Below are 55,537 nucleotides of genomic sequence, written 5' to 3'. Positions count from 1 at the left end.
GACATGACGACTCGCAGGTCTGCCCGAATCGCCGCCCTGGCACTGTGTGTGCCGCTGGTCGGTGCGATCGCCGGCTGCATCCCGCTGATAGGCGAAGAGTTCACGTTCAACTGTCCGCAACCCGCCGCCACGGGCCTCGGCATCGCGGTCGGCGCCCGGGCCAACAGCCCCGCCCCGGCCCTGACCACCGACGTGCGCAAGCTGATCGTCGACACGATGAACGGCTGCGGCAAGATCACCACGATCCGGGTGGACGGGCGTCCCAGCATCGTCGACGACGCGGTTTTCGGCACCCAGGCGAAGACCAAGTCCAACTTCGCCATCGACCAGAAGGCGTTCCTGGACCGGGTCGGCGCGATGATCGCGAACGCGAAGGCAGGGGCACCAGAGGCGAATGTGCTGAAGGCGCTGAGCGTGGCGTCGGACGCGGCCGGCCCGGGCGGCACGGTGGTGCTCGTCGACTCCGGCGTGCAGACCACCGCCCCGCTCGACTTCCGCAGGAACGACCTGCTGTCGCGGCGTCCGGAGGCTGTCGCCAAGCTGCTCCGGCAGCAGCGTCTGCTGCCCGACCTCCGGGGCCGGAAGGTCATCATGACCGGCCTCGGCTACACGGCGATGCCGCAGGAGCAACTCGACGACCGCAACCGGTCGACCCTGGTGAACCTGTGGCGCGAGATCGTCCTCGCCGCCGGCGCGAAGGATCCGGTGATCGACTCGAGCGCCAACACAGCGGATTCCGCCGTGACCAGCCCGACCGTGAGCGTGGTGCGGTTCGTGGTCGGCGACATCCGGCCCGACTGCGACACGCTTGCGGTCTTCCCGGACAGCGGCGCGGTCGGATTCGTCCCCGACGAGGCGGAACTCCGTGATCCGGCCGGCGCCCGCAAGGTCCTCGCCACGTTCGTCGCGTTCCTGCGCGGTAACCCCACCGCGCAGGTAGTGGTCAGGGGATACGTAGCCCACTACGGCGCCGGCGACCTGTCCCAACGCCGCGCCGACCGGGTGAAGCGGGAGTTCGTCGCCCTGGGCGCCACCAACAGGATCACCGCGAAGGGAATGGGTTGGGGCCCGTACCCGAGCGTGAGTGCCCCTCCGGACGAACGGTACGACCAGAAGAACCGCATGGTCACGATCGAGGTGAGCTGTTGACCACCGTGGAACTGAGCGAGGCTGCGCCGGCCCCAGCGGCCTGGACGGACATCCCGAATGCCGGACCTCATCGACCTGGCCCGGCCTTCCTCACGGCGGTGGTGCCCGAAGCGAAGGGGCCGTCCCGGTTTCCCGAAACGGCCCCTCATCTGCTCGGGCGCCACGATCCCGTTCTGCGTCAGATGAGCGACGATCAGCCCGTGGTGCAGGAACGGATCTGAGCTCTGGCACCGCTGTTGCCGTTCATCATCGTGGTGAAGCCGAAGGTGTTGCCGCTGCCGTTGGACCGCATCGTCATCACGTAACCGGTGCTGTCCCAACTGGGGGAGCCGTTCCAGGTAGTGACGATCCGCTGCGGCGCGGTCACCGCCACGACCACCGTCCAGTTGCTGGCCCCCTGAACCGTCACCGACGTGTTGTACCGGTCACCCCAGACGTTGGGAGTCGTCGCCGTCGCTGTGCACCCGCTGGTGGGCGGTGGAGTGGTCGGCGTGCCGGTCGGCGGCGGAGTGGTCGGCGGCGGAGTGCCGTCCGGGGCCACCGCTCGGCCGGTGCTCGGTGAGATCATGCCCGGACAGAGGTTGCGGCTGCTCAGGTTGGCCATGATCTGCGGAATCGCGTCGCGGGTGTTCTGTATGCCGTCGTGCATCAGGATCACCTGGCCGGCCTGGAGGCGGCTGGCGTTGGAGACGATCTGGCTGACGCTGGCGCCGTTCCAGTCCTGGGAGTCGACGTCCCAGATCACCTGGCGCAGGCCAAGCGACGTGGCGACCGACTGAAGGGTCGAGTTGGTCTCCCCGTAGGGCGGGCGGAACAGCTGCGGCCGGACGCCGGTCGCCGACTGGATGGCTGAGTTGGTCTGGGCGAGGTCCGACTGCATCTGGCTCTGGCTCATCGAGGTCATGTGCGCGTGGTTCCAACTGTGGTTGGCCACCCACATGCCCGCGTCGACCTGGGCGCGCGCGGCGGACTGGTTGCTCTGCACGTTCTGCCCGACGTTGAACATGGTCGCCCGTACGCCGTTCGCGCGCAGCACGGAGAGCAGTGCGCTGGTGCTGCCGGTCGGCCCGTCATCGAAGGTGAGGCCGACGTACCCGTTGCAGACGGCGGCGCTGGACGGAGTGGCGGCGACCGCGAGACCGGCGGCGCTCAGCGCCACGGCAGAGGCGAGCACGGCCAACCGCGTGAGACGCGATGTTCGGGGGGTGGACGGGCGGCGGGAGCCGCCGATGCTGGAGTACATGCGCAGGTCCTCCTTGGGACGGGTGACACCTGACGACGCATGGCTTCAATCGACACAGGTTGATGTCGCCGTGTTCGGAGTATTGCAGCGGCGTTTCGAACAGGTCAATGATTTTCCGGAAGTTTTCCGGAAAGAGTCAGCCCCTAGTCAGTCGCCATGCATCCCGGTGCCGTGCTGTCCTTCGCTACCGTCAGCCTGGGGCAGCGCACGGCCGCTGGCCGACCTCCACGATCGCCTGGACGATGGTGCCGGCTCCCGTTCCGAGGTAGGCCGCGTTGCGTCGTTCCTGATCCGGCATGTGCGGTCAATCGCTTCGGATTCGTCTCACACTCACGTCACCGTGATATCGCGATAGCGCCACCTACGGAGGTGTCGAATGGCCAACATCCTCATCCGCGATCTCAGTCAAGAAGCGGTCGACCGCATCGACGCGGCGGCCGCCAGCCTGGGGCTGTCGCGCAACGAGTACCTACGCCGCAAGTTCGAGGAGAACATCATCCCCGCTGGCGACCGGACGGTCACCGCCGAGGACTGGCAACGGTCCGCAGAGGCATTCGCCGACCTTGCCGATCCCACGGTCATGGAGGCCGCGTGGCGGTGACGAGCTGGCTGATCGACAAGTCCGCGTACGTCCGGCTCCAACTCGGCCAAACGACCAACCGTGACCAGTGGAGCGCACGCATCAGCCGGGGGCTGGTCCGGCTCTCCACCATCACGCGCCTCGAACTCGGCTACTCGACGCGCTCCGGAGAAGCGGGGCGCCGACAGTTCGCCGCCCCACCGCTGTCACTGATGCCGATCGAACACCTCACACCCGCCATCGAGGACCGCGCACTGGAAGTACAGATGCTGCTCGCTGACCGTGGCCAGCACCGAGCGCCGCCTATCCCCGACTTGCTGGTCGCGGCGACCGCTGAGAAGACCGGCCTGACGGTCCTGGCCGTCGACGAGGACTTCGACCTCATCGCCGCGCTAACCGGCCAGCCGATCGAAACCCTGCCCAGCTGAGCGATGAGCCGGGCCTGTCGCGTTCGGCGTAAGCATGATCGACTCTGGCTTGTCCGGGGCGTAGCCTGTCAAGCCGGTGCGGGATTGAGTGGCCCGACGTTCCGCTTCGGCCCGGATGCGGTCGAGTGCGCTGACCTAGATTTATACGAATTTGCCCGAATTTGTATGTAGCATCTTCGACGGATCGTGACATCAGAGGGCGTTCCCCTCCCCCAGGCGCACCCATAGGTGCGCGATCAACCGGGGGACGCTGACGAAGCCGTGGGCGTAGGTCATCCTCGTCCTTGACCCCAGGCACTTTGCCCCTCAGCTTCGCTTCGAGGCACTACGCCACCTCCGCCTCAGGGGCGGCGGTGTCTCGGACAGAGTTGAGGATCGTGATCAGGCGGTCGACGTCGGCGGACGGGAAAATCGAGTCCGGCCCTTGCGGGGCGATGTCGCTGAACGGCGAATCGTAGAGCCGCTCGGGCTCCATGACCCCGTTCTGGGTCAGATGGGCGACGATCAGGTTCACGAAGTTGATCTGGCTCGCGGTGAGCGTCCGGCTGGTCAGGAAGTCACCGAACGCCTCGGTGGCGGCTTCCCGGTCGAGGCCGACCAGCGAGCGGATGAACAGGCCGAGCCCGTGGGCCGAGCGGCGGGCCTCGTCGATGTCCTCGGTGCCGCCGCCGCTGGCCGCCAGCATCCGCTCCAGCTCATCGAGGTCGGCCGGGGAGAGCTGCTTGTTGCGGCGCAGCTTCTGCAACGCCAGGTGGTCCTCGTGGGCGCGCAGGTACACCCGGGCCTTGGCGCGGAACCGCTCGAAGTCCGTGCCAATCTTGATGGAGCAGCAACCACCCGAGCATCTGACTCGTCGACAGGCCCCGCCGTCAGGATCCGACCACGCCCGCACGCTGCAGGAACGGTGCCAGAGGCGACTCTGCGTTACGAAAAACCAGTCTCAGTGGCGGACGTGCCACCCGAGTGGCACGAAAAATGCCCCTCCGTCTATCGACGGAGGGGCATTTTCCCTGTTCAAGTGGTGCGCCCGAAGGGACTCGAACCCCTAACCTTCTGATCCGTAGTCAGATGCTCTATCCATTGAGCTACGGGCGCCTGGTGCTCGGCCAGTCTACACAACCGGCTTTCGCGCGGAGACTCCGGGATTCGAACCCGGGAGGGGCTTTAAGACCCCAACCGCATTAGCAGTGCGGCGCCATAGACCAGACTAGGCGAAGTCTCCCTGGTGACCCCGAGGTCACCGCGCCCGAGGATACAGGGCCGTACCCGCCCGGGGCAAAGCGACTATCGGAACCCGCCCCCATGACCGTGTCTTGGTCGTGTGCCAGATCACGCCCACGGCTACGCTCCATCGGTATGCAGGAGCAGCCGCCGAGCGATCCGCCCCGTCGCGAGCCCGCCCCCAAGGCCCGGCGGAGCCGCTCCCCACGACCGACGTTCAGCCCGCCGCCCGCACCGGACCCCGCTGCGGAGAGCGCGACGAGCGACACACCGACGCCCAGGCGCCCGCGCCGGGCGGCGCCCACAGTCGTCTTCCAGCCGCCGACGCCGGCCGCCGACGCACCGCCGGCACCGCGCCCGCGTCCGGCCGCCGATCCTTCACCTGCCGATCCGGGTACGCCCGGCGAGCAGGCCGCCCCGGAGGCTGCTGGCAGCGGCCCGGATGCGCCGCCGGCAGACCAGGCCACTCCAGGGACTTCGACGACTCCTTCGGGTACGACCGCCGCCGAACGGACCGCCGCCGGAGACGGTGAGGAGCCGGTCCACGAGCCCCAGCCGGAAGCCGCGACGCCCGCGTCGAGCGCCGGGGAGGGCGCGCTCGCCACCGACGAGAGACCTGTCACAGCGGAGCAGCATCAGGCCACCGAACGTCCGGCCGAGGAGGAGGCGCCGAAGCGGACGCGCCGCGCTCCCGCAGCCAAGAAGGCCGCCCCGGTCGCGAAGAAGGCGGCTCCGGCGGTCAGGAAGGCCGCTCGGAAGGCGTCGCCGCCGAAGCGCGAGACGAAGGCCGCTCGGGCAGAGGTCACTGCCACCACCACCGCAGCCGACGCGGAGCAGTCCGACGAGACGACGCGCCGGCCGGCAACGCCCGCGGCCGTCGTCGGACAGGCGGCTGGACGACCTGACTCCTCGCGTACGCCGGTGGAGGGCTGGCGGGCGGTCGGGCCGAAGCTGCGCGACCACCCCGGGTTCGCGCCGGAGCTGCTGGCCCTTGCGGCCGTGGAGGTGCTCGGGCCGCGGGCCTCGGCCTGGGTGGAGCAGGTCCGGCGGGCCTACCCGGAGGCGGACGCCGACGGGGTGGCCCGGCTGGCGACCCGGCGGTTCGTCCGGATGGCCGGTACGGGTGGGGCGCTGGCGGCGGGCGCCGGACTGTTCGCGCCGGTCGCGGAGCTGGCGACGGTGCTGTGGACGCAGGCGAACCTGGTGTTGCATCTGGCGGCGGCGTACGGCCGGGATCCGGCGCATCCGGATCGGGCGGCCGAGCTGCTGGTGCTGACGTCGGTGCACCCGGACGACGGCACCGCTCGGGCGGCGCTGGCGGCGGCCCGGGCGGCCGACGCTCCGGCGGACGGTCAGTGGGGGCGGGTGGCGCAGGCGGCCTGGCGGCTGGCCACGCCGGTGGCCGCGCAGGCGGGTGGATGGGTCGGGTTGCGGCTGGTCGCCCGGTTGCTGCCGGGTGCGGCGGCGCTGACGGCGGCGACCGGCGGCACGGCGGTGGCCGGGCGGGTGGCGGCGCGGGCGGTCGCCCGGTACCGGCCACCCCGCGCCTGACCGGCAGCGGCACCGAGCCCATCTCGCCTGATCGGCGGCGGGACGGCGAGGTGGCGACAGCCTAGAGCCAGTCGAACCAGGACTTCGGCAGCATCGCGTAGCCGACGAACGCGAAGATGTCGAGCAGCGTGTGCGCGACGATCAGCGGGGCGACCCGGCGGGTGCGCAGGTAGAACAGCCCGAAGATCACGCCCATCACGGCGTTGCCGACGAACGCGCCGAAGCCCTGGTAGAGGTGGTAGGAGCCGCGCAGCAGCGCGCTCGTGGCGAGCACCGCGCCGATCCGCCAGTTGAGCTGCCGCAGCCGGGTGATCAGGTAGCCGACCACGATCACCTCCTCCAGCACGGCGTTCTGCACGGCGGCGAGGATCAGCACCGGCACCGCCCACCACAGGTCCGGCAGCGCGGCCGGGACCAGCGTGGCGTTGAGGCCGAGCTGCGCCGCCGCCCAGAACAGCGCCAGCCCGGGCAGGCCGATGAGCGCGGTCAGGCCCGCGCCCCGGGCCAGGTCCGAGCCGGGCCGGCGGAAGTCGACGCCGAGCGTCCGTGCCGGGTCGCCGGGGTCGCGCGCCAGCAGGTGTACGGCGAGCAGCACCGGCAGCAGCGCGAAGACGATCCCGAGCAGCTGGTACGTGAGGTCGAGGTACGGCCGGGCCGACGCGGAGGTGTTCAGCGCGGCGGTCTGCTTGGACAGTCCCCCGGTCGCGGTCAGCTTGGCGATCAGCGACACCAGCGCGTACACGGCCGACTGGCCGAGGGACAGACCGAGCACGAGCAGCGTCTCGGTGCCAAGCATCCGGCGGGAGACCGGGCGGGCCAGCTCGTCAACCGTCACCGGACCATGAAAGCACTTCGGCGACCGGGCCGGACGGTCGCACAGTCTGTGCGACCGGCGTACACGCTCCGTGGACATTCTATGGCTGCCGATCCGCCGTACGGAGAAGGAGCGTGCCCCCGTGGAGAACTTCGCGCGGCTGCTGAAGGAGAGCTGGGCCCTGGTCGAGGAGGAGCGGGAGCGGCTCAGCGGTCATTTCTACGCCCGGCTGTTCCTCCTCGACCCGGAGCTGCGCAAGCTGTTCCCGGTGCAGATGAACGGGCAGGGGGACCGCATCCTGGAGGCCATCGTCACGGCCACCCAGACGGTGGGCGACCCGGAGAGCTTCGACGAGTACCTACGCGCGCTGGGCCGGGACCACCGCAAGTACCACGTGGCGGCCGGGCACTACGCGACGATGGGCGTCGCGCTGCTCGACGCGCTGCGCAGCACCGCCGGGGACGGCTGGAACCTGGAGTACGACCAGGCGTGGCGGGAGGCGTACGCGAGCATCAGCGCGCGGATGCTGGCCGGCTCGGCGGCCGACGAGAACCCGCCGTTCTGGCACGCGGAGGTCCTGACGCACGAGCGGTACGGCCCGGACACGGCGGTGCTGACCGTGCGTGCGCTCCAGGATCCGCTGCCCTGGCTGGCCGGCCAGTACGTGAGCGTGGAGGTGCCCCGCTACCACCCGCGGGTGTGGCGGACGTACTCGGTGGCGAACGCGCCGAACGAGGAGAACGTGCTGGAGTTCCACGTGCGTACGCCGCCGGGCGCGGCCGGTTGGGTGTCCGGCGCGCTGGTGCGCCGCACCAAGCCGGGCGACCTGCTGCGGGTGGCCGCGCCGATGGGCTCGATGACGCTGGACCCGGACTCCACCCGGGATGTGCTCTGCGTGGCCGGCGGGGTCGGCCTGGCGCCGATCAAGGCGCTGGTGGAGGAGCTGACCCGGGTCAACCGGACCCGCTGGGTGCACGTCTTCTACGGCGCCCGCCGCCCGGACGAGCTGTACGGGCTGCCCGGCCTGGAGGACCTGGTGGCGTCCCACCCGTGGTTGTCGGTGACGCCCTCGTGCAGCGAGGACCCGGGCTTCGGCGGCGAACTCGGTGAGGTCTCCGAGGTGGTCACCCGGTACGGCCCGTGGACCACGCACGACTGCTACGTCTCCGGCTCGGCGGGCATGGTCCGGGCCACCCTGCGGGCGCTCGCCGCCGACGACGTACCGCCCGACCACATCCGGTACGACACGTTCGGCAGCCTCTGATCTTTCCTCCCCCGAGCCGGGTCGCGTGCCCCCGCCCCCTGGGGCACGCGACCCGGCCCCCCGTTCTCAGTAGCGCCAGGGGTTTCCGGTCTCGCGGTACTCCTCCACCGGCACCAGCGGCACACCGGGCGCCATGCGGTCGACGTAGAGGCGCCCGTCCAGGTGGTCGATCTCGTGCGCGACCAGCCGCGCCATCGCGTACTCGAAAGACGTGATCACCCGGCTGCCGTCCCACAGAGCGTGTTCCACGTCGATCCGCAGCGGCCGGGGCACCAGGCCTCTGTGGTCGAAGAAGGAGAGACAGCCCTCGTACTGCTCGTCGGTCTCGGCGGCGGCGTCCACCACCCGGGGGTTGAGCAGCACCACCGGTTCGGCCGCGCGGTCGGCCGGGCGCACGAGCGCGGCGGACCAGCCGATGCCGAGCTGCGGGGCGGCCAGGCCGACGCCCTTGCTGAACGGGTGCAGCTCGTCCAGGCGGGCCAGCATCCCCGCGAGCCGATCGATCACCTGCCGGGCGTGCTGTTCGTCGGCCGGGAGGTCGAACTGGCGGGCCCGCTGCCGCAGCAGGTCGTCGCCGCGCTGCACGATGCCCACCGCCCGCATCCGGTCGCTGGCCCGCACCCGGGCACCGCCGGTCGGCGCGCTGTCCGGTTCGGCGTCCGGCTCGGGGCTGCGGAACCGCCACTGCATCCGGTATCGGGCGTTCAGCGGCGGGTCGTCGGTCCCCCAGTCGAAGATCACCCGGTCGCCGTCCACCGCCCGCTGGATCGGGGTACGCAACGGCCCCTCCTCCGCCGACAGCGAGGTCTCCGCGCCCCACACCTTGGGGTCGAGGTCCGCGGGCAGGTCGAGCCGCACCGCCAGGTGCCGGGTGGGCAGGCGTACGGCCCGCTGGAACCAGGGGCCCCACTTGTCCCGGCCGACGCGGTACGCGTACTCGATGGTGACCCGGTCGCCGGGATAGAGCGGGAACCGTCCCTCGTCGTTCTCGAACAGCACCCAGATCTCCTTGAACGCGTCCCGGTCGTGCTTGGCCCGCCAGTGCATCGGCTCGCGTCCGTTTCCGTCGTCCCGGTAGGCGGTGAGCTGAAGCTCGGCGAAGGTGAGCGGGTGTTCCCGGTGGTGCCGGTTGGAGCGGCCCGGGTCGTTCGGGTAGCGGTCTACGGCGACCCGGACCAGGTAGCGGGTCACCGGTTCGGTGCCCGCGTTGTACAGCTCCCGGCGGATCGCGCAGTGGTAGCCGTCCCCGGTGTGGGTGAGCGTGGCCACCTCCTGTTCCACCACCAGGCCGGTGCCCGGCGGCAGCCACTGGCCGGGGACCGGGTCACGGTGCGCCGCGCCGGCCCGGCCGTGCCGCAGTTCGTCGTACTCCCGGAAGCGTTGCCAGATCGCGCCGCCGGCCTCCAGGACGGCCTCGGCCCGGCGGGCGAAGTCCTCGGTGGGGCGGTGCCGTCGCCCTTCGACGTGGCTGACGTAGGACGGGTCGAAGCCCATGAGCGTCGCCAGCTGCTTCTTGGACAGCCCTCGGCCGGTACGGTGCTGGGCGAGTGCCGTCGCGAACGAGTCGGCGGCACGCTCGATCGGTGAGGTCGTCATCAGCTTCCTCGTACGCGGGAAGACCATTTTCACGTTCAGTGGCCGAACGTGTACGGAAACTGCCTCGTATTCGACACTCACCTTGACTTTTCAGCGACGTACGTCGATCATTACGTCGTCTGCCGCCGGGCTCCGGCGGCGTTTTTCGTCTCCCGGGCCGGGTAGTCCCCCGGCCGGAGCGGAGTGACCGGGACCTCCCCGCGACGCCCGGGACGTCACTTCCCCTCCCGCCCAGGGAGTGGTTAGGCTAGCCTTAGCTTTGGTCGACGGCCCGCGCCGACCGGCACGGCGAGCGGACAGGGGACGGCCAGGTGACTGCGGTGATGCCGGGGCGCGACGCCGCCACCCCGCTCGCCCCGGTGACAGCGACCCTGCGCGCCATGTTCGGCACCGACGACCTGCCCGGGCTCGCGCCCGGCCTGCTGGTCCACGACGAGCTGGACCGCTGGTCCCCGGCCACCCGGCTGATCGACGGCACGCTGCTGTCCGAGTTCCTGACCGCCGCCGGCCGCCGCTGGGGTGGCACCCCGCACGCCTGTGCCGCGCTGGCCTGGAAGTCCTACAGCTACTGGACCGCGCTGCCCGCCGTGCTCGGCTGGGCGTCCGCCCGCCGGGTGCCGCTGCTCGACGCGGCCGACGTGCTCGTGCACTTCGAGGACCACCACCAGCTCCTCACACTGGGGCTGCGCGCCTCGACGCCGGTGGCGGTGCTGCCCGGCGACCCGCTGGCGCTGGCCGGCGCCCCGGGCGTACTGGTGGTCCCGGACGAGGCGGCGCTGCTCGGCGCGCTGCGCGCCTCACTGCTCGACGCCCACTTCGCCCCGCTGATCGCCGCCATCCAGGGCGAGGTCCGGATCGGCACCCGTACGCTGCTCGGCTCGGTGGCCTCCGGCATCGCGCACGGCATCCTGCGCGCGTCGGACGCGCTGCCGGGCTCGTCCACGGCGACCGTCGGCACGCTGCTCGACGCGCTCGACCTGAGCGACCTGATCGAGCTGGTGCCGGGCCCGGCCGGCGAGCCGACGGTGCAGCGACGCACCTGCTGCCTGGCGTTCACCCTGCCCCGGCCCAAGGTGTGCCAGGGCTGCTGCGTCCGCCAGGCCTGACCGCTCAGCCGACCAGCGGCCGGACGTCCCACAACCACACCCCGCCGGTACGCCTCGGCGTGATCCCGCTCAGCTCCGTCATCGCCCGGCGCAGCGCCTCTGCCTGCGGCAGCCGGGGGTCGAGGATCACCGCCCCGGCCCGCCAGTGGCGCAGGTCGTCCACGGCGGCCACCCGGTCCTGCGGCGTGATCGGCGGCACCCCGTCGGTACGCCGTACCGTCTCGAAGAACGTGCTGGTGGGACGCGGCGGCGCGGTGAAGAGGGCGATCCGGTCCCCGCCGGGGCGGGTGTCCGGATAGAGGAAGTAGCCGCGCGCCAGCGGCATGTCCAGCCGGGTCTCGGCGGACCAGCGCAACGGGACCGCGTACGTGGTGTCGGGCAGCGGCAGCGTGACGATGCTCCGCCCGTCGGCGACGTACGGGCGCCAGGCGCCGGAGGTGACGAACGCCGGGGTCGGTTCGAGGCGCTTGGCGGGCAGCGGGGTCGGCAGGATCGGCACGAGCGCCATGGCGAGCACGGTGACGGTGGCGAACCGGATCTGGCCGCGCGCGTCCGGGTGCCGCACGGCGAGCCGCCGGGCCCGGTCGGCGCCGAGCGCGAGCAGCACGCCGATGATCGGGGTGAGCGCCAGCGACCAGCGGGTGGGCACCACCGAGTGCAGGACCGGCAGGTTCTCCAGCGCGGCCCAGGGGCCGGGGATGCCGGTGTCCCGCCCGTCGTAGCGGATCTCCCGGCCGAGCGAGAAGAGGGCGAACACGAGCCCGAGCGCGGCGAGCCCGAGCACCACCGCGTTGCGGCGCAGCCACCAGACCAGCGCGAGCACCAGGATCACCAGTGGCCACCCGAAGAACGCGTTCTCCTCGGTGGCGTTCTTGACGAGCGGTTCGCTGCCCCGGGCGTCGCCCGCCACCGACTCCCGGGACCAGGCCACGTACGCGGCGAGGTCGGTGGAGTAGCCCCGGATCAGCGTGGAGAGCCCGCTGTACGAGCCGGGGCCGAAGAACTGGACCCAGAGCGGGTACGCGAGCAGCGCCCCGGCGACCACTGCGGCCACCGCGAGCCCGGCGGCGAACGGGCGGGCCGCCGACCGCAGCTCGGGCCGGCCGAGCGCCAGCGCGAGCACCACCACGCCGAGTCCGATGGCGGTCATCAGCAGGATCTCCAGGTTGAGGAACGCCTGCCAGACCACCACCAGGGCGAGAAGTAGGCCGTTGCGCAGCCACCGGCCGGGCTCGGCCAGCCGCAGCGTCCGCCAGATGATCAGCGGCACCACGAACTGGCTGACGATGTTGGGGTGCGAGTTGGCGTGCGAGACCATGGCCGGCGCGAACGCGCAGAAGGCCGCGCCGAGCCAGGCCGGGCCACGGGCCCCGACCACCACGCGGGAGAGCAGGAAATACCAGGCCACTCCGGTCGCGGCGAGCCCGAGTGTGAGGAAAATCAGGAATGACCAGCGCGGCCCGGCCCAGAGGGTTATCGGGGTGAGCGGTATGGATACGGATAATACGGACGTATTAGCCATCAGATTGACGACGTCCGGCACATTCATCCGGTCGGAGGTGAACGGATAGGCGAAATCAGTGACGACTCGCGCACCGTGCGCCATCATCCATTCGAATTGCGCCTGATCTGTCCGATTATCTCGAATGCCATTGCGGGGATCCACCCACAGGCGAGCCGTCACCCAGAGCGCGAGCAGCACGAAGCTGAGCACGGCCAGCGCGTCGATCCGCCTGCCCCGCCCCGATTTCGCCGAGTCCACGTCCGAATCCGGAGTAGTCATGACATTTCAGAGCGTAGTCACGGAATGGCGGTCAGGTGCGAGGTTCCGCAGACTCACGTAGTATGTGCCGGGTTCGCCGACCCGCCGATCCGACGCCCCTCCGGACCACAATTCGGCCCATCTGCGTCCCCCGATTTCCCCAACAGGCATCCAGATGGTTGACTCTGACGGTCCAGGCGCGGGTCAGTCATATCGTGAGGAATCGACGCATGGCAGAAATCACTGGGGATCAGCGCGTCCAGTCCGAGGTGCTCGAAGGCCTGGCGACAGCTGTCAACCACCGGCAGTGGTTCGTCGAGCTGGCGGTGCCCTACCTCGGTGACAACCCGATCGAGATCGGCAGCGGACTGGGCGACTACGCCTCCGCCTGGGCCGCACACGCGCCCCGGATCACCGCCACCGAGGCCGACCCCGACCGGCTGATCCAGCTCAAGGAGCGGCTGTCCGACCAGCCCCGCGTCGAGGTCCGCGAGATGCTGCTCCCGCACCACGAGCGCGGCGACTACAGCGCGGCCGTGTCCTACAACGTGCTGGAGCACATCGACGACCACGTCGGCGCGCTGCGCAGCATGCGGGAGCTGGTCCGCCCCGGCGGTGCGGTCGTCATCATCGTGCCGGCTTTCCAGTTCGCCATGAGCCCCGCCGACATCGCCACCGGCCACGTCCGCCGCTACACGAAGAAGACGCTCGCCGCGGCGATGACCGAGGCGGGCCTCACCGTCGAGCGGATCCACTACGCCAACGCGCTCGGACTGATCGGCTACTTCATGGCCACCAAGGTCTTCCGGCTGATGCCGAAGGAGGGCCCGATGGTCAAGGTGTACGACACCCTCGTCCTGCCGGTCACCAAGGCCGCCGAGCAGATCGTCCGGCCGCCCTTCGGCCAGTCCGTCTTCGCCGTAGCCCGCGTGTAAGGAAGGGCCCCTTGTTAACAGACGTCTGTTAACAAGGGGCCCTTCCTTACACCTCACTCCTTGATCTGGTACGTGGGGCGGATGACCGCCCGGGCCAGGGTGTGGAACGCCAGGTTGAAGCCGACGAACGCCGGGCTCGCCCCGGCGGGGATGTCGAGGCGGTCCACGTCCACCGCGTGCACCGCGAACACGTACCGGTGCGGGCGGTCCCCGGCGGGCGGCGCCGCGCCCCCGTAGCCGGTGTCGCCGTAGTCGTTGCGGACGCTGAACGCGCCGCCCAGATCGGCCTCGTCGACCCCGCTGGGAAGCTCGGTGACGGACGCCGGCACGTTCACCAGCACCCAGTGCCAGAAACCGCTGCCGGTCGGGGCGTCCGGGTCGAAGCAGGTGACCACGAAGCTCTTGGTCTCGGCCGGGAAGCCCGACCAGGACAGCTGCGGTGAGACGTTCTCGCCGCCGGTGCTGCCGTGCGCGTACCGCGCGTCCATCGGCTCGCCGTTGTGCACGTCGTCACTGGTCAGGTCGAACGACGGCACCGTCGGCAGCAGCTCGTACGGGTCCGGGGCGATCGGTCGTTCCAGGGTCATCGAAACGGTCCTTCCGGGTACGCGAATGTCCTGCGCCCCTTCATACCCCGTTGTCCGCCCCGCCGTGCTGCCGGCGCACCATCTCGTTGATCCAGACCGGCGCGTACGGCGACGTGCAACCAGGCGGCGTCGGATAGTCCCTCAGCACACCGAGCCGCTCCCCGATCCCGATCGCGCGCTCCCGGTACGCCGGGTGCTCGATCCCGATCTGCGCCAGGCAGTGGTTCATCGCCCACTGGAGGCGCTCCGGCGCGCCCGCCATCTCCGCCTCGATCACATCGAGCAGACCGGCCAGGTCCAGCCCGTCCGGAGTCCGCGCCACCCGCTCGGTGGTCAGCGCCCAGCCGGCGCTCGCCGCCACCGGATCCGGATCGGCCGACCAGGCCAGGCGCAGCGGCTCGGCGTGCGGGCTCTTCTTCACCACGTAGTTCACCAGCCAGTCGTGCACCTTCGGCGTCCGCGCCTCGCGCAGCATGGCGTCCAGCTCGTCCCGCCCGTACGCCTTCGGCCGGCAGATCAGCAGCGCCAGCAGCCGCGCCGCGCTGTCCCCGGTCGCCCACAGCTCGCGGGCCAGGTCCTGCTGGGTCTTCAGCCGCTTCGCGATCACCCGCAGCTTGCCCAGGTTGACCCCGTGGTCGTCGCCGTGCCGCTCGTTGACCGCGCGGATCTTCGGGTCGTCGAGCTCGGCCAGCTCGGCTGTCACCTCGGCCACCGTCGTCGTCTCCGCCACCAGGGCCTCCCGCCGTGTCCGTGTCCCGCAGCCTACGGCCGCACCCGGCGCTCCCGCTGTTCCGGCGCCCCGCCGTCCCTTCCCTTCGCCGCCCCGCCGCCGTCGCCCACATCCCGGCACCGCACATCCGTCGCGCTGGTCGCGACGCCGGGCTGACCGAGGGGCTACGCGACGTCGGACAGGCGGCAGAGCTCTCAGCGGGCCCTATCCCTGACGCGCTCAGGGCGCGGTGGTGGTTCCTGCCATCGACGTTTGCCCGGTACCCGGGTTTGCCTATACGTACCGCTTCGCGGGTCCGGCACGTGTACCCGTCTGTCGTCTCCTACTCTGACGCCTTCGGAGGGCATCGGGGAGGCATGGGTGACGGATGTCGATTGGTCGCGAATGGGGTACGGGTCGTGGTCGGACCTTGCCGTGGTGCGGGAACGGCTCGCGGCCGGCGCTGACCCGAACACCCTCGTAGGCGGGCGCGGGCGGCCATTGCACCACGCGGCGCAGATGGGCTCGTCCGAGGTGGTGACGGAACTGGCCCGGGTCGTGGACGACGTGGACGCCGTGGACGACGGACGCACCGCGCTCTGGCTCGCCGTACATGCTGGCAAGCCCGCCAACGCCCGCGCGCTCGTGGCCGCCGGCGCGGATCCGGAGCTGCCAATGATGGCCGGCTGGTCACCGGCGCGGCTGAGCCTGGCCGGGGCGACGCCTGCTCTGTTCGACACGAGCGTGACGCTGACGGAGGCGGAGGCCGCCACGGTCGCAGAGGCGCGCAGGCTCATCGACGCGCTGGCCGATATCGACAGCGAAGGTATGAGCCTGTGCTGCGTGGCCGGGATCGACGCTACCGAGGCGGTGCGGCGTCTGGACGCCACGGTGATCGAGGATCAGATCGTCGTCGAGGACATGTGGGACGCTGACGAGGACGAGTCGATCCGGATACTCGGGGTCACAGACGTGCCGGGCGGCTTCGTCGTCAGCCAGCCCTGGGCGTACGGCGCATCAATGCCGTTGGTCGCGCTGCTGCTGTCGGCTGACACGGTGTGTTACGGCATGTACGTCAACCCCAAGAGCGGCAACCAGGGCGCGGCCGTGCACGATGGTGTCATCACCGGCTGGGGCCTGAACCCGGGCGGCGGCTGGTCTGAGGCGAACGCCTCCACGGCCGAAGTTCTGCGCGATTTCCTGTACCGGGGCCACGCCATCGAGTACTGCTGCGCCTACGCCGCGGTGCGCCCTGCCGACGCCCGCCCATTCACCGAGCCGGACCGGTGGGTGCGGCTGCCCGCCCGCGACTGGTGGGCAGTTTCGGTGAACTAACGGGACGAAGTGAGACTGACTCGCCATTCACGGAAGCGCCCCCCGGCCAGCATTCGCGCTGGTCAGGGGGAGTTTGGCTGTCCAGGTGGGCGGAGGGTGTGGGATTCGAACCCACGAAGACATCGCTGCCTTACCGGTTTTCAAGACCAGCGCCATCGGCCACTAGGCGAACCCTCCCGGCACGCCCCCGAGGGGTGCGCGACCGGAACCAGTCTGCCACGAACCCCGTACCGGGCAAGCCGCCGTCCCACCTCCCCTGCGAGAATGGGTGCGTGTGGCAGAGCCCGGCAGTAGTGCTGATCAGCGGAATCATGGCGGCCGGCAAGTCCACAGTGGCCGAGTCGCTGGCCCGGCGGCTGCCCCGCGCGGTGCACCTGCGCGGCGACGTGTTCCGCAGCATGATCGTCAGCGGGCGGGCCGACATGACAGCCGAGCCCACCGACGAGGCGCTGCGGCAGCTCCGGCTCCGTTACGACCTGGCCGCCTCGGCCGCCGACCGGTACGCGGCGGCGGGCTTCACAGTCGTACTCCAGGACGTGGTGCTCGGCGCGGAGCTGCCGGCCATGATCGGCCGCATCCGGCACCGCCCGCTCGCCGTGGTGATGCTCGCGCCCCGGCCCGAGGTGGTCGCCGCCCGCGAGCGGGACCGGCCGAAGAACGGGTACGGCGACTGGCCGGTGGCGGACCTGGACGCCGGGTTCCGGGCCGACACGCCCCGGCTCGGGCTGTGGCTGGACACCTCCGAGCAGACCCCGGAGGAGACGGTGACGGAGATCCTCGCCCGCGCGTGGACCGACGGGCAGATCGGGTAAGACTGAGGCATGCGCGCGATCACGATCACGGAACCCGGCGGACCCGAGGCGCTCGTCTGGACCCAGGTGCCGGATCCGGAGCCCAGCCCCGGTGAGGTGATCGTCGAGGTGCGCGCGAGCGCGGTGAACCGGGCCGACCTGTTGCAGCGGCAGGGGCACTACCCGCCTCCGGCGGGCGCGTCCGCGTACCCCGGTCTGGAGTGTTCGGGGACGGTGCGCGCGCTCGGTCCCGGCGTGACCGGCTGGTCGGTGGGCCAGGAGGTCTGCGCGCTGCTCGCCGGCGGCGGGTACGCCGAACAGGTGGCGGTGCCCGCCGGGCAGTTGCTGCCGGTGCCGGCCGGGGTGGACCTGGTCGACGCGGCGGCGCTGCCGGAGGTGGCCAGCACGGTCTGGTCGAACGTGGTGGACCTGGCCCGGCTGGCCGAGGGGGACACGCTGCTGGTGCACGGCGGCGGCAGCGGGATCGGCACGTTCGCGATCCAGCTCGGCGTGGCGCTCGGCGCGACGGTGGTGACGACCGCCCGTTCGGCGAAGCACGAGCGGCTGCGCGAGCTGGGCGCCGCACACACCGTCGACTACCGCGAGCAGGACTTCGTCGACGAGGTACGCCGGGTCACCGGCGGCCGGGGCGCGGACGTGATCCTCGACATCATGGGCGCGTCCTACCTGCCCCGGAACGTGGCGGCGCTGGCAACCGGCGGGCGGCTCGTGGTGATCGGCATGCAGGGCGGGCGCAAGGGCGAACTCGACCTGGGGATGCTGCTGGCGAAGCGCGCGGCGGTGCACGCGACGGCGCTGCGGTCCCGCCCGGTCGAGGAGAAGGCGGCGATCGTCCGGGGCGTACGCGAGCAGGTGTGGCCCCTGGTGGAGGCGGGCCGGGTCCGGCCGGTGGTGCACGCCCGGGTGGACATGGCCGACGCCGCCGCCGCGCACCGCCTGGTGGAGACGAACGACCACCTGGGCAAGGTGCTGCTGGTCCGGTGAGGGTCAGCCCTGGCCGGGGCGCGGGAGCATGAGGCGCGGGCCGGGGCCCTCGGCGGCGAGCGAGTCCTCCGGGTTGTAGAGCGTGCAGCGCTGCAACGACAGGCAGCCGCAGCCGATGCAGCCGTCCAGGTCGTCGCGGAGCTTGCCGAGCAGCCGGATCCGCTCGTCCAGCCGGTCCCGCCAGGCGCGGGACAGCGCGGCCCAGTCGTCCGGTGTGGGGGTGCGCCCCGACGGCAGCGAGTCCAGCGCGGCCCGGATCTCCTCCAGCGACACACCCACCTGCTGGGAGATCCGGACGAAGGCGACCCGGCGCAGCTCGGTGCGGGCGTAGCGGCGCTGGTTGCCGCCGGTGCGGGCGGCGTGGATCAGGCCGAGCCGCTCGTAGTAGCGCAGCGCCGAGGGGGCGACGCCACTGCGGTCGGCGAGCTGCCCGATGGTCAGTGTTGCTTCGTGCATCACACGGCCTTGAGTTGAAGTTCGCTTCAAGTCGGAGGCTATCGGTATGACGACCACCACCGCCACCGACCTGGGCGCGCTCCTGGACCGGGTACGCGCCGGACGCGAGTTCGGCGCCAACGTGTACTCCACGCTCGACGTGCTCCAGGTGCTCTACGACCGGGTGCTCCGGATCACCCCGGCCACAGTGGCCGACCCGGACCGGGACCGCTTCCTGCTCTCCAAGGGCCACGCGGTCGCCGGGTACTACGCGCTGCTCGCCGCCCGTGGCTTCGTACCGCCCGAGTGGCTGGACGACCAGGGCGGCCCGGCGAGCCGCCTCGGCGACCACCCCGACCGCACGCTCGTGCCGGGCGTCGAGATCGGTTCCGGTTCGCTGGGCCACGGCCTCGGGCTGGGCGTGGGCACCGCGCTCGGGCTGCGGGCCCAGGGCCGCACCGAACCCCGGGTGTACGTGCTGCTCGGCGACGCCGAACTCGACGAGGGCTCCAACCACGAGGCGATCGCGTACGCGGGCGCGGCCGGGCTGGGCAACCTGACCGCGATCGTGCTGGACAACCGCTCGGCCACGTACGGCTGGCCGGGCGGCGCGGCGAGCCGGTTCACGGTCAACGGGTGGAGCGCCGCCACTGTCGACGGGCGCGACCACGACGCCCTGCACACCGCCCTCACCGGGCACGACGAGCACCGGCCGCACGTCGTCGTCGCGGTCGTCACGGACGGGGAGTGACAATGACCAGCACCATGCGGGACGCGTTCGTGACAAGCACCGAGGAGGTTCTCGCCGATCCGCGTACGACAGTCGTGCTCGCCGACATCTCCGCCGCCGCGTTCGAGCCGGCCGCCGCCCGGTACCCGGACCGGGTGGTAAACGTCGGCATCCGGGAACAGCTGATGATCGGGGTGGCCGGTGGGCTGGCGCTGACCGGGCAGCGGCCGATCGTGCACAGTTACGCCCCGTTCCTGGTCGAGCGGGCGTACGAGCAGATCAAGCTGGATCTCGACCACCAGGACGTCGGCGCGGTGCTCGTCGGCATCGGCGGCTCGTACGACCGGGCGGCGGCGGGACGCACCCACCTCGGGCCGGCGGACGTGGCGCTGCTCGACACGCTCGACGGCTGGACGGTGCACGTGCCGGGGCACCCGGACGAGGTCCGGCCGCTGCTGCGCGACGTGGTGTGCGGGCAGGACTCGGCGTACCTGCGGCTGTCCGTCCGGACCAACGCGCGGGCGTACCCGCAGGCGGGTGACCTGCGTGTGGTGCGGGACGCCGGGCCGGGCGCGCCGCTGCTGGTGGCGGTCGGTCCGGTGCTGGACGCGGCGGTGGCCGCCGTCACCGACCAGCCGGTCACAGTGGCCTACACGCACCGGCCGCGCCCGTTCGACACCGCCGGGCTGCGGGCACTCGCCGGCACCGAGGTGATCCTGGTCGAGCCGTACCTGGCCGGCACCTCGACGCGGGTGGTGTCCGAGGCGCTGGCCGACCGGCCGCACCGGCTGCTCGCGCTCGGGGTGGGCCGCGGGGACCTGCGCCGCTACGGCAGCGCCGAGGACCACGAACGCTGGCACGGCCTGGACGCCGCAGGGCTGCGCCGCTCGGTCGACGCCTTCCTCACCTGAGCGTCCCGGACACGGCGGAACCCCGCGACCTCGGCTCGTGCCGGGCTCGCGGGGTTCCGTCGTTCAGGCTCAGTGCGCGGCGGCGGGACCGGCCGGGCGGCGGCGGGCGCGCTCGCGGGCCAGGATCCAGATCGCCTCGACGCCGTCCTTCCAGGTGATCTTCTTGCCCTCCTCGCGGCCCCGCGCGCGGTAGCTGATCGGCACCTCGTAGGGGCGGATCCGGCGGCGCAGCAGCTTGCCGGTGACCTCGGCCTCCATGCCGAAACCACGGGAGCGGACCTGGAGCGAGCGGTACAGCTCCAGCGGCATCAGCTTGAAGCAGGTCTCCAGGTCGCCGATGTAGGAGTTGTAGAGGACGTTCGCGGCGAGCGTGACGCCCTTGTTGCCCATCACGTACCAGAAGCTGTACGAGCTGTGGCTGCCGAAGGTCCGATTGCCGTAGACGACTGTCGCCCGGCCGTCGAGCACCGGCTCCAGCAGGCGCGGAATGTCCTGCGGGTCGTACTCCAGGTCGGCGTCGAGGATGACCATGTACTTGCCCTCGGCGCTGTCGACAGCCGTCTTGATGGCCGCGCCCTTACCGGCGTTGCGCTGGTGGGTGATCACCCGCAGGCGGGCGTCGTCGACCCGGCCGAGGATCTCGCCGGTGCCGTCCCGGCTGCCGTCGTCCACGACGACAAGCTCGATCTCGCAGGGGTAGTCGACGGCCAATGCCTGCTTGAGGGCATCCGCGATGCGTTCTTCCTCGTTGTAGACCGGCATGAGGATCGAGAGCTTCACGGAATCTCCACGGAGGCGATGGCAGGTCGGGGCATAGCGTAGCCTGGCACATTGCTCAGGTCACGACAGGCCAGGCACTCTATTCCTGGCGAAGTGGCACCACCACGAGCCGGGCCACGCTCCTGTCGCCGTCCTTCGCGCCGGCCACCCCGACCGTCGTACCTATCTTGATGTCGGTCGATCGGATCGTGGTCCGCCGCTCGACCACCCGCAGCTTCTCGCCGAACGTCCACGTCACCGTGAACCCGTCGGTGGACTTGACGGTCATCGACCTGCCGTCGATCGCTGTCACCTCGCCGCGCTGGACCGCCACCGTCTTCGTACCGCCGTCCCTGGTCCGCACCACCGCCTCGCCGTGCAGCGTGCCGCGCCGCAGCAGCACCCGGGCCCGGTGGCGCTTGTGCCCCTCCTTCGCCCGCTCGCCCTTGCCGTCCGGCCCGGCCTGGGGCGTACCGGAGGGCGCCGGCGCGGCGACCGGATCCACGTCCAGTTCGTCGGCGTCGACGCCGAGCGCGGCGAGCGCCTGGCCGTCCGCACCCAGGGCGGCGCTCACCTCGACCCCGTCGTCCGGCGCTGCGCCGGACCGGGTCGCGCCGCACCCGGCGAGCGCGAGCGACGCGGCGGCGAGCAGTGCGGTGGCGCCGGTGACGATTCGCTGACGTCTCATCTGTGGTCCTCTCCTCACGGTGGTGGACCGAGCGTCCCGCACCGACGCGAGAGGACGGTCAAGCCGATGTTCGAGCCCGGTAAGGATCCGCGGGCACCCGGACCGTGAACGCGGCCCCGCCCTCCGGGGCGTGCCCGGCGGCGATGTCCCCGCCGAGCCGCCGGACCAGCCCGGCGGCGAGCGCCAGGCCGAGCCCGCTGCCCACCTTGCGCACCCCCCGGTACCGCTCGTGCAACGCACCGCGCTCGAACGCCACCATCAGGTCGTCGTCGGTGAAGCCGGGTCCGCCGTCCCGGACCTCCAGCACCCCGCCGCCCGCCGGGCCGGCCGCCCGCACCGCGAGCACCACCGGCGCCCCCGGGGGTACGACCCGCAGCGCGTTCTCCAGCAGCCCGTCCACCACCTGCCGGATCCGGCCCGGATCGGTGTACGCCGGCACCGGCTCACCCGGTGTCTCCAGCCGGAACGGCACCCCGAGCGCGGCGCACCGGCCGGACCAGGTGCGCTCCGCGTCGGCGGCGACCCGGCTCAGGTCGACAGGGACCGGTTCCAGCGGGAAGTCGACCGCTTCCAGCCGGGCCAGCGCCAGCAGGTCGCGGACCAGCCGGTCCAGGTGCTCGGCCTCGGCGAGCACGGTACGGCCGGTCGCCGGCACCGCGTCCGCCTCGATCACCCCGTCGGCCAGCGCCTCGGCGTAGCCGCGGATGGCGGTGAGCGGCGTACGCAACTCGTGCGAGACGGAGAGCAGGAACTCGCGCTGCCGTCCCTCACTCGTGGCGAGCGCGGCGGCCAGGCCGTTCAGCGCGTACGCCAGGTCCGCCACCTCGTCGGGCGGCTCGACCGGTACCCGGACCGCCCGGTCCCCGGCACGCAGCCGGGCGGCGGCCGTGGCGGCGGTACGGATCGGCCGGGCCAGCCGGCGGGCCAGCAGCGCCCCGGCGGCCGCCCCGGCGGCGAGCCCGGCGAGCAGCGGCAGCCAGAGCCCGCGCAGCACCTGCCGCCACGGTCCGGTGCTCCGGGCCCGGGTCAGCACCACCCCGTCCCGGCCGGGCAGCGCCCGCGCCTCGACCAGCCGGCGTTCCCCGTCGACCAGCCGCCGGCCGGAGACGTTCTCGCCGCCCGCCACCCGGGTCACGAGCGCTCTGGGCAGGCCCGGCCGGTCGGCCCGGCCGTCGCGGATCACGTACACCTCGATCCGCTGCTGGCGCAGTTGCCGCACGAGCCGGTCCCCCGCGCCGTCGCGCCGGCCGGCCGGCCGCACCCGGAGCACGTCGGCGGCGAGCCGCGCCTGGGCGGCGAGCGCCTCCTGGTCCCGGCGCTCCGCGCCGCGTACCGCCAGGGGCACCGCGACGAGCGCGGTGACGAGCACCGACACCAGCGCCACCGCGCAGGTGGCGAGCACGGCGCGGGCGGTGAGCGTCCGCCCGGGGCGGCGCCGCGTCGGCTCGTTCGGTTGTTCAGGCATCGGCGGCGTACCCGACGCCCCGATGGGTGCGGATCACGCTCGCCGCGCCGAGTTTGGCCCGTACCTGCGCCACGTGCACGTCGACGGTCCGGGTGCCGCCGTGTGCCGCATACCCCCACACGCCGGCCAGCAGTTCCTCCCGGGTGAACACCCGGCCGGGGCGGGCCATCAGGTGGGCCAGCAGGTCGAACTCGGTGGAGGTGAGCTGCACCGGCGTACCGGCGGCGGTCACCGTCCGGCGGCCCGGATCGAGCGTGACGGCACCGAGCGTGCGGGGCTGACCGGCGGGCGTGCCGGCGGTGCGGCGCAGCACCGCCCGGAGCCGGGCGAGCAGTTCACGGGGGCTGAACGGCTTTGTGACGTAGTCGTCGGCGCCCAGTTCCAGGCCGACGACACGGTCCACCTCGTCGTCGCGGGCGGTGAGGAAGATGACCGGTGTCCAGTCGCCGTCCGCGCGCAGCCTGCGGCAGATCTCGGTGCCGGCCAGGCCGGGCAGCGCGATGTCGAGCACGCAGGCCACCGGGCGCAGGCGCCGCGCGGCGGCCAGCCCGGCCTCGCCGTCACGTTCCAGGTGTACGCCGAACCCGTCCCGGGTCAGGTAGAGCCGGACCAGGTCGGCGATGGCCGGCTCGTCCTCCACCACGAGGACGAGCCCGGGCGGGGCGGCGATGGTCACCGGCCCATGATGACCGACCGGTGGCCGCCCGGCCGGTCACCGAATGTTCGGATCCGGTAAGGACGTCAGCGGGCCGGTGCCGGACGCAGCACCGAGGGCCGGGTGCCCGCCGGCTGGTCGCCGATGGTCGCCACCACCCGCTCGGCCGGGGTACGCAGGCGGGTCCGGAAGGCGTGGTTGAGCAGGGCGTCGAGCTGCCACACCTGCTTCGGGTGGTGGGTACGCAGGACGAAGCGCTCGCGTACCCCGTCGATCGCGGTGGCCGACAGCTCCACGCGGTGCGCGCGGGCATCCGGGCTCCACGTCACGTTGCTCAGCTCGCGCAGTTCGGTGTTGAGGTGCAGGCGCAGCCGGTGCAGCACCCGGGTCTGCCGGGTGACCACCAGGCGGCGGTGGGTGAGCAGCATCAGGTAGTCGCCGCCGACCGGGTCGTCCGGGCGGCTGCATCGGGTGACCAGGATGGTCGCGTCGCCGGAACCGACGCACCGGCGGAACACCGGCATGTGCCGGGTGACGGTCTGGGTCGCCAGGCCGGTGTCGGCGGCGGCCGGAAGGAACGTTCGCGAGAACACGTCCATGTGAGGTGCAACGAGCCGATGACCTGGGGTGATATGGGTCACGGCCGATTTCTGGAACTTCCACACCTGCAAGTCGCACCAGCGGTGCGACTCCGCCGCCGGTCGGATCAGAGCAGCTCGACGATCGTGGCGTTGGCCATGCCACCGCCCTCGCACATGGTCTGGAGGCCGTAGCGGATGCCGTTGTCCCGCATGTGCTGGAGCATCGTGGTCATGATCCGGGCACCGGACCCGCCGAGCGGGTGACCGAGCGCGATCGCACCACCCCGGGGGTTGAGCCGCTCCGGGTCCGCCTCGGTCTCGGCCAGCCAGGCCAGCGGCACCGGGGCGAACGCCTCGTTCACCTCGTACACCCCGATCTCCTCGATGCCCAGCCCCGCGCGGCGCAGCGCCTTCGCGGTGGCCGGGATCGGCGCGGTGAGCATGGTGACCGGGTCGTCGGCGGCGACCACGGCGGTGTGCACCCGGGCCAGCGGGCGCAGGCCGTGCCGGCTGGCCCACTCGGCCGTGGTGACCGCGAGCGCGGCGGCGCCGTCGGAGATCTGCGACGCGGACCCGGCGGTGACCACGCCGTCGGCGCGGAACGGGGTGGGCAGCTCGCCCAGCTTCGCCAGCGAGGTGTCGCGGCGGATGCCCTCGTCGGCGGAGAACTTGCCGCCGTCGGCGAGCGCCACCGGCGCCAGCTCGGCCTCGAACGCGCCCGCGTCCTGCGCGGCTGCCGCCTTCTCGTGGCTGGCCAGCGCGAACTCGTCGAGTTGGGTACGGGACAGACGCCACCGCTGGGCGATCAGCTCGGCCCCGACGCCCTGGTTGAACGGCAGTGGCGAGTCCTCGGCGACGCCCTCGACACCGCGGTAGCGCTCCAGGATCGCCGGGCTGAACGGCATGCCACCGGCGACGCTGGAACCCATCGGCACCCGGGTCATCGACTCGACGCCACCCGCGACGACCAGGTCGGCCTGGCCGGAGAGGACCGTCGCGGCGGCGAAGTGCAGCGCCTGCTGGCTCGACCCGCACTGGCGGTCGAGCGTGGTGCCGGGGACCGACTCCGGCCAGCCGGCCGCGAGCACGGCGTTGCGGGCCACGTTCCAGGACTGCTCGCCGACCTGCGACACGCAGCCCCACACCACGTCGTCGACCTGGCCGGGATCGATGCCGGTGCGCTCGGCGAGGGCGCGCAGCACGTGCGCCGAGAGGTCGACCGGGTGCACTCCGGCGAGGCTGCCCTTGCGCCGCCCGACCGGGGTCCGTACCGCGCCGACGATGACCGCGTCACTCATGTCTACTCCCCGGTAACCTCGCTTGCCCCGATAGTACGTGCTGACCCGACCGCCGTCCTCCCCCGGCGTGCGGCCGGGACGGCTGGCATGCTGGGCGGATGGATCCACAGTCACCGCCGGCCCGGCAGTGGCGGGTGCCGCGCGAGGTGCCGGTGCTCAAGGCGCTCGGCGCGCTCGGGCTCGTCGCTCTGGGGCTGGTCTTCGCCGGCGGTGACCCGGTCCGTCCGGGGCTGGCCGGGCTGGCCGCCGCCGGTCTGCTCGGCTGGGCGCTGCGCGACGTGGTCGCTCCGGTCCGCCTCGCCGTCGACCCGGACGGGCTCACCGTGCTGCAGGGGTTCGCGGGGCGACGCCGGCTGCCGTGGGACGCGGTGGAGACGATCCGGCTGGACCGGCGCAGCCGGCGTGGGATCACCGCCGAGACGCTGGAGATCGACGCCGGGGAGTCGCTGCACCTGTTCGGCCGCCGCGACCTGGACGCGCCGCTGGACGAGGTGGCGGCGGCGCTGACCGAGGCCCGCCCGACGGCGGGCTGACGCTCAGCCGAGCAGCGCGGCGGTGCGGACGAGGGTCAGGCCGATCAGCGCGACCAGCACGATCGCGCAGCCCGCCACCTGGAAGACGGTCCGCCGCGACCGTGGCGCGTACGCGAGGACCAGCGCCACCAGCGCGCCGGCCACCAGCCCGCCGAGGTGCCCGGCTACCGAGATGCTCGGCACGGTGAACGTGAAGATCAGGTTGATCACCAGGATCGGCACGATCGCCGAGGTGTCCCGGCCGAGCCGCCGCATGATCACGAAGATGGCGGCGAACAGGCCGAACACGGCCGTCGAGGCACCGGCCGTGAACCGGTTCGGCTCGGTGAAGACGTAGGCCGCGACGTTGCCGCCCAGCCCGGCGAGCAGATAGAGCGCCAGGAAGCGCAGCGGCCCGAGCACCGCCTCAAGCGTCCGGCCGAGCACCCAGAGCGCCCACATGTTCAGCAGCAGGTGCAGCACGCCGTAGTGCAGGAACATGGCGGTGACCAGCCGGTACCACTCACCGTCGGCCACCCCGCCGACGTGCCCGTCGGGGAAGCGCGCCAGGCCGAGCACCGCCCCCCACTCGGTGAGCGGGGTCCCGCTGCCCATCAGGCCGCCCAGACCGCCGCCGGCCACCGCGGTCCCGCTGCGGGCCGAGAGGATGGACAGCAGCATCGTCAGCACGTTCAGCGCGATCAGCGCCTTCGTGACGTTGCCCTGGCGGCCGGCGGCACCGCCACCGAAGGCGGTACGCGCCGGCCGCACGCTGCGGCGTCCCTCGGCGACGCACTCCGGGCACTGGTGGCCGACGGAGGCGTCCCGCATGCACTCGGTGCAGATGGGCCGGTCGCACCGGCTGCACCGGATGTACGTCTCCCGACCGGGGTGCCGGTAGCAGACCGGAGTGGTCGGCACCGGGCCCCCGGTGGCGTCGCCTGGCTGGCCGGAGCGCTCAGTCATGCGAGCAAAGGTACAGGTGTGCCGCTCAGGACTGCTTGCGCTCGATCTCGACCCGCTCGATCACCACGTCCTGGACCGGCCGGTCGCTCGGGCCGGTCGGGGTGTTGGCGATCGAGTCGACCACCTTCGCGGACTGCTCGTCGGCCACCTGGCCGAAGATGGTGTGCCGGTTGTTCAGGTGTGGCGTGGGCGACACCGTGATGAAGAACTGCGAGCCGTTGGTGCCCGGCCCGGCGTTCGCCATGGCCAGCAGGTACGGCCGGTCGAAGCGCAGCTCGGGGTGGAACTCGTCGGCGAACTTGTAGCCCGGACCACCGCGACCGGTGCCGGTCGGGTCGCCCATCTGAATCATGAAACCGCTGATCACACGGTGCGAGACGGTGCCGTCGTAGTACGGACCGCTGCCCGGCTGGCCGGTGCGCGGATCGGTGTACTCCCGGGTGCCCTCGGCCAGCTCCACGAAGTTGCGGACGGTCTTCGGCGCGTGGTTCGGGAAGAGCTCCAGCCGGATCGGGCCGGCGTTGGTGTGCAAGGTGGCGTAGACAGCCTCGGCCACGGGTACTCCTCACTCGTAGTTCAGTTCCTTGCGGATCCTCCCATGTGCCCGATCTGGCCATGCGGAGGCATTCGAAGGTGGAGGATGACGAAGGAACAACTCCCAGGAGGTGGGACCGTGTTTGGAATCGGGCGGCGAAAGACCCAGGGCCAGCTCGCCAAGGTCGAGTTGAACCAGGGCATCGGTCACCTGCGGCAGGCCGCGACGCACGCGGCGAAGGGTGCCGGCGCCACTGTCGGCCCGCGGGTCCAGGCAGCCCGGGTCGCCGTCGCGCCGACCGCGGTCATGGTCCGGGACCGGGCGTCCAGCGGCTTCGCGTCGACCGCCGCGGCGCTCGCCCCGGTGATGCTGGCCGTGCGCAACGCCCGGGTCGAGGCCGCCGGCAAGGCGTCGAGCGGCCGCAAGGTGATGGCCGCGAAGCAGGCCTCGGTGACGAAGAAGGCGAAGAACATGAAGGCCGGAAAGAAGAAGCAGCGCAGGTCGCGGGGCATGACCGCGGGCCTGCTGGTGGCCGGCACCGTCGCCGGTCTGGCCGGCGCGATGGCCATGCGCCGCCGCCGCGAGCAGCAGGAGTGGGCCGAGTACGACCCGACCGGCACGCTCGACACGACCGGCACGCTCGGCGCGAGCGGGCGGGACAAGCTGGAGCCGATGCGGGAGGACGTGGACACGATCGTGGTGGAGACCCCGGACGCGAGCGCGAAGGTGACGCAGGCCGGCCCGACCGGTGCCGGTTCCTCGGCGGTGGCCAAGGGCAGCAGCGCGTCGACCGCCACCTCCGGCAGCCAGCCGGTGATCCACCCCAACGACCAGGTCCCCTCCGTCGCCGAGGGTGCCCGGGACGTCACCGGCCGTCCGGCCGACGACATCACCAAGGCCGTGCAGGCCGGCAAGAACGCCGCGAAGGCCGGCGGTCGCCGCTGACCTCGTACCGTCGGATCAGCGCCGGCACGCGGGACACCCCGCGTGGCCGGCGCTTCCGCGTGTACGGCGGCCGGGCCGGCGCGGAGTGACGATGGCTACAGCCAGCCGTTGCGGCGGAACAGGCGGTAGAGCGTGAAGGACGCCGCGAGCATCAGCGCCCAGACGCCCGGATAGCCGTACGTCCACTTCAGCTCGGGCATGTTGTCGAAGTTCATGCCGTAGATGCCGGCGATCGCCGTCCACACCGCACCGATCGCGGCCCAGGCGGCGATCTTGCGCATGTCGTTGTTCTGGTCGACTGTGACCTGGGCAAGCCGGGCCTGGAGGATCGAGTTGAGCAGGTCGTCGTAGGAGTTCACCTGCTCGACGGTGCGGCTGAGGTGGTCCTGCACGTCCCGGAAGTAGCGCCGCACCTCCTGCGGCACCGCGCGGTTGACCTGCGAGGTCAGCGTCATCAGCGGGCGCTGCAACGGCACCACCGCCCGCTTGAACTCGACCAGTTCCCGCTTCATCTGGTAGATCCGCTGGATCCGGCCGCTGCTCTGCCGGTCGAAGACGTCGGCCTCCAGCACGTCGAGGTCGTCCTCCAGCCGGTCGGCCACCTCCAGGTAGAGGTCCACCACCCGGTCGGTGATCGCGTACGCGACCGCCCACGGGCCGTGCCCCAGCAGATCCCGCTTCGCCTCCAGGTCGGCGCGGACCGGAGCCAGCCGGCAGGCGTCACCGTGCCGCACGCTGATCACGAAGTGCGGCCCGATGAAGAGCATCACCTGACCGGTCTCCACCACCTCGGAGTTCTCGGTCAGCTCCGCGTGCTCGCAGTAGCGGGCGGTACGCAGCGCCAGGAAGGCGATCTCACCGAAGTGTTCCAGCTTCGGGCGCTGCTGGGCCTTGACCGCGTCCTCCACCGCGAGTTCGTGCAGGCCGAAGGTGGCGGCGATCTCGGTCATCTCGACGAGGTCCGGTTCGTGCAGGCCGAGCCAGACGAAGCCGTCCCGCTCCTGCCGGGCGGCGGCCAGGGCGTCGGCGTACTGAGGGCGGCCGGGGCGGCGCTCGCCGTCGACGTACAGCCCGCAGTCGACGATCCCGCTGCGCTCCGGGCCGGCCGGCTCGGTCGTACGCGGGGAGCCGTCCGCGTTGAGGATGCGGGACATCGCGCGCACCGGGGCCGACCAGGCGCGGGGGCGTAACGGCCGGCTGCTCTCGGCGCCGGCGGTTCGGTCGCGTGCCACCCGGTCCGTCATCTCTCGCCCCCTTTCCCTGAAGCTGCGGCTTGCAGGTTACGCCGACCGGCGGGAAGCGCAGCGCGGGCGCGGGAAGGGCCGGTTGCGACCGGCCTCACGCGGCGGCGCCGGGCGGGCCGGGCCGCGTCAGGGGGGGTGAGGGGCGACACGGCCCACCCGGCACCCCTTGGGGGCGGGAGTGATGCTGGGCGTGCCGCCGGGCCCGGCCGGGTCGTGCCGGCGCACGGACCGGTCACCGGCAAAAGGTGAGCGGCACTCGCAGCATTGTGGGGGTGCCGGCCGGTCCGGCGGGAGAGCCGAACCGGCCAGCGGGGCCCTTTTGTCAGAAACCCGACAGAAATCAGCCGCGCACGGCGGCCATCGCCTCGGCGAGACGCCGCACACCCTCGTCGATCCGGTCGGCGGTCACCGCCGAGTACGCCAGCCGCAGCGCGTGCCGGCCGCCGTCGATCATGAAGTCGCTGCCCTTCACCACCGCCACCCCGCGCTCGGCGGCGGCCGGCGCGAGCCGGTCGACGTCGACGTCCTCCGGCAGCTCGACCCAGAGGAAGTAGCCGCCGTCCGGCTCCACGAACCGGGCCTCCGGGATGTGCCGGCGCAGCGACTCGGCCAGCACCGCCGACCGCTCGCCGAGCGCCGAACGGACCGTCCGGATCGACTCCTCGATGGCGCCGGAGACGCAGAACTGGTGCACGATCGCCTGGGCCACCATGCCGGGCGAGATGTAGAGGTTGGTGGCCCGCTTGGCGATCGCCGCGATCAGCTCGGCCGGGCCCACCAGGTAGCCGACCCGCACGCCCGGGCAGACCGTCTTGGTGAAGCTGGAGGCGTGCACCACCACGCCGCGGGTGTCCATCGACAGCATCGAGGGCAGCGGCTCGCCCCGGAAGCGGATGTCCGCGTACGGGTCGTCCTCGAAGATCGTGAAGTCGTACTCGGCGGCGAGATCCAGCAGCTCACGACGCTTCTCCAGGGAGAGGGTCACGCCGGCCGGGTTCTGGTAGTTGGGGATCACGTGCGCCAGCCGCGGGCGTACCCCGGACTCCAGCAGCTTGCGCAGCTCGGCGGTGTCCAGGCCGTCCGGCTGGATCGTCACGCCGTGCACCTCGCCGCCCATCTGCTTGAGGTTGAGCAGCGTGCGGTCGTACGTCGGGCGCTCGACCACCACCGCGTCACCCCGGCGCACCAAGTGGTCGAAGAGGAACGCGTCGGCCTGCAACGAGCCGTTCGTGATCAGCACCTGGTCGGCCTCGACACCGTGCTTCTCGGCGATCCACTTCCGCAACGGCGGGTAGCCGACGGAGGTGCCGTACGCGGTGACCCCGGCGGGGTCGGCGTCGAAGGCGCGGACGGCGGCGGCCTTGAGCCCTTCGACATCGACGATGTCCAGCGAAGGCGCGCCACGGGCGAACGAGATCAGCTGCTCGGCGGTCATGCGCAGAGCCTAGGGCCTGGCTCGGCGGGTCCGACCGCGATACACGCGAAGTTCAACATGCGGGCGGCCGGCCGGGTCACCGGTGCGTCCGGAGGATCCGAGAACAGCTCGCACCTGTCTACGATCCGACGGACGCTGGCGCCGGTCCGACCGGACGCCGAAGGATGACGGGTCACGGCAGACCCGGGAGAACAAGGGATGGGGCTCGTGACCGAGGACGAGGCGGGACGGCTCGACGACCAGCGGTTCGCGCAGTGGCTGGCGGCCGAGGCCGGTACGGCGCTCACCGCGCTGCGGGACCGGCAGGGCTTCGCCGACCCGAAGGCGCTCAAGGACGCCGGCGACCGCGCGTCGCACGAGGTGATGACGGCGGCGCTGGCCAGGCTTCGGCCGGACGACGCGGTGCTCTCCGAGGAGGAGGCCGACGCGCGCCGCGCGTGGGCCGACGGCGAGCGCGCGCCCCGGCACGAGGCGGACCGGGTCTGGATCATCGACCCGCTGGACGGCACGCGCGAGTTCTCCGAGGCCGGACGCGACGACTGGGCGGTGCACGTGGCGCTCTGGCAGCGCTCCGCCGCGCCCGACGGCGCGCTGATCGCCGGTGCGGTCGGCATGCCGGCCCGGACCACAGGGGACGGAACGCAGCTCGTGCTCGGCACCGACTGCCCGCAGCCGAAGCCGTCCGACGGCCCGATCCGGATCGCGGTGAGCCGCAGCCGCCCGCCGGCGTTCGTCGGCGAGCTGGTCGAGATGCTCGGCGCCACCGCCGTCCCTATGGGCTCGGCCGGTGTGAAGGTCTGCGCGGTGGTGACCGGCGAGGTCGACGCGTACGTCCACGCGGGCGGTCAGTACGAGTGGGACAGTGCCGCCCCGGTCGCCGTGGCGCTCGGTGCGGGCATGCACGCGTCCCGGATCGACGGCTCGCCGCTGCGCTACAACCGCGCCGATCCGCGCCTGCCCGATCTGCTGGTCTGCCGGCCCGAACTGGCCGACCAGTTGCTCGACGCGATCGCCCGGACCGGGGTCGAGATGCCCGCTTCGACCGTCACCGGCAGGCAGGGTGAAGCGTTCGGCTGAGTGTCACGGTACATACGGCCGGGTGGATGAGGGTTATCGTCGGGCAGGGACGCATGACGATCTGAGCCCTCGACACGGGCCGCCGACAGCCAGGGAGGGTCATGCCGGTCGACCGAGAGCCGCACAATGCCTTCGGGCAGCCGACCGGCCTGTGGCCGGGTCAGGACATTCCGCGCCAGGGAGGCGGTCCTTCGCTTCCCTGGCCGGAAGCCGAGAGCACGCCGCCGCCGGCCCGTTCCGACGGTGACCTGCCCTGGCCCGAGCGGGACCGGCCCGACGCCGGTCACCCGGACGGGCCGGTACACGACACGACGAGCTGGGAGCCCGTGCCCGCCACGGCGAACGGCTGGGCGCCGCAGCGTGACGCGCACGACGACGCCTGGCCGGCGCAGGCCGGCCACGTCGGCTGGGCGCCGCACGACGAGCCCGGCCGGGCTGGCGAGGCGGGCTGGGCCGCGGGCACCGCGGCGACCGCCACCCTGACCGGGCCGCCCCCGGTGGACGTTCCGCACGGACCGGCCGCCGGTGGGCCGGGCCAGCCGCCCGCACCACCGCTCGTCCCGGCACCGCCGCCGTCGTCCGGCGGCTCCCGGCGGCGCTGGCGCGTCGCCCTGGCGGCGGCCCTGGCGCTGGCCGTGGCCGGCAGTGGGGTCGCGGTGGCCGCGCTGCGGCCCGACGCCGCGAACCCGCAGGCCGGCGAGGCACCGGGCGCGGTCGGGCCGGCGACCTCGATGGGCCCGGGCAAGCCCGGGACACCCGGCGCCTCTCCCGGCGCCGACCAGGGTCTCGGCGGCAAGCCCTCGGCACGTCCGTCGGCCTCCGCGAACGCCGGGCCGGGCTTCACCGGTACGCGACTGACGCTCCCGGGCGCCTCGATCGGTGTGCAGAACGGGGAGACCTTCGGCCAGGCGCTGGCCCGTTCCGACCGGACCTTCGGCAAGCTGCGGATGGCCCGGATCTTCTTCCCCGGCCTGCCACCGGCCTGGTCCGGCAGCCGCGCCGACGTGGTGGACCGAACCGTCGTGGTGTCCTTCAAGGCGTCGCCGCAGGAGGTGAACACCGGCAAGTTCGACTCCCGCCTGGCCTCCTGGTTCGCCTCGATCCCGCGTGAGCACAACGTCTACTGGTCGTACTTCCACGAGCCGGAGGACGACGTCGAGCGCGGCGCGTTCACCACGGCGGCGTACCGGACGGCGTGGAAGCGGATCGCCGGCCTGGCCGACCGGACGGGCAACCCCAAGCTGATCAACACGCTGATCCTGATGTGCTGGACGCTCGACTCGAAGTCCGGGCGCAGCTTCGACGCGTTCTACCCGGGTGGCGACGTGATCGAGGCGCTCGGCTGGGACTGCTACAACTGGGGCAAGAAGTGGAAGCGGTACGCCTCGCCCCAGGAGATCTACGGCCCGATGATCAGCAAGTCGAAGGCGCTGGGCAAGCCGTGGGGCGTCGCCGAGACCGGCAGCGACCTGGTGCCCGGTGACGCGGGCACCGGCCGGGCGGCCTGGATCCGGTCGATGACGAACTTCCTCAACGGCCAGCGGCCGGAGTTCGTGGCGTACTACAACCAGACAGTCAGTCAGGGTGACTTCCGGCTGCTCGACCAGCCGAGCATCCAGGCGTGGAAGTCCTTCTGCACGGCCTGATCACAGCGGAACGACGACGGGCGGGCGACCGAGGTCGCCCGCCCGTCTCGCGTACGGCTCAGATGCCCCGGCCGCGCTTGTGCAGCGTGCGCAGCACCCGGTCGGCCTGCACCGCCCGGCTAGCCACGGCCAGCGCCAGGTAGGCGCGCGGCTCCTTCGGGTTGCGGGCCAGCGTGCGCCGGGCCCAGCGGACCGCGTCCCGCCGGTTGCCCATGGCGGCCTGCGCGAACGCGATCTGACCGGCCACCCGCGCCTCGCCGTGCGGCACCGTGGCGAACTCCGGGTAGCGGCGCAGCAGCCACTGCAACGCGGTCGAGATGGTCTCCCAGCGCTGCGCGAAGTAGGACCGCTTGTGCCAGCGGACCAGCACGTACGGGCTCTCCACGTTCACCAGCGGGGCGTACCGGGCGGCGCGGAGCAGGAACTCGTAGTCCTCCGCGTAGCTGCCCGGGATCTGCTCGTCGACCAGGCCGATCGCGTCGAGCAACGCGGCCCGGCGGATCAGGAACGTGGACGGGTGCAGCTCGGTGAGCCGGTCGCGCAGCAGCGCCTCCAGCGAGATCCGGGCCCGGTCCAGCGAACGGTCCACCGTACGGTCGTCGTAGCTGACCCGGATGCCGCAGCTCACCAGCGCGCCGTCCGGGTGCGCGTCGAGCGCGCCGAACTGGGCGGCCAGCTTGCCGGGCAGCCACTCGTCGTCGTCGTCGCAGAACGCCACCCAGTCGCCGACGGCCGCCTCGATGCCGGTGTTACGCGCACCGGCCAGCCCGGCGGTACGGGTGTTCGTGATCACCCGGACCCGCCGGTCACCCCGGTCGGTCTCCAGCGACCGGTCCGGCTCGGACTGGTCGTAGACCACGATCGCCTCGATCAGGCCCGGGTGCGCCTGGCTGAGGATCGCGTCGAGCGCCGCACGCAGCAACTCCGGACGGTCCCGCGTCGGTACGACGACCGAGATGCTCGGCCCACTCATGCTCTCTCCACGGACTCGTCGGATCCCCGCTGGCCCAGATAGCCGTAGCGGACCCGCAGGGGAAGCGTGGCCAGGCTGACCACGGCACGGCTGCGGCGCGGCAGGCGGTCCCGCCACGCCTCGTCCCGCCGCACGGTCAGCGGTCCGCCGCTGAACCGCAGCGGGTTGCCGGCGACGCTGTGCGCGCGGAACGGCGCGGCGGGCTCGGGCGCCGCGCCGGTCCCGTCGGCCCCGGACAGGATGCGCAGCGCCGCCGGGTCGTCCGGCAGGCCGGCGAAGTCCCGTACCCGGCGTACGGTGCCGGCCGGGTCGGCGGTGAAGTCCTCGTACCGCAGCCGCAGCACCTTCGCCCGGGAGGCGAGCAGGTGGAACGCGGCGTTCTGCGCGGTCCACAGCTTGCTCACCTCGAACGGCGAGAAGGTCGGCATGAAGTCCTCGCCGTCGACCACCTCGGGGCGGCGCACCTGCTTGCCCCACGAGTAAGCCACCGCCCGGCTGTCCCGGACCAGGTGCAGCACCCGCAGGTCGAGCCCTTCGGCCCAGCGCAGCGCGAAGGCGAGCGAGGCGTGCTTGCTGGAGTCGACCACCACCCGCGCGCCGGTCGCCGACAGCGCGGCCCGGTAGATCCGGGTGTACAGGTCGGCGTATCGGCGCACGTCGGCCAGCTGGTCCGGCGGGAGCGCGTCCTTCGCGAGCCGGGGGATGTGCCGGGTCCGGTCGACCCGGTCCTTGAGGGCCAGCACGTCGTCCCGGTCGACGGCGGCCCAGCCGCCGAACGCCTGGTCGCCGACCTGCCGCCAGAACGGGCAGGCGGTGAACCGCTCACCGCAACCGCACCGCTCGTCCGCGCCGAGCGCCCGTTCCCACAGGTGCACGACCTCACCGACGGCGCACACGTCGGCACTCTGCGCCAGCAGCAGCTCCAGCAGCGTGGAGCCGCTGCGGCCGAGACCGCCGACGAAGAGGACCCGCGGCGGCGCCGGATCCGGGGCGCTCATCCGCGACGTCCGACGGCTCGCTGCCGTACCCGGCGGGCCACCAGCTCGTCGATCACGGCGCCGACCCGGGCGACCGCCTCGGCGCGCGGGTCCGGGCGGTTCGGGTCGGCGGCCAGCACGAAGCGGCTCGGGTCGGCCAGCCCCTCGTCCAGCGCGGCGACCAGCTCGGCCTCGGACTCGCACAGCCGCACCATGCCCGCCGCGCCCAGCCGGCGGGAGAACAGCTGCTGGTGGTTGTCGACGTGCTCGTCGTGCGTCGGGTCGCGGGGCACCACGATCGGCAGGTGGCCGTTGCGCCGGGCCTCGGTGATGGTGGCCGGGCCACCGTGGCTGACCACGAGCGTCGACTCCGCCATCGCCCGCTGGAGTTCCTCGTGGCCGAGGAACGGGGTGGCCTCGGGCAGGGCCGGGGTGCGGCTGTGGCCGTACTGGAGGACCAGCCGGACCTCCGGCCGGTTCGCGTGCCAGCGCTCCAGCCAGCCCACCAGCCGGTCGAAGCGGTGCACGTCGGTGCCGACAACGACGAGCACGTACGGCGTCGCGGAGCGCCGGTCCCGCTGCCGGGGGATCACAGGAGGTTCCCCACGACAGTCGCCTCCGGGTACATCCGGCGCTGCTCGTCCCACTGCACGAGCATCGCGGAGAGGAAGGGGCGGCAGAGCCGGGCGGTGAGGGTCGCGCTGTCGATCCGGTCGTACACCTCGATGTAGACCGTGGGGATCCGGCGCATCCGGGCCGCCACCACGAACGGCAGGGCGACCCCGGCGCCGGTGGTGACCACCGCGTCGACCTGACGCCGGCGAATCACCTTCAACGCGAGGAACGCGTTGCGTACCAGGTTCTTGACGTTGCGTGTGGTGGGGTGATGCGCCCAGACCACGTCCTCACCGGCGAGCAGCGAGCGGGCGTCGGGGGTGTCGAACGTTACCCACGCGCGGCGCCGATCCCGGTACCACGGTTCCAGGGCCAGGAGCTGGGCCAGGTGCCCGCCACTGGAACCCACCAGCAGGACCTGCCCCGAGTCCTCGGTTGACCCGCTCACCACAGACTTCCTCCCGTACGCGGACGACCGCGTCCGGAATTTTGTGAATGCCCCTCGGACGCGTCCTGACAACCTACTGGCGCGGCCATGGGCAACTGAAGGGGCCATTGGACGGATACTGACGCGCCGGTCGGCTCACTCCTCGATTCCCGTCACTGGGACATGCACCGATTGGCCACTGTCCAGGTCAGCCCGGTTCGCCCGGGACGCCGGGCCGGGCCACCGGGAGAAAGTGAGATGTGTCAGGATTCCGTCACCGCTCCGCACGAGAGCCGTCGGTGACGCCGGCTGTCCGGGGGCAGGTCGGGCCCGACACCGGGAAACCCGCCGAATGGTCAGCGCCGATCGACCATTTCTACGCGGGCTGCCCACACCCGGGCAGGCTTACCGGAACGTGAGCAGACTTTCCCTCGCCGTTCGGATCGGGGACACTCAAGGCCACGGTCAGGTCCAGCTGCGCCGTGGACTGCCCGGCTCGGTCGAAAGGGAGCGACAGACTCTGATGCCCTCACCCCATTTGGCCGAGAGCGACGCTGACGGTCTTGCCCTGATGGCCTACCTGGGCTGGCTGCGCCGCCGCTGGTGGATCCTGCTGCTCGCCGCGGCCCTCGGTCTTGGTGGTGGGCTGGCGCTGAGCCAGATCCAGGAAGCGCGCTACACCTCGACCACCTCGCTGCTGGTGCGCCCGCTCGGCTCGGGCGCGGAGAGCAACCCCAACGCCAAGGTCAACCTCGACACCGAGGCCCAGGTGGTCCGCTCGCTCGTGGTGGCCGAGCGGGCCAAGACGCTGATGAAGGTCGACACCGGCGCGGATCAGCTGGTCAAGTCGGTCACCGTCAAGGTGCCGCCGAACAGCCAGATCCTCCAGGTGGTGTACGAGACGAACAGCCCCGAGGGCGCCCAGTCGGGCTCGCACGCGTTCGCGCAGGCGTATCTGGACCTGCGCAAGGCCACCGCGCAGAAGACGCTGGAGAACGAGACGAACGCGCTCAAGCAGCAGATCGCCGCGTTGAACAAGGAGCTCAGCGCCGTCGCCGGGCGGATCGCGGCGGCGCCGTCCAACTCGCCGGAGCGGGAGCGGGCCGAGGCCGAGCGGAGCGTCCTGACCAACCAGATCACCGGCCTGAACAACCGGCTCAGCCCGCTGGTCTCGGCCGGCTCCGACCCGGGCGAGATCATCTCTGACGCCCGGCTGCCCGATTCGCCCAGCTCGCCGAACCGCACGCTCAACCTCGCCAGCGGCATGGGCGCGGGTCTGCTGCTCGGCATCGTGCTGGCACTGGTGCTGGACCGGCTGGACACCCGGATCCGGCGTGGCCGCGACATCTCCGACCGGGTCGGCCTGCCGCTGCTCGTCGAGCTGCCGTCGCGGACGCCTTCGCTGGCCGTCCTGCCGCCCACGCACCGGGTCTCCCGCGAGCTGGGCCGGCTGCGCAACGTGCTGCTGTCCGCCGTGCCCGAGCCGGCGCAGGGCGGACGCGGCCGCCAACTGCTGCTCTGCGACGCCTCGGCCGGCACGGCCGCCGGGTTCGTCGCCGCCAACCTCGCCGCCGCGTACGCGCGCACCGGCCAGCAGGTCGCGCTGATCACCACCAAGCCCGACTCGACGGTGGCCGCCATCACCGGCGTGGCCGAGGGGCGGCACAACCTGGCCTCGGTGCTCCGCCGCGACGTCCCCCCGCTCAAGGCGCTGGCGCCGGTGCCGGGGCTGGGCCAGCTCCGCGTGCTGGTGCCGGGCGACCTGGACGCGGAGGTCGAGCTGCCGGTCGCCGGTCTGCTGGAGATCCTGCACGAGCTGTCGGCGCGCTTCGACCACGTGATCATCGAGACCGCGCAGCCCACGTACGCGGTGGAGGCCCAGGCCCTGGGCCGGTACGTCGACGCGGTGATCATGGTGGCCGAGGCGGGTAAGACCCGGAGCGGCGAGATCACCGCCGCCCTGCAGCAGTTCGAGCAGGTGAACGCGCCGGTGATCGGCGCCGTGCTGGCCCCGCGCCTGCCCGCCCCGGCGGGCGACGCCGCCCGGCCGGCGCCCTCGGGCGGGTCGAGCGCGCCGGCGACCCCGGCGGCACCGGCGAACCGGCCCAAGCCCCGGCCGAGCCCCGGCCCGTCCGCCGAGTCGACGATGGTCCTGCCGCGCATGCAGTCCTCCCGCCCCGCCCCGGCGAAGCCGGCTCCCGGCAAGGCCGCCCCGCCGCCGCCTGCCCCACCCGCCCAGGGCAGCCAGGGCCGGCCGGGTAAGCCGGCCCCGCTGAACGGCACCGGCGGCACGTACCGCTCCCGGGGCGACGGCGACGGTCGCAGCTACGCCCTCGACTCCGGCGAGGACCTGGGGTGAACCGCCGGCAGATGCTCCGCGCAGCCCTCGCCCCGGCCGTCGTCCTCGGCGTCGGCACGGGATGCAGCGAGCCCGAGCCCAAGCCGGGCAAGATCCAGGTGGTGGACCCGGGCGACGTCACCGCCTCGCCGTCGGCGGCCAGCGCCTCGCCGAGCCTGCCCACCGGCCCGCTGACCGGTAAGCCGGTGAGCACCCCGGCCGCGGCGGCCCGCCAGGCGGTCGCGGTGCCGCTGCGGGTGAGCCCCGCCACCACCCCGGCCGGCCTGGAGGCCGCCGACCTGGTGTACGCCGAGTTCGCCGAGTCCGACACGCTGCACCTGACCGCCGTGTTCCACTCCAGGGACGCCGCCAAGATCGGCCCGGTCACCGAGATCCGGCCGGTCGACATCCGCTCGCTGTCCGTGCTGCGCCCGTTCGTCGGCTACGACGGCGGCCCCACCGGCTTCCTCACCCAGTTCGAGAACTCCGACCTCGACGGCGTCACACCCGACGACGACAGCAAGGTCTTCTCCGGCGACTACACGTCGACGGCGGCGCTGCTGAAGGCCGCCCCGAAGGGCGGCCAGCCGCCCACCCCGCCGATCGACCACGCCGGTGAGGGCGACGCGCTCGCCGTCCGCGACGTCGCGCCGGCCACCGAGCTGACCGTCACCGTCGCCGGTGGCCCGCCGATGGTCTGGCGGTACGACCAGGCGAAGTCCGTCTGGGCCGGCAAGGTCGGCAAGGTCACCGTGACCGCCGCCTCCGTCATCGTGCTGACGATGGAATACCGCACGCTCGACGTACGCAAGCCATCCCCGCGCTCGCTGCCCTCGGCGAACGTCTTCGGTGAGGGCGCCGTGCTCGCCGTGTCCGGGCCGAACAGCGCGAAGGGCCGGTGGCGCAAGCCTGGCCTGGGCATGGTCTGCACGTTCGCCGACACCGGCGGCGACCTCCTGCGTCCGCAGCCCGGCAACGCGTGGGTGATCTACGCGCCGACCACCGCCAAGGTTTCCGTGAAATGAGCACCGCCACCCCGCCCCGCACCGCGCGCGGGACGGTCCCGGTCGGGGCGGTCTCGCCGCCCGGCGGGAACCGCCTCCGGTCGGTGACGGTACGGCCGGAGAGCTGGTCGTGGCGGCTGCCGACGGCATGGCCGCTGATCTCGCTCTTCCTGCTGTACCCGCTGTGGTGGGTGCTCGGCGTGTCGAGCTTCGTCTTCGTCATCTTCGCCGTGCCGATGGTGGTGCAGATGCGCCGGCGCGGCCCGGTCCGGGTGCCGCCCGGCTTCGGGATCTGGATGGTCCTGCTGCTCTGGGTGTTCCTGTCCGTGCTCACGCTCGACCTCACCGCGCCGAACACGCTGCCCCCGGGCGGCAGCGGCAAGTACATCGGCTGGGGCATCCGGCTCGCCAACTACATCGCGATGACAGTGACCATGCTCTACGTCTACAACCTGCGGGAACGGGAGCTGTCCCAGCGCCGGATGGTCCGGCTGTTCGGGTTCATGGGCGTGGTCGTGGTGCTCGGCGGCTGGATCGGCTCGCTCTTCCCGAACCTCACGTTCGTCGCGCCGCTGCGCTTCGTCCTGCCCCAGTCGATCGCCGGCCACCCGTACGTCTCCTCGCTGATGGAGATCAAGTTCGCGCAGGTCCAGCAGGTGATCGAGGGGGAGGCCAGTTCACCCCGCCCGTCCGCGCCGTTCACCTACACGAACTCGTGGGGCGAGAACACCGCGATCCTGCTGATCTGGCTGATCGTCGGCTGGGTCGTGCTGGGCAAGCCGCTGCGCCGCACCGCCGGGGTGGCCATCGCCCTGGCGGCGATCTTCCCGATCGTCTACTCGCTGAACCGCGGCCTGTGGATCGGTCTGGGTATCGCCGCCGCCTACGTCGCGCTGCGGCTCGCGCTGCGCGGCCGGATGGTGGTGCTCGGTGGGCTCGCCCTCGCGGTCGGGCTGATCGGGGTGCTGATCGTCGCCACACCACTCGGCCGCACCTTCGACGAGCGCCTCCAGAACGGGCACAGCGACGACATCCGCACCACGCTGTCCCAGGGTGCGGTCGCCGCGGCGAACCACTCGCCGATCCTCGGGTACGGCGGCAACCGGGCACTGATCGGCAGCAACCGGTCCATCGCGATCGGCAAGTCCGAGGACTGCAAGCAGTGCGGCAACCGGGAGCTGGGCAGCAACGGCCAGCTCTGGGCGCTGCTCGTCGGGCAGGGCTGGGTCGGCGCGATCTGCTACAACGCCTTCTTCGTCTACGCGATCTGGCGCTACCGACGCGACCACAGCGCGATCGGGATCGCCGGCACGCTCGTCCTCATCCTCATGCTGTTCTTCCAGTTCACCTACGGGGTGATGGAAGCGACGCTCGCCTACGCCCTGATCACTGTCGCCCTGCTGGCCCGTAACGACCGGATACGCCGGTCGCTCGCACCGGCGGCACCGCAGGGCACGATCGCCGGGCTACGGGCCCGACTGGAAAAGACCGGTGACCGCTGATGGTGTTCCGCGTACCCCCGGACGGCGACGGCCGCGCCGCGTACCTCGGTGACCTGGCCGGGCTGATCTGGCCCGCGCCGGCCGAGCCCAGCCTGCGGCGCGGCGGCGCCGGCTGGGTGGTGGTGCCCTCGGCGGCCCGCCCCCGGCTGCTGGTGCCGACCGGCTCGGGCCGGGCTGCGGCGAGCGCGGTCCGGCACTCCACCGAGGCGGTCGGCCGCAAGGCCAAGCTGGTCCGGCAGGGGCTGGCCACCGCGTTCCGGCTCGGGCTGGGCCCGCTCGTGTTCCGCGACCGGCTGGTGGTCGACGGCGGCGGGCTGGACGCCTACCTGACCGAGGTGCTCGGCGAGCCGGCGCTGGTGAGCCTGCACATCGGGCCGGCGCGGGCGAACCGCAAGCCGGTGCTGCAACTGCTCGCCCCGGACGGCCGGGCCCTCGGTTACGCCAAGCTCGGCGTTGACCCGCTGACCCGTGCCCTCGTGTACGCGGAGGCCGACGCGCTGCGCCGCCTCGCCGAGGTGCCGCTCGGGCCGGTGGTAGTGGCCGGGGTACGCCATCACGGCGACTGGCACGGCCACGCGCTGCTGGTGCAGGAGGCGCTGCCGGTACGGCTGCCCCGGGCGACCCCGGCCGCCGCGGAGGCGGCCGAACGCGCCGCCATGGTGGCGGTCGCCGGCTGTCTCGGCGTACGCAAGCAGTCGTGGGCGGGCAGCGGGCACGCGGCCCGGCTCACCGCCGCGGTGGACGCGCTCGGGCCCCGGCCGGAGGCCGGGCGGCTGCGCGCGGCGCTGAAGTCGGTAGCGGACGCCGACCCGGTGGTGGCCTTCGGCGCCTGGCACGGCGACTGGAACGGCGGCAACAGCGCGGTGCTCGCCGACGGCCGGGTGCTGGTCTGGGACTGGGAACGGTTCGAGGCGGACGTGCCGGCCGGATACGACGCGCTGCACCTGGCGGTGCAGGGCGCGATGAGCCACGACGGGGTGGAGCCGGTCGAGGCGGCCCGGGCGCTTGTCGCCGGCGCCGGCGCGACCCTGGCGCCGTTCGACCAGACCGGTGGGGGCGCCGATCTGGTCGCTGTGCTCTACCTGGTGGAGCTGGCTACGCGCTATCTGCGCGACCGGCAGGCGGAGGCGGGTGCGCGGCTGGGGCACGTCGACACCTGGCTGCTGCCCGCCGTGGAGGAACACCTGGCCCGCCGGGCCCGGTGAGAGTGAGGAGTGGGGACGTGACGGTGGCCAGGGAGCAGGCGCTCCGCGCGGTGAAGTCGGTGAGCCGGACGGTCGGTCGATTGACCGCCGGCTCACGGATGGTGCCGGGATTCCTGATCGTGGGGGCGCAGCGCTGCGGCACCACCTCGCTGTTCAAGACTCTCTCGCAGCATCCCGGTGTGCTGCCGCCCGCGTACCACAAGGGCGTGCACTACTTCGACATGGACTACCACCGGGGCATGAGCTGGTACCTCGGGCACTTCCCCACCACCGGCAAGGCCGAGGCGGTGAAGGCCCAGATCGGGGTACGCGGGATCACCGGCGAATCGAGCCCGTACTACATGTTCCACCCGCTGGCCGGGCAGCGCATCGCCCGGGACCTGCCCTCGGTGAAGCTGCTGGTGCTGCTGCGCGACCCGGTGGAGCGGGCCTACTCCGCGCACTCGCACGAACTGGCCCGGGGCTACGAGACCGAGGCGGACTTCGAGCGGGCGCTGGCGCTCGAGGAGTCGCGTACGGCGGGCGAGCGGGAGCGGATGATCAGCTCCGCGTCGTACGCCAGCGAGCACCTGCAGCACAACGCGTACCTGGCGCGGGGCCGCTACATCGAGCAGTTGGAGCGCCTGGAGGCGCTCGTCGGCCGGGACCGGATGCACGTCATCGACAGCGACGACTTCTTCGCCGACCCGCGTCCCTCCTTCGACGCGGTCTGCGACTTCCTCGGGCTGCCCCGCTGGGCGGACATCGCGTTCGGCAAGCACAACTCGCGCTCGCGTTCGCCCATGTCGGCGGAGCTGCGGACCCGGCTGGAGGACCACTTCGCGCCGTACGACGAGCGGCTGGCGACGTGGTGGGGACGCGTACCGTCGTGGCGGCGGTGACCCGGGCGGACGCCGGCGGCACCCCGACGCTCACCGCACCGGCCCCCGGGCCGGGCGCGGGACTGGGCGGCGCGGCCCGGCAGGGCTTCGCCAACCTGGTCGGGGTCGCGCTGGCCGCGGTGGCCGGTTTCGGCCTGAACATCGTCATCGCCCGGGGCTGGTCGGTCGGCGAGGCGGGCATGTTCTTCGCGGCCACCAGCGCGTTCATGATCGCCGCCTCGGCGGCCCGGCTCGGCACCGACGTCGGCACCGTCTACTTCGTCAGCCGCCAGCGCACGCTCGACCGCCGCGACCAGATCCGGGGCACGATCCTGGCCGGGTTGCTGCCGGTGCTCGTGGTCGGCGCGGTGCTCGGGCTGGCCGGCTGGCTGGCCGCACCGGCGCTGGCGCGGGCCACCATGCCGGAGGCCGGTCCGGAGGCGGTGACCGCGCTACGCATCCTGCTGGCGTTCGTGCCGCTGGCCGCGCTCAACGACTACGCGCTCGCCGCCTGCCGTGGCTTCGGGCAGATGCGCCCGCTGCTGACAGTCGAGCGGCTCGGCCGCACGCTCGTGCAGTTCCTGGCCGTGGCCGTGGCGGCCTGGCTCGGCCTGTCCGCCACCGTCGCGCTGCCGCTGGCCTGGGTGGTGCCGTACCTGTTCGCCGCGGTGGTCGCGCTGCTCTGGCTGAGCCGGCTGGTCGGCCGGGCCGGACGGCAGGTGACCCGGCCGGTGCCGGCGCGCGAACTCGTCGGGCCGTTCTGGCGGTTCACCGGCCCTCGCGCGATCAGCAGCCTGGCCGCGATCGTGGTGCAGCGGCTGGACATCGTGCTGCTCAGCGCGCTGCGCGGGCCGGCGGACGCGGCGATCTACACGGCCGCGACCCGGTTCCTGGCGCTGGGTCAGCTCTCCAGCGTCGCGCTGTCCAGCTCGGTGCAGCACCGGCTGGCCGCCGCGTTCGCCCGCGACGACCGGGCCGAGGCTCGCCAGCTCTACCAGGCCGCCACCGGCTGGCTGGTGCTGCTCTCCTGGCCCGCGTACCTGATCTTCGCGGCGTTCGCCACGCCGATGCTGGCGCTGTTCGGATCCGACTACGGCGACGGCCGCCGGGTCGTGGTGCTGCTGGCGCTGACGATGCTGCTGGCCACCGGCTGCGGCATGGTCGACATGGTGCTCAACATGGCCGGGCGCACCGCGTGGACGTTCTACAACGCGATGACCGGCACCGTGCTCAACGTGGTCGGAAACCTGGTGCTCATCCCGCGTTACGGCATCCTCGGCGCGGCCCTGGCCTGGATCGTCTCCATCCTGGTCACCAACCTGGTGCCGCTGACCCAGCTCTGGTGGTCGATGCGGCTGCACCCGTTCGGCGCCGGCACCCGGGCCGCGATGGCGCTGGCGGTGGTCACGCTGGGCCTGCCGCTGGGCGCGGCGAGCCTGCTCGGCGCCGGTCCGCCGGTGCTCGCGCTGGTGACCGCCGCCGGTCTGGCCGCGTACCTGGCGGGCGCCTGGCGCTGGCGGCGCACCCTGCACCTCGACGCGCTGCGCGCCCTGCGCCGTGGCCGCAACCGGGCCGGGGCGGACCCGGCCGCCCAGTCCTGACCGATTCTGCGCACCGATGGGATCTTCGATGACAAGCGACTCCCCCCTCGCCCCGCACTCCGGCCTGTCCGCCGTGAAGGCCGCGAAGCTCGCCGCGGTCGGGCTGCTGGCGGACCGCAAGGAACGCCGCGAGCTGGAACGGCCGGTCGAGGCGGGTGGCCGCCGGCTCACCCTGAAGGTGGAGCGGCCGATCTTCATCCTGGGCGCCCCGCGTTCCGGCACCACGTTCCTCGGCAGTTGCGTCGGCGCGCTGCCGGACGTGTCGTACCACTTCGAACCGCGGCTGACCAAGGCGGTCGCCCGCTGTGTCTACGAGGGAAGCTGGACGCCGCAGCGGGCCGCCCGCTACTTCCGCGGCTACTACGGCGCGTTGCTCGCCGCGTCCGGACACGGTGGACTGCGTTTCGCCGAGAAGGACCCGGAGAACTGCTTCATCGTGCCGTTCCTGACCGAGGTGTTCCCGGACGCGGTGTTCCTGCACGTCTACCGGGACGGGCGGGACGTGGCCGTGTCGCACGCCGAGCAGCCCTGGCTGAACGCGGCGTCCACCGGGAGCGGCCGCAGCGGCCGGGGCGGCACGCCGTGGGGGGCCGCGCCCCGGTTCTGGGTGGAGCCGGAGCGGCGCGAGGAGTTCACGCGGGTCTCCGACCTGGGCCGGTCGGCCTGGATGTGGCGGCGGTTCACCGGCAGCGCGCTCACCCAGCTCGCCGAACTGCCGGCGGACCGGGTGCGGCACCTGCGGTACGAGGACGTCGTCACCCGCCCGGCGGAGGCGGCCGAGACCGTGGCCGACTTCCTGGAGGTCGGAGACCCGGCCGGGCGGGAGGCGCTGCACGCCCGCTTCGCCAAGGCGCGGCCCGGCTCGGTGGGCCGCTGGCGGCAGCGACTGACCGAAAAGGACCTTGCCGACGTGATGGCTCAGGCCGGACCGCTGCTGGCGCAACTCGGCTACCCCGCCTGAACGCCGCGTCACGGGTAGAGTGCCAGGGGTCGCCCGCCAGGCCCGGCGTGCCTCTCCGCCCCCGCGGATCGTCAGGGCCTCATGCCGTGGCCGGCGACCGTCCTGGGGAGAGGTTGCGGTGGTACGACGGTTACGACTGACGATGGCTGCCGTGCTGGGCCTGGCCCTTCTGGCTCCGGCGGTGGCGGCCTGTGACTCCGGTTCCGAGCGGTCCGACGGGACGGCGACGACGGCGGCGCCGCCCCCGCCGACAGTGACACCGCGGACCGCTCCGGTCCGCACCACCGGGCGTGGGCCGGAGCCGCCGGCGGAGGGCGCCTGGCTCGGCACCTGGGTCAAGCCGCAGAACCACAACGCCGCCGGGCGGGCCGCGGCGTTCGACGCGTTCAACCAGGCGGCCGGCGGCAAGCTCGCCATCGCGCACATGTTCCACGAGTGGAACGAGCCGTTCCCGACCAACACCGAGAAGATGTTCCAGTCCCGGGGCAGGCTCCAGATGATCTCGTGGCAGGGCACCGACACCCGGTCCACGGTCAGCGGCGTCTACGACGCGCTGATCCGGGAACGCGCGAAGGACGTCAAGGAGTTCGGCGTTCCGGTGCTGCTGCGCTACCGGTGGGAGATGGACCGGCCGAACCTGGCCGCGAGCATGCACTCACCGGAGGACTACGTCGCCGCCTGGAAGCACGTCCGCGGCATCTTCACCGAGATGGGCGTCACCAACGCCGGGTGGGTGTGGTGCCCGCACGCGGACGGGTTCGCCGAGCCGCAGCGCCGGGCCGCCGACTACTACCCCGGCGACGACCAGGTCGACTGGCTCTGCGCGGACGTCTACCCCAGTCCGGAGTGGAACAGCTTCTCCAACCGGATGGACCACTTCATGGCGTTCGCCAAGAAGCACCCGCGGCCGGTCATCATCGGCGAGTACGGCCTGACCCAGGACGGGCGGCCGGGCCAGCGCGCCGACTGGATGCGCGAGGTCGGGCCGTACCTGAAGAAGCACCCGCAGATCAAGGCGGCGGTCTATTTCGCGGCCCGGCAGACGGAGAAGCCGATCTACGACAGCACGTTCGGCGACGACCCGGAGAGCGAGAAGGTCTTCCGGGAGATGGCGACCGATCCGTACTTCCAGGCGCCCCTGCCAGACCTGAGTGTTCCCTCAGGGCAACCCTCCGTGTCCACCAGGTGATCGTCGCTCGTCTTTTCGTGTGACCCGGGCCGTTTCCTCGGCCAAAAAGGCCGAACCCGGGTGGACGGGCGATGCCCGAATGCGAGAAGGTATTGCTCTCACGTCTGCGGTCGGTCGAGTGACGCCCCGCCTCATGTCGGCACCGACCACGATCGCAGCGCCTCCGACGTTTCCCCCCGGAGTAGCCTGTGGCTTCCTCGATCCTGAGACACCGCTCGGTGTCCGCCTTCGGCGCTGCCGTGCTCGGCATCGCCACCTTGTTCACACCGGTGCCGGCGCTGGCCGCGCCGGCCTCGGCACCCGCGCCCGACCACAGCACGATGGTCGGCGAGGTGCCCTCGGACAAGACGCCGAACATCAACGACGGCAACGTCGTGGCCATCTACGACGCCGGCAGCAAGGTGATCGTCGGCGGCTCGTTCACGAACGCGCAGAACCGTGGTTCCTCGCCCACTCCGGTCGACCGCCGCGGGCTGCTCGCCTTCGACAAGGCGACCGGCAAGATCGACAACGCGTTCGCGCCGGTGCTGGACAACGACGTCACCGCCATCATCGCCGGCCCGACGCCGGGCACCGTCTACGTGGCCGGCAAGTTCAACAAGGTCGGTGACAAGAACTTCCGCAAGCTGGCGCTGCTGAACGTCGCCGACGGCACCCCCGTCGACGGGTTCAAGGGTCCGGCCTTCAACGGCACCGTCAACGACATCGCGCTCGTCGACGATCACCTGCTGGTCGGCGGCATCTTCACCACGGCGACCGCGACGATCAACCGCAACGGGCTGGCGTCGCTGAACCCGACCACCGGCGCGGTGGACGACTACCTCACCGTGTCGCTCACCGAGAACCACAACTGGACCCCGACCAACAACGGCGCCTCGGCCGGTGTCGGTACGGAGAAGCTCACCGTCTCCCCGGACGGCAAGCACCTCGTGGTGATCGGCAACTTCAAGAAGGCCGACGGGGTCGTGCACGACCAGATCGTGCGGATCAACCTGGGCGCGAACTCCGCGACCGTCGCCGACTGGAACACCGACGGCTACTCCGCGGCCTGCAAGTACACCGCGTTCGACTCGTGGGTGCGCGACGTCCAGTTCTCCCCGGACAGCAAGTACTTCGTGGTGGTCACCACCGGCGCGTCGTACCCGGGCACGCTCTGTGACTCCGCGGCGCGCTGGGAGACCGCGGCCACCGGCGACGGCCAGAAGCCGACCTGGACGAACTTCAGCGGCGGCGACACCTTCCTCTCCGTCGGCATCAGCGAGAAGGCCATCTACGTAGGCGGTCACTTCCGCTGGTCGAACAACCCGCTCGCCCGCGACAAGGCCGGACCGGGCGCGGTGCCGCGGGCCAGCATCGCCGCGCTCGACCCGGTGAGCGGCCTGCCGCTGTCCTGGAACCCGGGCCGCCACCCGCGCGGCTACGGCGTCACCGAGATGCTGGTGACCCAGGAGGGCCTCTGGCTCGGCAGCGACCAGGAGTACATCGGCAACTTCGACTACCAGCGCAAGCGGCTCGCCTTCTTCCCGCTGGACGGCGGCAACGCCCCGCACTCGACCAGCACGAAGGGCCTGCCGGGCAACGTCTACCAGGCCGGTCGGGCGGCGCAGACCGAGGTGCTCTACCGGGTCAACGCCGGTGGTCCGGCCATCCCGGCCACCGACGGCGGACCGGACTGGGCGGCCGACAGTGCCACCGAGCCCAGCCCGTACCACAACACCGGCAACCAGGTCACCAGCTACACCACGAACGCGACGTTCGACGCCACCGTGCCGGCGAGCACGCCGGCCACGCTGTTCAACACGGAGCGGTGGGACGAGGCGACCGCGCCGGACATGCAGTGGGACATCCCGGTCGCGGCCGGCACCCGGGTCGACGTCCGGATCTACATGGGCAACCGCTGGTCCGGCACGAGCAAGCCGGGCGCCCGCAAGTTCGACGTCAGCGTCGACGGTGTGCTCAAGCTGAACGACTTCGACCCGGTCGCCGCCGCCGGCGGCACCGACCGCGGCACCATGCAGTCCATCTCCGTGGTCAGCGACGGTGTGGTCGACATCGACTTCGGCCGGGTGCTCCAGAACCCGCTGCTGCACGGCATCGAGATCGTCAAGACCGCGCCCACGCCGGACGCCTCCGACGTGCTCTACCGGGTGAACGCCGGTGGCGACCAGTTGGCGGCACCGAGCGGCCCGGCCTGGGCCGCGGACACCGCCGCCGCGCCGAGCACCTACCACAACGCCGGCAACCAGGTGACCAGCTACACCACGAACGCCTCGCTCGACGGCACGGTGCCGTCGGGCACGCCGGTCGAGCTGTTCAACGCGGAGCGGTGGGACGAGTCGCCCGCGCCGGACATGCAGTGGGACTTCCCGGTCCCGGCCGGCACGCCGGTGCAGGTGCGTCTCTACCTGGCGAACCGCTGGTCCGGCACCGCCACCGCCGGCAAGCGCAAGTTCAACGTGACCATCGACGGCGTGGTCAAGCTGAGCAACTTCGACCCGATCGCCGCGATCGGCGCCACCAACCGGGGCACCATGCGCGCGTTCCCGATCACCAGTGACGGCAACATCGACATCGACTTCGGTCGCGTCCTGGAGAACCCGCTGGTGCAGGGCATCGAGATCGTCAAGCTGCCCCCGGTGCCGCCGGCCACCACCGTCGACAGCATCACCAAGCGCACGTACGACGGTGCTACCTCGGTCGGCAACGCGATGTCGGTGCCGAACGGCGACAACACCGGCTGGTCGAAGATCAAGGGCGCGTTCTGGGTCGGTGGTGACCTGTTCTACGGCGTCGGCGGCGACCTCTACAAGCGCTCGTTCGACGGCAGCGAGTTCGGCACCGCCAAGAAGCTCGACCCGTACCACGACGCCAAGTGGGACACGGTCGTCACCGGCTCCGCGCCGGAGGGCTCCACGTACGCCGGCATGACCGGCAACTTCGCCGCGGAGCTGCCGAACGTGACCGCGATGTTCTACAAGAGCGGCCGGATCTACTACTCGCTGGCCGGTCAGAGCACGCTGTTCTGGCGCGGGTTCGCGCCGGACACCGGCACCGTCGGCGCCGAGCGCAACACGGTCACCGGCACCACCGCCTTCGCCGACGCGGGCGGCCTGTTCCTGGACGGCGACAAGCTCTACGTCGTCTCCCGGAGCACCGGCAACCTGTCCTCGATGGCGTGGTCGGACGGCGTGCCGACCGGCTCCGCCACGGTGCGCAGCGGTCCGGGCGTCGACGACGTGGACTGGCGCGGCACCTCGGTCTTCGTCGGCCCCTGACGGGCGGGCACGACCGAAACGGAACGCATGACGACGATGGCCCGGCCGATATCGGCCGGGCCATCGCCCTTTCCCGGCGCCGGTAGCGCCGGGGCCGGTCAGGTGCGGGTCGGCGCGTGCTGCCCCGCCCAGACCCGCATCAGGTCCCGTACCGAGATCACTCCCGCCACCTCCCGGCCGTCGAGCACGACCAAGTGACGGAACCCGCCCCGGGCCATCGCGGCGGCTGCCTCCTCGATCGTCCAGTCCGGGCCGGCGTAGACGACGTCCCAGGTCAGGTGCGCTCCGGTGCGTTCGACGTCCGGGTCGAGCCCGGCGCCGATCGCCTTCAGCACGTCGCGTTCGGTCATGATCCCTACTCCTTCGGAGTCGGGGTCGATCACGACCGCCGACCCGACACCGCGGGCCGACATCATCCGGGCCGCCTGCCGGAGCGTGTGCTCCGGCCCGACCACGAGTACCTCGCTGGACATCGCTTCCCGTACCTGCATCACACATCACCCCTGTGGGACGGCGACTGAGTACGGACATGGTGGGCCATCGATGCGTACCGGGACAAGAACGGGCATCGCCGGAGACGGCGCGGATGGCTACTGTCGGAGGGTGCCCACCGAGCCCCTCCGCTGCGCCGGCGCGCTGATCGTCGACGACGACGGCCGCATCTTCATCCAACGCCGATCCCCCGAACGACGCCTCTTCCCGAACTGCTGGGACATCGTCGGCGGCCACCTCGAACCGGGCGAGGAGATCGACGACGCGCTGCGCCGGGAGGTCACCGAGGAGACCGGCTGGGCCGTGTCGCACGTGCTCGGCCTGGTCGGCGAATACCGGTACACCGCCGACGACGGGCTGACACGGGTGGAGACCGACTTCCTGGTCCGGGTGGACGGCGACCTGAGCCGGCCCCGGCTGGAGGCCGGCAAGCACACCGAGTTCCGCTGGCTGGCGGAATCGGAGGTCGCGCTGCTCGACGAGCACCGGGACGTCAACGACGGGCTGATCCGGCGGATCGCCGAGGACGGCTTCGCGGCGCTGCGCTCGATCGGGCTGACGGGCTGAACCACTGCGGGTCGGTGGCCGACGATATCCTCGCCGGGTGGAATCGGGTCGAGAAGAGGAGCGTGTCGGCATGATCGGGATGGTGCTCGCCGCCGGTGCGGGGCGCCGGCTGCGGCCGTACACCGACACCCTGCCCAAGGCCCTGGTGCCGGTCGACGGGGAGACAACCATCCTCGACATCGCGCTGCGCAACCTCGCCGAGGTGGGGCTGAACGAGGTCGTGATCGTGGTCGGCTACGCGGCCGACGCGGTGCGGCAGCGCCAGGCCGCCCTGGAGGAGAAGTACGGAGTCACGATCAGCCTGGTGCACAACGACAAGGCCGAGGAGTGGAACAACGCGTACTCGCTCTGGCTGGCGCGGGAGCACTTCTCCCGGGGCGTGCTGCTCGTCAACGGCGACACCGTGCACCCGGTGAGCGTGGAGAAGACGCTGCTGGCCGAGCGTGGTCCCGGCATCCTGCTCGCCGTGGACACGCTCAAGCCGCTGGCCGAGGAGGAGATGAAGACCACCTTCGACGCGGCCGGCCAGCTCACCCGGATCACCAAGCTGATGGACCCGGGCGAGGCGTACGGCGAGTACATCGGCGCGACGCTGATCGAGCCGCAGGTGGCCGACGCGCTCGCCGACGCGCTGGAGGCCACCTGGCGGCGTGACCCGAACCTCTACTACGAGGACGGCTACCAGGAGTTCGCCGAGCGCGGTGGCGAGGTGCGGGCGGCCCCGATCGGTGACGTCTCCTGGGTCGAGGTCGACAACCACGCCGACCTGGCCCGGGCGCGGGAGATCGCGTGCCGCTACTAGCCCGCAGCGTCCTCACCCCGCTGCACATCGACGTGCGGCGGGGCGCGGTGGCCGATCTGGCGGCGATCCTCTCCGACGGGCGGATCTCGGCCGGTGGCGACGTCGCCGTGGTGGTCGGCCCGGGGCAGGGCGAGCGGATCGCCGAGCTGATCCGGCCGTCGCTGCGTTCGGCGGACGTGTTCACTGTCGCCGGGGGCACGCTCGACGCCGCCGACGACCTGGGGGCGAAGCTGCGCACCCGGTCGTACGACGCGGTCGTGGGCATCGGCGGCGGCAAGACCATCGACGTGGCCAAGTACGCCGCGACCCGGCGCGGCCTGCCGATGGTGTCGGTGGCGACGAGCCTCGCCAACGACGGCATCGCCTCCCCGGTGGCCAGCCTCATCACCGAGGGCCTGAAGGGCTCCTACGGCGTGCACATCCCGATCGCCGTGATCGTCGACCTGGACTTCGTGGAGGCCGGGCCGGAGCGGCACAACCGGGCCGGCGTCGGCGACGTGGTCAGCAACATCAGTGCGCTGGCGGACTGGGAACTGGCCCGGCGGGTGCGTGGGGAGCGGGTCGACGGGCTGGCCGCCTCGCTGTCGCGGGCCGGCGCCGAGGCGGTGCTCAACCACCCGGGCGACATGAACGACGACGGCTTCGTCACCGTACTCGCCGACGCGCTGATCTCCAGTGGCCTGGCGATGGCGATCGAGGGCACCAGCCGCCCGTGCAGCGGCGGCTGCCACGAGATCATGCACGCGATCGACGCGCTGTTCCCCGGCACCGCCTCGCACGGCGAGCTGGCCGGGCTCGGTGCGTTGTTCTGCACGTTCCTGCGCGGCGACGAGCGCCGGTTCGCCGAGATGGCTGCCTGCCTGACCCGGCACGGGCTGCCCCGGCTGCCCGCCGAGGTCGAGCTGACCGACGACCAGTTCGTCGAGGCGGTGCAGTTCGCGCCGGCCACCCGGCCGGACCGCTACACCATCCTCGAACACCTCGCGATGTCCGCTTCCGAGACGCGGGAGCGGCTGGCAGACTACGCCGGTGCCCTCCGCGACCACATTGGCTGAGCCCCGCCCCACCGTCGCCGACTTCCACCGGGTCAACCGGGGAGGCGGCCTGTTCAGCGAGTCGATCAGCCAGTGGATCGGGGCGGCCTTCGCGCTCGCCGCGCAGCGGCTCGGGTTGCGCCCGACCGCGCTGACGCTCACCAACCTGGTGCTGGGACTGGCCGCCTCGATCACAGTGGTGGCGCTCGCCGACGACGTGGCCGCCGGCACCGTACCGGCCTGGGTGGTCGGGCTGGTCGCGCTTGTCGCGTGGCAGATCGCGTACGCGCTGGACTGCGCCGACGGGCAGCTCGCCCGGGTCACCGGTCAGGGCAGCGCGGCCGGTGCCCGGATCGACGTGCTCTGCGACGTGGCCGCCCAGATCGCGCTTGTCGCCGCGATCGGCGCGACAGCGGTGGCGCAGCGCCCGTCCACGCCCGCCTGGCTGGTGGCGGTGTTCGCCGGCACCTGGATGGTCAACCTGGTGACGTCGGTGATGCAGTCCGGGCCGAACGCGGCGAGCATGGTCACCTCGACGTCGCTCCCGGTGCGCCTGGTGAAGCTGGTCCGCGACTACGGCGCGGTGATCTTCGTGGCCGGTCTGGTGCTGGCCTTCGCGCCCGCGCTGGCGTTCTGGCTGATGATCGCGTTCACCGTGGTGAACGGCGGCTTCCTCCTGGCCAGCATCGCCTTCTCCGCCCGCGCCTCCCTGCGGTAAGGAAGGGCCCCCTATTAACGCCTCGTGCATAAAAAGGGGCCCTTCCTAACACCTGGGCTCAGCGCGCGGGACGGCCTCCGGGAGCGGCCAGGCCGGCGTACACGTCGATCAGGCGCTTGGTGATCACGTCGGGGTGGAACGTGCGCTCGTAGCGGCCGCGAGCCGCCGGGGCCAGCGCGGTCGCCTCGGCGGCGGCCAGGGGCAGTGCCGCCGCCAGCGCGTCGGCCTCGGGCGCCACCACCCAGCCGGCCTCGCCGCGCCGCACCCCGGACGGCAACGCGACCCGACCGTCGCCCGGCGCCGCGGTGGCCACCTCGGCCGGTCCGGTCCCGGCGGGCTCGCGCGGCCCGTCCGCGCCCACCAGGTACGGGATCCCGCCGAGCGCGGTGCCGAGCACCGGACGACCGGCCGCCAGCGCCTCGATGATCACGGTGGGCAGCACGTCGTGCCAGGTGGAGGTGGCCAGCACCACGGAGCTGTCGGCAAGCGCCGCGCGTACCCCGGAACGGTCGAGCTGGCCCAGGTAGAGCACGTCGGGCCGTTCGGCGGCGGCCGCCTCGGCGAGCGGACGCAGCTCGCCGTCACCGGCGATGCGCAGCGGGCCGAGCGCGCCCACCGGATGCCGCCGCCATGCCGCGAGCAGCAGGTCCAGGCCCTTCTCCGGGCTGAGCCGCCCCATGAAGAGGAAGCCGTTGCCGACCGGCGCCGGGGTGCCCGGGTCGGGCACGGCGTTCGGCTTGACCACGATCCGGTCGTCCGGGATGCCGTAGTCGCGCAGGTGGTCGGCGACCGCCGTGGTGAGCGCGATGTACCGGTCCACCGACTTCCAGGTGGGGCGGTGCACGGCGAGCGTGGTCGCCATCAGCGCGCTCTGCACCCGCGAGTTGCGGTAGCAGCGGTGCACGATCGCCGGCACGCCCAGCGTCCGGCCCCGGCAGTCCTGGCAGATCACGCCGTCGCGGAAGTAGAGGCCGGAGGAGCAGACCTGCCGGTAGTTGTGCACCGTCTGCACCACCGGCACCCCGCGCTTGTGCGCGGT

55 protein-coding genes and 3 tRNA genes (1 of these 58 only partly in view) are annotated in these 55,537 nt (G+C 72.3%); 30 read left to right on the top strand and 28 right to left on the bottom strand.

Annotated features, from left to right (window positions below; translation table 11 throughout):
- Positions 1–3: 3 nt before the first annotated feature.
- Positions 4–1,149 (top strand): OmpA family protein, encoded by a 1,146-nt coding sequence (locus AB0B20_RS14725; RefSeq protein WP_357470837.1) that lies wholly within the window; start codon positions 4–6, stop codon positions 1,147–1,149.
- On the top strand, positions 1,146–1,370 hold the full coding sequence (locus AB0B20_RS14720) for a hypothetical protein (protein ID WP_357381882.1): 225 nt from the start codon (positions 1,146–1,148) through the stop codon (positions 1,368–1,370). The genes AB0B20_RS14725 and AB0B20_RS14720 overlap by 4 nt, the downstream gene beginning before the upstream one ends.
- Here AB0B20_RS14720 and AB0B20_RS14715 read toward each other — a convergent pair.
- Complete coding sequence (locus tag AB0B20_RS14715) at positions 1,343–2,392, bottom strand: polysaccharide deacetylase family protein (RefSeq protein ID WP_357381884.1); 1,050 nt, start codon at positions 2,390–2,392, stop codon at positions 1,343–1,345. The genes AB0B20_RS14720 and AB0B20_RS14715 overlap by 28 nt on opposite strands.
- Positions 2,393–2,768: 376 nt before the next feature.
- Between AB0B20_RS14715 and AB0B20_RS14710 the strand changes: the two genes are divergently transcribed.
- Together AB0B20_RS14710 and AB0B20_RS14705 are read left to right on the top strand one after the other, a co-directional pair.
- Positions 2,769–2,993: a hypothetical protein gene (locus tag AB0B20_RS14710; protein WP_357381886.1), complete on the top strand. Its 225-nt coding sequence runs from the start codon at positions 2,769–2,771 to the stop codon at positions 2,991–2,993.
- Positions 2,984–3,400 (top strand): PIN domain nuclease, encoded by a 417-nt coding sequence (locus AB0B20_RS14705; protein ID WP_357381888.1) that lies wholly within the window; start codon positions 2,984–2,986, stop codon positions 3,398–3,400. The genes AB0B20_RS14710 and AB0B20_RS14705 overlap by 10 nt, the downstream gene beginning before the upstream one ends.
- Before the next feature lie 325 nt (positions 3,401–3,725).
- Here the strand turns inward: AB0B20_RS14705 and AB0B20_RS14700 are convergent, their stop codons facing one another.
- From AB0B20_RS14700 to AB0B20_RS14685, 4 genes are all read right to left on the bottom strand, one after another.
- Entirely contained in the window at positions 3,726–4,292 is a 567-nt protein-coding gene (locus AB0B20_RS14700) for a type I restriction-modification enzyme R subunit C-terminal domain-containing protein (protein ID WP_357381890.1), read from the bottom strand.
- Positions 4,293–4,419: 127 nt separating this feature from the next.
- Positions 4,420–4,495: transfer RNA gene (locus tag AB0B20_RS14695), tRNA-Arg, on the bottom strand.
- A 36-nt stretch (positions 4,496–4,531) separates the two neighbouring features.
- Positions 4,532–4,622: transfer RNA gene (locus AB0B20_RS14690), tRNA-Ser, on the bottom strand.
- A gap of 377 nt (positions 4,623–4,999) precedes the next feature.
- Positions 5,000–5,257, bottom strand: coding sequence for a hypothetical protein (locus AB0B20_RS14685; protein WP_357470832.1), 258 nt, complete (start codon positions 5,255–5,257; stop codon positions 5,000–5,002).
- Positions 5,258–5,542: 285 nt separating this feature from the next.
- On the opposite strand from AB0B20_RS14685, the gene AB0B20_RS14680 reads away from it, so the two are divergent.
- Entirely contained in the window at positions 5,543–6,172 is a 630-nt protein-coding gene (locus tag AB0B20_RS14680) for a hypothetical protein (protein WP_357470829.1), read from the top strand.
- Between the two features lie 61 nt (positions 6,173–6,233).
- On the opposite strand, the gene AB0B20_RS14675 is transcribed toward AB0B20_RS14680, so the two are convergent.
- Complete coding sequence (locus AB0B20_RS14675) at positions 6,234–7,007, bottom strand: CPBP family intramembrane glutamic endopeptidase (RefSeq protein ID WP_357470826.1); 774 nt, start codon at positions 7,005–7,007, stop codon at positions 6,234–6,236.
- Between the two features lie 121 nt (positions 7,008–7,128).
- Between AB0B20_RS14675 and AB0B20_RS14670 the strand changes: the two genes are divergently transcribed.
- Positions 7,129–8,250, top strand: coding sequence for a globin domain-containing protein (locus tag AB0B20_RS14670; RefSeq protein WP_357381896.1), 1,122 nt, complete (start codon positions 7,129–7,131; stop codon positions 8,248–8,250).
- 66 nt (positions 8,251–8,316) lie between these two features.
- On the opposite strand, the gene AB0B20_RS14665 is transcribed toward AB0B20_RS14670, so the two are convergent.
- Positions 8,317–9,846, bottom strand: coding sequence for a peptide deformylase (locus AB0B20_RS14665; RefSeq protein WP_357381898.1), 1,530 nt, complete (start codon positions 9,844–9,846; stop codon positions 8,317–8,319).
- A gap of 323 nt (positions 9,847–10,169) precedes the next feature.
- Between AB0B20_RS14665 and AB0B20_RS14660 the strand changes: the two genes are divergently transcribed.
- Positions 10,170–10,952, top strand: a complete 783-nt coding sequence (locus tag AB0B20_RS14660) for a hypothetical protein (RefSeq protein WP_357382292.1) — start codon at positions 10,170–10,172, stop codon at positions 10,950–10,952.
- Positions 10,953–10,956: 4 nt separating this feature from the next.
- On the opposite strand, the gene AB0B20_RS14655 is transcribed toward AB0B20_RS14660, so the two are convergent.
- A complete protein-coding gene (locus AB0B20_RS14655) occupies positions 10,957–12,735 on the bottom strand; it encodes a hypothetical protein (protein ID WP_357470823.1) in 1,779 nt (592 codons plus the stop codon).
- A 209-nt stretch (positions 12,736–12,944) separates the two neighbouring features.
- Between AB0B20_RS14655 and AB0B20_RS14650 the strand changes: the two genes are divergently transcribed.
- Positions 12,945–13,649, top strand: a complete 705-nt coding sequence (locus tag AB0B20_RS14650; protein WP_357381903.1) for a class I SAM-dependent methyltransferase — start codon at positions 12,945–12,947, stop codon at positions 13,647–13,649.
- A gap of 53 nt (positions 13,650–13,702) precedes the next feature.
- Here AB0B20_RS14650 and AB0B20_RS14645 read toward each other — a convergent pair whose 3' ends face one another.
- Both AB0B20_RS14645 and AB0B20_RS14640 read right to left on the bottom strand, forming a co-directional pair.
- Positions 13,703–14,236: a YbhB/YbcL family Raf kinase inhibitor-like protein gene (locus AB0B20_RS14645; RefSeq protein WP_357381905.1), complete on the bottom strand. Its 534-nt coding sequence runs from the start codon at positions 14,234–14,236 to the stop codon at positions 13,703–13,705.
- A 40-nt stretch (positions 14,237–14,276) separates the two neighbouring features.
- Positions 14,277–14,966 (bottom strand): DNA alkylation repair protein, encoded by a 690-nt coding sequence (locus AB0B20_RS14640; protein ID WP_357470820.1) that lies wholly within the window; start codon positions 14,964–14,966, stop codon positions 14,277–14,279.
- Between the two features lie 360 nt (positions 14,967–15,326).
- Between AB0B20_RS14640 and AB0B20_RS14635 the strand changes: the two genes are divergently transcribed.
- Positions 15,327–16,280, top strand: a complete 954-nt coding sequence (locus tag AB0B20_RS14635) for an ankyrin repeat domain-containing protein (protein ID WP_357381909.1) — start codon at positions 15,327–15,329, stop codon at positions 16,278–16,280.
- Between the two features lie 90 nt (positions 16,281–16,370).
- Here the strand turns inward: AB0B20_RS14635 and AB0B20_RS14630 are convergent.
- A tRNA-Ser gene (locus AB0B20_RS14630) sits at positions 16,371–16,457 on the bottom strand.
- Between the two features lie 95 nt (positions 16,458–16,552).
- On the opposite strand from AB0B20_RS14630, the gene AB0B20_RS14625 reads away from it, so the two are divergent.
- Together AB0B20_RS14625 and AB0B20_RS14620 are read left to right on the top strand one after the other, a co-directional pair.
- Complete coding sequence (locus AB0B20_RS14625) at positions 16,553–17,092, top strand: AAA family ATPase (protein WP_357381911.1); 540 nt, start codon at positions 16,553–16,555, stop codon at positions 17,090–17,092.
- A gap of 9 nt (positions 17,093–17,101) precedes the next feature.
- Positions 17,102–18,076, top strand: a complete 975-nt coding sequence (locus AB0B20_RS14620; protein WP_357470817.1) for an NAD(P)H-quinone oxidoreductase — start codon at positions 17,102–17,104, stop codon at positions 18,074–18,076.
- A 3-nt stretch (positions 18,077–18,079) separates the two neighbouring features.
- On the opposite strand, the gene soxR is transcribed toward AB0B20_RS14620, so the two are convergent.
- On the bottom strand, positions 18,080–18,532 hold the full coding sequence (gene soxR, locus AB0B20_RS14615) for a redox-sensitive transcriptional activator SoxR (protein ID WP_357470814.1): 453 nt from the start codon (positions 18,530–18,532) through the stop codon (positions 18,080–18,082).
- A 46-nt stretch (positions 18,533–18,578) separates the two neighbouring features.
- On the opposite strand from soxR, the gene AB0B20_RS14610 reads away from it, so the two are divergent.
- Both AB0B20_RS14610 and AB0B20_RS14605 read left to right on the top strand, forming a co-directional pair.
- Entirely contained in the window at positions 18,579–19,262 is a 684-nt protein-coding gene (locus AB0B20_RS14610; RefSeq protein WP_357470811.1) for a transketolase, read from the top strand.
- Between the two features lie 14 nt (positions 19,263–19,276).
- Entirely contained in the window at positions 19,277–20,152 is an 876-nt protein-coding gene (locus AB0B20_RS14605) for a transketolase (RefSeq protein WP_357470915.1), read from the top strand.
- 69 nt (positions 20,153–20,221) lie between these two features.
- Here the strand turns inward: AB0B20_RS14605 and AB0B20_RS14600 are convergent, their stop codons facing one another.
- The 6 genes from AB0B20_RS14600 to AB0B20_RS14575 all read right to left on the bottom strand — a co-directional run bounded on the left by AB0B20_RS14600 (position 20,222) and on the right by AB0B20_RS14575 (position 25,598).
- Positions 20,222–20,932, bottom strand: coding sequence for a glycosyltransferase family 2 protein (locus AB0B20_RS14600; protein ID WP_357470808.1), 711 nt, complete (start codon positions 20,930–20,932; stop codon positions 20,222–20,224).
- Positions 20,933–21,011: 79 nt separating this feature from the next.
- Complete coding sequence (locus tag AB0B20_RS14595; protein ID WP_357470805.1) at positions 21,012–21,599, bottom strand: hypothetical protein; 588 nt, start codon at positions 21,597–21,599, stop codon at positions 21,012–21,014.
- A gap of 58 nt (positions 21,600–21,657) precedes the next feature.
- The gene (locus tag AB0B20_RS14590; RefSeq protein WP_357470802.1) at positions 21,658–23,064 is read right to left on the bottom strand and encodes a HAMP domain-containing sensor histidine kinase; all 1,407 of its coding nucleotides are present in this window, start codon (positions 23,062–23,064) and stop codon (positions 21,658–21,660) included.
- Positions 23,057–23,740 (bottom strand): response regulator transcription factor, encoded by a 684-nt coding sequence (locus AB0B20_RS14585; protein WP_357381921.1) that lies wholly within the window; start codon positions 23,738–23,740, stop codon positions 23,057–23,059. The genes AB0B20_RS14590 and AB0B20_RS14585 overlap by 8 nt, the downstream gene beginning before the upstream one ends.
- A gap of 65 nt (positions 23,741–23,805) precedes the next feature.
- The gene (locus AB0B20_RS14580) at positions 23,806–24,318 is read right to left on the bottom strand and encodes a hypothetical protein (RefSeq protein WP_357470799.1); all 513 of its coding nucleotides are present in this window, start codon (positions 24,316–24,318) and stop codon (positions 23,806–23,808) included.
- 107 nt (positions 24,319–24,425) lie between these two features.
- Positions 24,426–25,598, bottom strand: coding sequence for an acetyl-CoA C-acyltransferase (locus AB0B20_RS14575; RefSeq protein WP_357381925.1), 1,173 nt, complete (start codon positions 25,596–25,598; stop codon positions 24,426–24,428).
- Positions 25,599–25,696: 98 nt separating this feature from the next.
- Here AB0B20_RS14575 and AB0B20_RS14570 point away from each other — a divergent pair, with 98 nt between their 5' ends.
- Complete coding sequence (locus AB0B20_RS14570) at positions 25,697–26,131, top strand: PH domain-containing protein (protein WP_357470796.1); 435 nt, start codon at positions 25,697–25,699, stop codon at positions 26,129–26,131.
- Between the two features lie 3 nt (positions 26,132–26,134).
- On the opposite strand, the gene AB0B20_RS14565 is transcribed toward AB0B20_RS14570, so the two are convergent.
- Both AB0B20_RS14565 and AB0B20_RS14560 read right to left on the bottom strand, forming a co-directional pair.
- On the bottom strand, positions 26,135–27,076 hold the full coding sequence (locus tag AB0B20_RS14565) for a rhomboid family intramembrane serine protease (protein ID WP_357470793.1): 942 nt from the start codon (positions 27,074–27,076) through the stop codon (positions 26,135–26,137).
- 25 nt (positions 27,077–27,101) lie between these two features.
- Complete coding sequence (locus tag AB0B20_RS14560; protein ID WP_357381931.1) at positions 27,102–27,632, bottom strand: peptidylprolyl isomerase; 531 nt, start codon at positions 27,630–27,632, stop codon at positions 27,102–27,104.
- Between the two features lie 84 nt (positions 27,633–27,716).
- Between AB0B20_RS14560 and AB0B20_RS14555 the strand changes: the two genes are divergently transcribed.
- Positions 27,717–28,556: a hypothetical protein gene (locus tag AB0B20_RS14555; RefSeq protein ID WP_357381933.1), complete on the top strand. Its 840-nt coding sequence runs from the start codon at positions 27,717–27,719 to the stop codon at positions 28,554–28,556.
- A gap of 95 nt (positions 28,557–28,651) precedes the next feature.
- Here the strand turns inward: AB0B20_RS14555 and corA are convergent, their stop codons facing one another.
- Together corA and AB0B20_RS14545 are read right to left on the bottom strand one after the other, a co-directional pair.
- Positions 28,652–29,800: a magnesium/cobalt transporter CorA gene (gene corA / locus AB0B20_RS14550; RefSeq protein ID WP_357381935.1), complete on the bottom strand. Its 1,149-nt coding sequence runs from the start codon at positions 29,798–29,800 to the stop codon at positions 28,652–28,654.
- 340 nt (positions 29,801–30,140) lie between these two features.
- A complete protein-coding gene (locus tag AB0B20_RS14545) occupies positions 30,141–31,235 on the bottom strand; it encodes a PLP-dependent aminotransferase family protein (protein ID WP_357381936.1) in 1,095 nt (364 codons plus the stop codon).
- Positions 31,236–31,433: 198 nt separating this feature from the next.
- On the opposite strand from AB0B20_RS14545, the gene AB0B20_RS14540 reads away from it, so the two are divergent.
- Together AB0B20_RS14540 and AB0B20_RS14535 are read left to right on the top strand one after the other, a co-directional pair.
- Positions 31,434–32,312, top strand: a complete 879-nt coding sequence (locus AB0B20_RS14540) for a 3'(2'),5'-bisphosphate nucleotidase CysQ (RefSeq protein ID WP_357381938.1) — start codon at positions 31,434–31,436, stop codon at positions 32,310–32,312.
- Between the two features lie 101 nt (positions 32,313–32,413).
- Positions 32,414–33,958, top strand: a complete 1,545-nt coding sequence (locus AB0B20_RS14535) for a hypothetical protein (RefSeq protein ID WP_357470789.1) — start codon at positions 32,414–32,416, stop codon at positions 33,956–33,958.
- A 58-nt stretch (positions 33,959–34,016) separates the two neighbouring features.
- Here AB0B20_RS14535 and AB0B20_RS14530 read toward each other — a convergent pair whose 3' ends face one another.
- The 4 genes from AB0B20_RS14530 to AB0B20_RS14515 are packed head-to-tail and all read right to left on the bottom strand — an operon-like array spanning position 34,017 to position 36,974.
- Positions 34,017–34,931 (bottom strand): glycosyltransferase family 2 protein, encoded by a 915-nt coding sequence (locus tag AB0B20_RS14530; RefSeq protein ID WP_357381942.1) that lies wholly within the window; start codon positions 34,929–34,931, stop codon positions 34,017–34,019.
- The gene (locus AB0B20_RS14525; protein ID WP_357381944.1) at positions 34,928–35,929 is read right to left on the bottom strand and encodes a sulfotransferase; all 1,002 of its coding nucleotides are present in this window, start codon (positions 35,927–35,929) and stop codon (positions 34,928–34,930) included. Before AB0B20_RS14525 ends, AB0B20_RS14530 begins: the two co-directional genes overlap by 4 nt.
- Complete coding sequence (locus tag AB0B20_RS14520; protein WP_357470786.1) at positions 35,926–36,501, bottom strand: glycosyltransferase; 576 nt, start codon at positions 36,499–36,501, stop codon at positions 35,926–35,928. Before AB0B20_RS14520 ends, AB0B20_RS14525 begins: the two co-directional genes overlap by 4 nt.
- Entirely contained in the window at positions 36,498–36,974 is a 477-nt protein-coding gene (locus AB0B20_RS14515; RefSeq protein ID WP_357381948.1) for a UDP-N-acetylglucosamine--LPS N-acetylglucosamine transferase, read from the bottom strand. The genes AB0B20_RS14520 and AB0B20_RS14515 overlap by 4 nt, the downstream gene beginning before the upstream one ends.
- A 499-nt stretch (positions 36,975–37,473) precedes the next feature.
- Here AB0B20_RS14515 and AB0B20_RS14510 point away from each other — a divergent pair, with 499 nt between their 5' ends.
- The 9 genes from AB0B20_RS14510 (at position 37,474) to AB0B20_RS14470 (ending at position 50,885) form a co-directional block, all read left to right on the top strand.
- A complete protein-coding gene (locus AB0B20_RS14510) occupies positions 37,474–39,309 on the top strand; it encodes a Wzz/FepE/Etk N-terminal domain-containing protein (RefSeq protein ID WP_357381950.1) in 1,836 nt (611 codons plus the stop codon).
- Positions 39,306–40,313 carry a DUF3048 domain-containing protein gene (locus AB0B20_RS14505; RefSeq protein ID WP_357470783.1) on the top strand — a complete coding sequence of 336 codons (1,008 nt, stop codon included), beginning with the start codon at positions 39,306–39,308 and terminating at the stop codon, positions 40,311–40,313. Before AB0B20_RS14510 ends, AB0B20_RS14505 begins: the two co-directional genes overlap by 4 nt.
- Complete coding sequence (locus tag AB0B20_RS14500) at positions 40,310–41,794, top strand: O-antigen ligase family protein (protein WP_357381954.1); 1,485 nt, start codon at positions 40,310–40,312, stop codon at positions 41,792–41,794. Before AB0B20_RS14505 ends, AB0B20_RS14500 begins: the two co-directional genes overlap by 4 nt.
- Positions 41,794–42,999, top strand: a complete 1,206-nt coding sequence (locus AB0B20_RS14495; protein ID WP_357470781.1) for a hypothetical protein — start codon at positions 41,794–41,796, stop codon at positions 42,997–42,999. Before AB0B20_RS14500 ends, AB0B20_RS14495 begins: the two co-directional genes overlap by 1 nt.
- Positions 43,000–43,016: 17 nt before the next feature.
- The gene (locus AB0B20_RS14490) at positions 43,017–43,880 is read left to right on the top strand and encodes a sulfotransferase (protein ID WP_357381958.1); all 864 of its coding nucleotides are present in this window, start codon (positions 43,017–43,019) and stop codon (positions 43,878–43,880) included.
- Entirely contained in the window at positions 43,847–45,460 is a 1,614-nt protein-coding gene (locus tag AB0B20_RS14485) for a polysaccharide biosynthesis C-terminal domain-containing protein (protein WP_357470778.1), read from the top strand. Before AB0B20_RS14490 ends, AB0B20_RS14485 begins: the two co-directional genes overlap by 34 nt.
- A gap of 28 nt (positions 45,461–45,488) precedes the next feature.
- A complete protein-coding gene (locus tag AB0B20_RS14480; RefSeq protein ID WP_357470775.1) occupies positions 45,489–46,421 on the top strand; it encodes a sulfotransferase in 933 nt (310 codons plus the stop codon).
- Positions 46,422–46,563: 142 nt separating this feature from the next.
- A complete protein-coding gene (locus tag AB0B20_RS14475) occupies positions 46,564–47,610 on the top strand; it encodes a glycosyl hydrolase (protein WP_357381964.1) in 1,047 nt (348 codons plus the stop codon).
- A 188-nt stretch (positions 47,611–47,798) separates the two neighbouring features.
- A complete protein-coding gene (locus AB0B20_RS14470) occupies positions 47,799–50,885 on the top strand; it encodes a malectin domain-containing carbohydrate-binding protein (protein WP_357470772.1) in 3,087 nt (1,028 codons plus the stop codon).
- A 98-nt stretch (positions 50,886–50,983) separates the two neighbouring features.
- On the opposite strand, the gene AB0B20_RS14465 is transcribed toward AB0B20_RS14470, so the two are convergent.
- Positions 50,984–51,376, bottom strand: coding sequence for a CBS domain-containing protein (locus tag AB0B20_RS14465; RefSeq protein ID WP_357381968.1), 393 nt, complete (start codon positions 51,374–51,376; stop codon positions 50,984–50,986).
- Between the two features lie 112 nt (positions 51,377–51,488).
- Here AB0B20_RS14465 and AB0B20_RS14460 point away from each other — a divergent pair, with 112 nt between their 5' ends.
- The 4 genes from AB0B20_RS14460 (at position 51,489) to AB0B20_RS14445 (ending at position 54,498) form a co-directional block, all read left to right on the top strand.
- On the top strand, positions 51,489–51,944 hold the full coding sequence (locus AB0B20_RS14460; protein WP_357381970.1) for an NUDIX domain-containing protein: 456 nt from the start codon (positions 51,489–51,491) through the stop codon (positions 51,942–51,944).
- 70 nt (positions 51,945–52,014) lie between these two features.
- Positions 52,015–52,746 carry a phosphocholine cytidylyltransferase family protein gene (locus AB0B20_RS14455; protein ID WP_357382296.1) on the top strand — a complete coding sequence of 244 codons (732 nt, stop codon included), beginning with the start codon at positions 52,015–52,017 and terminating at the stop codon, positions 52,744–52,746.
- Positions 52,734–53,801: an iron-containing alcohol dehydrogenase family protein gene (locus tag AB0B20_RS14450; RefSeq protein WP_357381972.1), complete on the top strand. Its 1,068-nt coding sequence runs from the start codon at positions 52,734–52,736 to the stop codon at positions 53,799–53,801. Before AB0B20_RS14455 ends, AB0B20_RS14450 begins: the two co-directional genes overlap by 13 nt.
- Positions 53,776–54,498, top strand: a complete 723-nt coding sequence (locus tag AB0B20_RS14445) for a CDP-alcohol phosphatidyltransferase family protein (protein ID WP_357381974.1) — start codon at positions 53,776–53,778, stop codon at positions 54,496–54,498. The genes AB0B20_RS14450 and AB0B20_RS14445 overlap by 26 nt, the downstream gene beginning before the upstream one ends.
- Positions 54,499–54,556: 58 nt before the next feature.
- Here the strand turns inward: AB0B20_RS14445 and AB0B20_RS14440 are convergent, their stop codons facing one another.
- Positions 54,557–55,537 carry the 3' portion of a glycosyltransferase gene (locus AB0B20_RS14440; RefSeq protein ID WP_357381976.1) on the bottom strand. The gene runs 294 nt beyond the window's last position, so the window shows 981 of its 1,275 coding nt (coding positions 295–1,275); its start codon lies beyond the right edge, outside the window — the gene reads right to left on this strand; it ends in the stop codon at positions 54,557–54,559.

The sequence above is a fragment of the Micromonospora sp. NPDC049151 genome, assembly GCF_040648395.1.
Lineage (GTDB): Bacteria > Actinomycetota > Actinomycetes > Mycobacteriales > Micromonosporaceae > Micromonospora.
The sequence above is the reverse complement of the archived record's forward strand: the minus strand, read 5'-3'. Positions and strand labels throughout refer to the sequence as shown.

Excerpts from the sequence above, each read along its gene's own strand:
- AB0B20_RS14725 (WP_357470837.1), top strand. The coding sequence starts at position 4 with ATGACGACTCGCAGGTCTGCCCGAATCGCCGCCCTGGCACTGTGTGTG.
- AB0B20_RS14715 (WP_357381884.1), bottom strand. The coding sequence starts at position 2,392 with ATGTACTCCAGCATCGGCGGCTCCCGCCGCCCGTCCACCCCCCGAACA.
- AB0B20_RS14710 (WP_357381886.1), top strand. The coding sequence starts at position 2,769 with ATGGCCAACATCCTCATCCGCGATCTCAGTCAAGAAGCGGTCGACCGC.
- AB0B20_RS14685 (WP_357470832.1), bottom strand. The coding sequence starts at position 5,257 with ATGCTGCTCCGCTGTGACAGGTCTCTCGTCGGTGGCGAGCGCGCCCTC.
- AB0B20_RS14665 (WP_357381898.1), bottom strand. The coding sequence starts at position 9,846 with ATGACGACCTCACCGATCGAGCGTGCCGCCGACTCGTTCGCGACGGCA.
- AB0B20_RS14660 (WP_357382292.1), top strand. The coding sequence starts at position 10,170 with ATGCCGGGGCGCGACGCCGCCACCCCGCTCGCCCCGGTGACAGCGACC.
- AB0B20_RS14655 (WP_357470823.1), bottom strand. The coding sequence starts at position 12,735 with ATGACTACTCCGGATTCGGACGTGGACTCGGCGAAATCGGGGCGGGGC.
- AB0B20_RS14650 (WP_357381903.1), top strand. The coding sequence starts at position 12,945 with ATGGCAGAAATCACTGGGGATCAGCGCGTCCAGTCCGAGGTGCTCGAA.
- AB0B20_RS14645 (WP_357381905.1), bottom strand. The coding sequence starts at position 14,236 with ATGACCCTGGAACGACCGATCGCCCCGGACCCGTACGAGCTGCTGCCG.
- AB0B20_RS14620 (WP_357470817.1), top strand. The coding sequence starts at position 17,102 with ATGCGCGCGATCACGATCACGGAACCCGGCGGACCCGAGGCGCTCGTC.
- soxR (WP_357470814.1), bottom strand. The coding sequence starts at position 18,532 with ATGCACGAAGCAACACTGACCATCGGGCAGCTCGCCGACCGCAGTGGC.
- AB0B20_RS14610 (WP_357470811.1), top strand. The coding sequence starts at position 18,579 with ATGACGACCACCACCGCCACCGACCTGGGCGCGCTCCTGGACCGGGTA.
- AB0B20_RS14605 (WP_357470915.1), top strand. The coding sequence starts at position 19,277 with ATGCGGGACGCGTTCGTGACAAGCACCGAGGAGGTTCTCGCCGATCCG.
- AB0B20_RS14595 (WP_357470805.1), bottom strand. The coding sequence starts at position 21,599 with ATGAGACGTCAGCGAATCGTCACCGGCGCCACCGCACTGCTCGCCGCC.
- AB0B20_RS14590 (WP_357470802.1), bottom strand. The coding sequence starts at position 23,064 with ATGCCTGAACAACCGAACGAGCCGACGCGGCGCCGCCCCGGGCGGACG.
- AB0B20_RS14580 (WP_357470799.1), bottom strand. The coding sequence starts at position 24,318 with ATGGACGTGTTCTCGCGAACGTTCCTTCCGGCCGCCGCCGACACCGGC.
- AB0B20_RS14575 (WP_357381925.1), bottom strand. The coding sequence starts at position 25,598 with ATGAGTGACGCGGTCATCGTCGGCGCGGTACGGACCCCGGTCGGGCGG.
- AB0B20_RS14570 (WP_357470796.1), top strand. The coding sequence starts at position 25,697 with ATGGATCCACAGTCACCGCCGGCCCGGCAGTGGCGGGTGCCGCGCGAG.
- AB0B20_RS14565 (WP_357470793.1), bottom strand. The coding sequence starts at position 27,076 with ATGACTGAGCGCTCCGGCCAGCCAGGCGACGCCACCGGGGGCCCGGTG.
- AB0B20_RS14555 (WP_357381933.1), top strand. The coding sequence starts at position 27,717 with ATGACGAAGGAACAACTCCCAGGAGGTGGGACCGTGTTTGGAATCGGG.
- corA (WP_357381935.1), bottom strand. The coding sequence starts at position 29,800 with ATGACGGACCGGGTGGCACGCGACCGAACCGCCGGCGCCGAGAGCAGC.
- AB0B20_RS14545 (WP_357381936.1), bottom strand. The coding sequence starts at position 31,235 with ATGACCGCCGAGCAGCTGATCTCGTTCGCCCGTGGCGCGCCTTCGCTG.
- AB0B20_RS14540 (WP_357381938.1), top strand. The coding sequence starts at position 31,434 with ATGGGGCTCGTGACCGAGGACGAGGCGGGACGGCTCGACGACCAGCGG.
- AB0B20_RS14535 (WP_357470789.1), top strand. The coding sequence starts at position 32,414 with ATGCCGGTCGACCGAGAGCCGCACAATGCCTTCGGGCAGCCGACCGGC.
- AB0B20_RS14530 (WP_357381942.1), bottom strand. The coding sequence starts at position 34,931 with ATGAGTGGGCCGAGCATCTCGGTCGTCGTACCGACGCGGGACCGTCCG.
- AB0B20_RS14525 (WP_357381944.1), bottom strand. The coding sequence starts at position 35,929 with ATGAGCGCCCCGGATCCGGCGCCGCCGCGGGTCCTCTTCGTCGGCGGT.
- AB0B20_RS14510 (WP_357381950.1), top strand. The coding sequence starts at position 37,474 with ATGCCCTCACCCCATTTGGCCGAGAGCGACGCTGACGGTCTTGCCCTG.
- AB0B20_RS14500 (WP_357381954.1), top strand. The coding sequence starts at position 40,310 with ATGAGCACCGCCACCCCGCCCCGCACCGCGCGCGGGACGGTCCCGGTC.
- AB0B20_RS14495 (WP_357470781.1), top strand. The coding sequence starts at position 41,794 with ATGGTGTTCCGCGTACCCCCGGACGGCGACGGCCGCGCCGCGTACCTC.
- AB0B20_RS14480 (WP_357470775.1), top strand. The coding sequence starts at position 45,489 with ATGACAAGCGACTCCCCCCTCGCCCCGCACTCCGGCCTGTCCGCCGTG.
- AB0B20_RS14475 (WP_357381964.1), top strand. The coding sequence starts at position 46,564 with ATGGCTGCCGTGCTGGGCCTGGCCCTTCTGGCTCCGGCGGTGGCGGCC.
- AB0B20_RS14465 (WP_357381968.1), bottom strand. The coding sequence starts at position 51,376 with ATGCAGGTACGGGAAGCGATGTCCAGCGAGGTACTCGTGGTCGGGCCG.
- AB0B20_RS14455 (WP_357382296.1), top strand. The coding sequence starts at position 52,015 with ATGATCGGGATGGTGCTCGCCGCCGGTGCGGGGCGCCGGCTGCGGCCG.